This window comes from Streptomyces acidiscabies, assembly GCF_020010905.1.
GTDB lineage: Bacteria > Actinomycetota > Actinomycetes > Streptomycetales > Streptomycetaceae > Streptomyces > Streptomyces acidiscabies.
Genome location: NZ_JAGJBY010000003.1, coordinates 1 through 45,675, shown reverse-complemented (window position 1 = coordinate 45,675; position 45,675 = coordinate 1). Strand labels below are relative to the sequence as shown.

At 72.1% G+C, this 45,675-nt stretch carries 51 protein-coding genes and 1 pseudogene; 19 read left to right on the top strand and 33 right to left on the bottom strand.

Annotated elements, in window-relative coordinates; translation table 11 throughout:
• The first annotated feature begins 58 nt into the window (after positions 1 to 58).
• The 6 genes from J8M50_RS48720 (at position 59) to J8M50_RS48695 (ending at position 6,419) form a co-directional block, all read left to right on the top strand.
• Positions 59 to 817: a UTRA domain-containing protein gene (locus tag J8M50_RS48720; RefSeq protein ID WP_162138063.1), complete on the top strand. Its 759-nt coding sequence runs from the start codon at positions 59 to 61 to the stop codon at positions 815 to 817.
• The gene (locus J8M50_RS48715) at positions 814 to 1,371 is read left to right on the top strand and encodes a P-loop nucleotide/nucleoside kinase family protein (protein ID WP_040839147.1); all 558 of its coding nucleotides are present in this window, start codon (positions 814 to 816) and stop codon (positions 1,369 to 1,371) included. The genes J8M50_RS48720 and J8M50_RS48715 overlap by 4 nt, the downstream gene beginning before the upstream one ends.
• A gap of 215 nt (positions 1,372 to 1,586) precedes the next feature.
• Positions 1,587 to 1,778: a hypothetical protein gene (locus J8M50_RS48710; RefSeq protein WP_029184768.1), complete on the top strand. Its 192-nt coding sequence runs from the start codon at positions 1,587 to 1,589 to the stop codon at positions 1,776 to 1,778.
• 491 nt (positions 1,779 to 2,269) lie between these two features.
• Positions 2,270 to 3,322 (top strand): helix-turn-helix domain-containing protein, encoded by a 1,053-nt coding sequence (locus J8M50_RS48705; RefSeq protein WP_010361178.1) that lies wholly within the window; start codon positions 2,270 to 2,272, stop codon positions 3,320 to 3,322.
• An 86-nt stretch (positions 3,323 to 3,408) separates the two neighbouring features.
• Positions 3,409 to 4,791, top strand: a complete 1,383-nt coding sequence (dnaB, locus tag J8M50_RS48700; RefSeq protein WP_010361177.1) for a replicative DNA helicase — start codon at positions 3,409 to 3,411, stop codon at positions 4,789 to 4,791.
• A gap of 911 nt (positions 4,792 to 5,702) precedes the next feature.
• Positions 5,703 to 6,419: a hypothetical protein gene (locus J8M50_RS48695; protein WP_010361176.1), complete on the top strand. Its 717-nt coding sequence runs from the start codon at positions 5,703 to 5,705 to the stop codon at positions 6,417 to 6,419.
• Positions 6,420 to 6,453: 34 nt separating this feature from the next.
• Here the strand turns inward: J8M50_RS48695 and J8M50_RS48690 are convergent, their stop codons facing one another.
• Complete coding sequence (locus tag J8M50_RS48690; protein WP_141655693.1) at positions 6,454 to 6,915, bottom strand: hypothetical protein; 462 nt, start codon at positions 6,913 to 6,915, stop codon at positions 6,454 to 6,456.
• A 79-nt stretch (positions 6,916 to 6,994) separates the two neighbouring features.
• Here J8M50_RS48690 and J8M50_RS48685 point away from each other — a divergent pair, with 79 nt between their 5' ends.
• Complete coding sequence (locus J8M50_RS48685; protein WP_010361174.1) at positions 6,995 to 7,438, top strand: hypothetical protein; 444 nt, start codon at positions 6,995 to 6,997, stop codon at positions 7,436 to 7,438.
• Positions 7,439 to 7,463: 25 nt separating this feature from the next.
• Here the strand turns inward: J8M50_RS48685 and J8M50_RS48680 are convergent, their stop codons facing one another.
• From J8M50_RS48680 to J8M50_RS48660, 5 genes are all read right to left on the bottom strand, one after another.
• The gene (locus J8M50_RS48680) at positions 7,464 to 7,970 is read right to left on the bottom strand and encodes a DUF6420 family protein (RefSeq protein ID WP_010361173.1); all 507 of its coding nucleotides are present in this window, start codon (positions 7,968 to 7,970) and stop codon (positions 7,464 to 7,466) included.
• Positions 7,970 to 8,131, bottom strand: coding sequence for a hypothetical protein (locus tag J8M50_RS48675; RefSeq protein ID WP_158002858.1), 162 nt, complete (start codon positions 8,129 to 8,131; stop codon positions 7,970 to 7,972). Before J8M50_RS48675 ends, J8M50_RS48680 begins: the two co-directional genes overlap by 1 nt.
• 159 nt (positions 8,132 to 8,290) lie before the next feature.
• On the bottom strand, positions 8,291 to 9,562 hold the full coding sequence (locus tag J8M50_RS48670) for a site-specific integrase (protein WP_010361171.1): 1,272 nt from the start codon (positions 9,560 to 9,562) through the stop codon (positions 8,291 to 8,293).
• 140 nt (positions 9,563 to 9,702) lie between these two features.
• Complete coding sequence (locus J8M50_RS48665; protein ID WP_010361170.1) at positions 9,703 to 10,056, bottom strand: hypothetical protein; 354 nt, start codon at positions 10,054 to 10,056, stop codon at positions 9,703 to 9,705.
• Positions 10,053 to 11,039, bottom strand: a complete 987-nt coding sequence (locus tag J8M50_RS48660; RefSeq protein WP_223786512.1) for a ParA family protein — start codon at positions 11,037 to 11,039, stop codon at positions 10,053 to 10,055. Before J8M50_RS48660 ends, J8M50_RS48665 begins: the two co-directional genes overlap by 4 nt.
• A gap of 282 nt (positions 11,040 to 11,321) precedes the next feature.
• Here J8M50_RS48660 and J8M50_RS48655 point away from each other — a divergent pair, with 282 nt between their 5' ends.
• The 5 genes from J8M50_RS48655 (at position 11,322) to J8M50_RS48635 (ending at position 15,254) form a co-directional block, all read left to right on the top strand.
• Positions 11,322 to 11,957, top strand: a complete 636-nt coding sequence (locus J8M50_RS48655; protein WP_010361216.1) for a hypothetical protein — start codon at positions 11,322 to 11,324, stop codon at positions 11,955 to 11,957.
• 598 nt (positions 11,958 to 12,555) lie between these two features.
• Positions 12,556 to 13,605 carry a hypothetical protein gene (locus tag J8M50_RS48650; protein WP_040839178.1) on the top strand — a complete coding sequence of 350 codons (1,050 nt, stop codon included), beginning with the start codon at positions 12,556 to 12,558 and terminating at the stop codon, positions 13,603 to 13,605.
• Positions 13,605 to 13,817: a hypothetical protein gene (locus J8M50_RS48645; protein ID WP_010361213.1), complete on the top strand. Its 213-nt coding sequence runs from the start codon at positions 13,605 to 13,607 to the stop codon at positions 13,815 to 13,817. Before J8M50_RS48650 ends, J8M50_RS48645 begins: the two co-directional genes overlap by 1 nt.
• A gap of 199 nt (positions 13,818 to 14,016) precedes the next feature.
• The gene (locus J8M50_RS48640; protein ID WP_010361210.1) at positions 14,017 to 14,565 is read left to right on the top strand and encodes a hypothetical protein; all 549 of its coding nucleotides are present in this window, start codon (positions 14,017 to 14,019) and stop codon (positions 14,563 to 14,565) included.
• On the top strand, positions 14,562 to 15,254 hold the full coding sequence (locus tag J8M50_RS48635) for a zinc finger domain-containing protein (RefSeq protein ID WP_010361209.1): 693 nt from the start codon (positions 14,562 to 14,564) through the stop codon (positions 15,252 to 15,254). Before J8M50_RS48640 ends, J8M50_RS48635 begins: the two co-directional genes overlap by 4 nt.
• A 109-nt stretch (positions 15,255 to 15,363) precedes the next feature.
• Here the strand turns inward: J8M50_RS48635 and J8M50_RS48630 are convergent, their stop codons facing one another.
• On the bottom strand, positions 15,364 to 15,723 hold the full coding sequence (locus J8M50_RS48630; protein WP_010361165.1) for a hypothetical protein: 360 nt from the start codon (positions 15,721 to 15,723) through the stop codon (positions 15,364 to 15,366).
• Between the two features lie 135 nt (positions 15,724 to 15,858).
• On the opposite strand from J8M50_RS48630, the gene J8M50_RS48625 reads away from it, so the two are divergent.
• Positions 15,859 to 16,881, top strand: coding sequence for a replication-relaxation family protein (locus J8M50_RS48625; RefSeq protein ID WP_010361166.1), 1,023 nt, complete (start codon positions 15,859 to 15,861; stop codon positions 16,879 to 16,881).
• Positions 16,882 to 17,285: 404 nt separating this feature from the next.
• Here the strand turns inward: J8M50_RS48625 and J8M50_RS48620 are convergent, their stop codons facing one another.
• Genes J8M50_RS48620 through J8M50_RS48610 form a run of 3 tightly spaced genes read right to left on the bottom strand, consistent with a single transcriptional unit; the run spans position 17,286 to position 19,644 of the window.
• Positions 17,286 to 18,401 carry a site-specific integrase gene (locus J8M50_RS48620; RefSeq protein WP_223786511.1) on the bottom strand — a complete coding sequence of 372 codons (1,116 nt, stop codon included), beginning with the start codon at positions 18,399 to 18,401 and terminating at the stop codon, positions 17,286 to 17,288.
• Positions 18,398 to 18,733 (bottom strand): hypothetical protein, encoded by a 336-nt coding sequence (locus J8M50_RS48615; protein WP_010361233.1) that lies wholly within the window; start codon positions 18,731 to 18,733, stop codon positions 18,398 to 18,400. Before J8M50_RS48615 ends, J8M50_RS48620 begins: the two co-directional genes overlap by 4 nt.
• On the bottom strand, positions 18,730 to 19,644 hold the full coding sequence (locus J8M50_RS48610; RefSeq protein WP_141655695.1) for a hypothetical protein: 915 nt from the start codon (positions 19,642 to 19,644) through the stop codon (positions 18,730 to 18,732). The genes J8M50_RS48615 and J8M50_RS48610 overlap by 4 nt, the downstream gene beginning before the upstream one ends.
• 233 nt (positions 19,645 to 19,877) lie before the next feature.
• Here J8M50_RS48610 and J8M50_RS48605 point away from each other — a divergent pair, with 233 nt between their 5' ends.
• A complete protein-coding gene (locus J8M50_RS48605) occupies positions 19,878 to 21,290 on the top strand; it encodes a hypothetical protein (RefSeq protein WP_010361230.1) in 1,413 nt (470 codons plus the stop codon).
• A gap of 145 nt (positions 21,291 to 21,435) precedes the next feature.
• Entirely contained in the window at positions 21,436 to 21,744 is a 309-nt protein-coding gene (locus J8M50_RS48600; RefSeq protein WP_141655694.1) for a hypothetical protein, read from the top strand.
• An 82-nt stretch (positions 21,745 to 21,826) separates the two neighbouring features.
• Here J8M50_RS48600 and J8M50_RS48595 read toward each other — a convergent pair whose 3' ends face one another.
• Positions 21,827 to 22,369, bottom strand: coding sequence for a flavoprotein (locus J8M50_RS48595; protein WP_010361227.1), 543 nt, complete (start codon positions 22,367 to 22,369; stop codon positions 21,827 to 21,829).
• A complete protein-coding gene (locus J8M50_RS48590) occupies positions 22,366 to 23,604 on the bottom strand; it encodes a helix-turn-helix domain-containing protein (RefSeq protein ID WP_010361226.1) in 1,239 nt (412 codons plus the stop codon). The genes J8M50_RS48595 and J8M50_RS48590 overlap by 4 nt, the downstream gene beginning before the upstream one ends.
• Positions 23,605 to 23,681: 77 nt before the next feature.
• On the opposite strand from J8M50_RS48590, the gene J8M50_RS48585 reads away from it, so the two are divergent.
• Together J8M50_RS48585 and J8M50_RS48580 are read left to right on the top strand one after the other, a co-directional pair.
• Positions 23,682 to 24,149: a hypothetical protein gene (locus J8M50_RS48585; protein WP_010361225.1), complete on the top strand. Its 468-nt coding sequence runs from the start codon at positions 23,682 to 23,684 to the stop codon at positions 24,147 to 24,149.
• Positions 24,146 to 24,544: a hypothetical protein gene (locus tag J8M50_RS48580; RefSeq protein WP_010361224.1), complete on the top strand. Its 399-nt coding sequence runs from the start codon at positions 24,146 to 24,148 to the stop codon at positions 24,542 to 24,544. Before J8M50_RS48585 ends, J8M50_RS48580 begins: the two co-directional genes overlap by 4 nt.
• A gap of 182 nt (positions 24,545 to 24,726) precedes the next feature.
• On the opposite strand, the gene mobF is transcribed toward J8M50_RS48580, so the two are convergent.
• The 21 genes from mobF to J8M50_RS48470 all read right to left on the bottom strand — a co-directional run bounded on the left by mobF (position 24,727) and on the right by J8M50_RS48470 (position 43,691).
• Positions 24,727 to 28,938, bottom strand: coding sequence for a MobF family relaxase (gene mobF / locus J8M50_RS48575; protein WP_223786510.1), 4,212 nt, complete (start codon positions 28,936 to 28,938; stop codon positions 24,727 to 24,729).
• Positions 28,939 to 30,115: 1,177 nt separating this feature from the next.
• Positions 30,116 to 30,331 (bottom strand): hypothetical protein, encoded by a 216-nt coding sequence (locus tag J8M50_RS48570; RefSeq protein ID WP_010361102.1) that lies wholly within the window; start codon positions 30,329 to 30,331, stop codon positions 30,116 to 30,118.
• 59 nt (positions 30,332 to 30,390) lie between these two features.
• On the bottom strand, positions 30,391 to 30,627 hold the full coding sequence (locus tag J8M50_RS48565) for a hypothetical protein (protein WP_010361101.1): 237 nt from the start codon (positions 30,625 to 30,627) through the stop codon (positions 30,391 to 30,393).
• Positions 30,624 to 31,247, bottom strand: a complete 624-nt coding sequence (locus J8M50_RS48560; RefSeq protein WP_010361100.1) for a hypothetical protein — start codon at positions 31,245 to 31,247, stop codon at positions 30,624 to 30,626. The genes J8M50_RS48565 and J8M50_RS48560 overlap by 4 nt, the downstream gene beginning before the upstream one ends.
• 67 nt (positions 31,248 to 31,314) lie before the next feature.
• Positions 31,315 to 31,902: a hypothetical protein gene (locus tag J8M50_RS48555; protein ID WP_010361099.1), complete on the bottom strand. Its 588-nt coding sequence runs from the start codon at positions 31,900 to 31,902 to the stop codon at positions 31,315 to 31,317.
• Positions 31,903 to 32,016: 114 nt separating this feature from the next.
• The gene (locus tag J8M50_RS48550; RefSeq protein ID WP_050987442.1) at positions 32,017 to 32,670 is read right to left on the bottom strand and encodes a hypothetical protein; all 654 of its coding nucleotides are present in this window, start codon (positions 32,668 to 32,670) and stop codon (positions 32,017 to 32,019) included.
• A gap of 14 nt (positions 32,671 to 32,684) precedes the next feature.
• Positions 32,685 to 33,146 carry a Pycsar system effector family protein gene (locus J8M50_RS48545; RefSeq protein ID WP_010361184.1) on the bottom strand — a complete coding sequence of 154 codons (462 nt, stop codon included), beginning with the start codon at positions 33,144 to 33,146 and terminating at the stop codon, positions 32,685 to 32,687.
• Positions 33,143 to 33,487, bottom strand: a complete 345-nt coding sequence (locus J8M50_RS48540) for a DUF7739 domain-containing protein (RefSeq protein WP_010361185.1) — start codon at positions 33,485 to 33,487, stop codon at positions 33,143 to 33,145. Before J8M50_RS48540 ends, J8M50_RS48545 begins: the two co-directional genes overlap by 4 nt.
• A 13-nt stretch (positions 33,488 to 33,500) precedes the next feature.
• A complete protein-coding gene (locus J8M50_RS48535; RefSeq protein ID WP_010361186.1) occupies positions 33,501 to 33,695 on the bottom strand; it encodes a hypothetical protein in 195 nt (64 codons plus the stop codon).
• Positions 33,696 to 33,790: 95 nt separating this feature from the next.
• On the bottom strand, positions 33,791 to 34,309 hold the full coding sequence (locus J8M50_RS48530; protein ID WP_010361187.1) for a hypothetical protein: 519 nt from the start codon (positions 34,307 to 34,309) through the stop codon (positions 33,791 to 33,793).
• A 92-nt stretch (positions 34,310 to 34,401) separates the two neighbouring features.
• Complete coding sequence (locus tag J8M50_RS48525; protein WP_158002859.1) at positions 34,402 to 34,548, bottom strand: hypothetical protein; 147 nt, start codon at positions 34,546 to 34,548, stop codon at positions 34,402 to 34,404.
• A 46-nt stretch (positions 34,549 to 34,594) separates the two neighbouring features.
• On the bottom strand, positions 34,595 to 36,010 hold the full coding sequence (locus J8M50_RS48520) for an ATP-binding protein (RefSeq protein ID WP_040839163.1): 1,416 nt from the start codon (positions 36,008 to 36,010) through the stop codon (positions 34,595 to 34,597).
• A gap of 3 nt (positions 36,011 to 36,013) precedes the next feature.
• Positions 36,014 to 36,865, bottom strand: a complete 852-nt coding sequence (locus tag J8M50_RS48515) for a hypothetical protein (RefSeq protein WP_010361189.1) — start codon at positions 36,863 to 36,865, stop codon at positions 36,014 to 36,016.
• Between the two features lie 69 nt (positions 36,866 to 36,934).
• Complete coding sequence (locus J8M50_RS48510; protein WP_010361190.1) at positions 36,935 to 37,354, bottom strand: hypothetical protein; 420 nt, start codon at positions 37,352 to 37,354, stop codon at positions 36,935 to 36,937.
• 3 nt (positions 37,355 to 37,357) lie between these two features.
• Positions 37,358 to 39,664 (bottom strand): hypothetical protein, encoded by a 2,307-nt coding sequence (locus J8M50_RS48505; RefSeq protein WP_263304966.1) that lies wholly within the window; start codon positions 39,662 to 39,664, stop codon positions 37,358 to 37,360.
• A gap of 146 nt (positions 39,665 to 39,810) precedes the next feature.
• Positions 39,811 to 40,032, bottom strand: coding sequence for a hypothetical protein (locus J8M50_RS48495; protein ID WP_010361074.1), 222 nt, complete (start codon positions 40,030 to 40,032; stop codon positions 39,811 to 39,813).
• 3 nt (positions 40,033 to 40,035) lie between these two features.
• The gene (locus tag J8M50_RS48490) at positions 40,036 to 40,488 is read right to left on the bottom strand and encodes a hypothetical protein (protein WP_010361073.1); all 453 of its coding nucleotides are present in this window, start codon (positions 40,486 to 40,488) and stop codon (positions 40,036 to 40,038) included.
• A 64-nt stretch (positions 40,489 to 40,552) separates the two neighbouring features.
• A complete protein-coding gene (locus tag J8M50_RS48485; protein WP_223786508.1) occupies positions 40,553 to 42,358 on the bottom strand; it encodes a coiled-coil domain-containing protein in 1,806 nt (601 codons plus the stop codon).
• Positions 42,359 to 42,422: 64 nt separating this feature from the next.
• Entirely contained in the window at positions 42,423 to 42,845 is a 423-nt protein-coding gene (locus J8M50_RS48480; RefSeq protein WP_010361199.1) for a hypothetical protein, read from the bottom strand.
• Entirely contained in the window at positions 42,842 to 43,162 is a 321-nt protein-coding gene (locus J8M50_RS48475; protein WP_010361204.1) for a hypothetical protein, read from the bottom strand. Before J8M50_RS48475 ends, J8M50_RS48480 begins: the two co-directional genes overlap by 4 nt.
• Positions 43,163 to 43,271: 109 nt before the next feature.
• Entirely contained in the window at positions 43,272 to 43,691 is a 420-nt protein-coding gene (locus J8M50_RS48470; protein WP_010361205.1) for a hypothetical protein, read from the bottom strand.
• Between the two features lie 532 nt (positions 43,692 to 44,223).
• Here J8M50_RS48470 and J8M50_RS48465 point away from each other — a divergent pair.
• Positions 44,224 to 45,147: a hypothetical protein gene (locus tag J8M50_RS48465; RefSeq protein ID WP_010361206.1), complete on the top strand. Its 924-nt coding sequence runs from the start codon at positions 44,224 to 44,226 to the stop codon at positions 45,145 to 45,147.
• 13 nt (positions 45,148 to 45,160) lie between these two features.
• A pseudogene (locus tag J8M50_RS48460) lies at positions 45,161 to 45,675 on the top strand (hypothetical protein); the annotation flags it as partial.

Below are 45,675 nucleotides of genomic sequence, written 5' to 3'. Positions count from 1 at the left end.
CGGCTACTGGGTCGCGGCCACCGACCCGGCGGCCGCCGACGAAGCCATCACCGGCTCCGTGGAACTCGCGAGGGTCCAGCAGGCCGCGCTACTGACCGACGGCGCCAGCCGCCTGGTCGACTCCTTCGGAGCTCTCACCTGGCACGATCTGCTTACGCTCTTGCGCACCGAGGGTCCGGCCGCACTAATCGCCCGCACTCGTGAGGCGGAGCTCGCCGACCCGGTGGGGGAGCGGTGGCCGCGGTTCAAGCGGTCGGACGACGCCACCGCGGCGTACGTCAAGATCGGTCAGCCTGTCCCGCTCTCCTCCGCCGCGCAGCGACTGGAGCGCGGCAGGACCACCGGCTCGTCGTGGGGGGCGGGCGAGCGATCCGACGGCCATGCGGCCGGGCTGGCCGACGCGCCGCCGGAGGTTGCGGCGGCGCTGGGCATCGCGGCCGGCACCAAGGTGGTCCGCCGGACGCGTGTCTACCGCGACCGGCACGGCATCGTCGCCCACTCGACGTCCTGGATCCCTCGGGAGTTCGCGCGGGTGGCTCCAGAACTTCTACGCGGAGAACGCCTGCAGGGCGGAACGTCGCTCGACGTCATCGCCCGCGCCACTGGCCGCCAGGCCGTGGAACGCGACTGCGAGACCGCTGCTCGTGTCGCCACCCCGGAGGACGCGGAGCTCCTGGAGCTGACCGACGAGGGATCGCACGCGATCCTCGTCCTGACCGCTCTGTTCCGCGACCGCGACGGCCAGGCGCTGGAGTACGGCGTGGACCTCGGCGCACCCGGCCGGACTCGTGTCGAGACCTCGGGCGTGGGCCGGTGACTCAGCCCCGCGCACCCCGGTGCGTTCTGATGGCCGGTCTTCCTGGCTCGGGGAAGACCACGCTCGCCCGCGAGCTGGAGCGGCAAGGCTTCGCCCGCATGTGCCCTGATGAGCAGGTCTGGCGGGAGCACGGCCACTACGGACGGGACTTCCCGCGCGGGGAGTACCGGATCAGGGAGCGGCCGATCCTCGACCGAGTCGCCACCGAGCTGAGGACCGCACTGCTCGACGGTCAGGACGTGGTGGTGGATCACGGCTTCTGGACCGTCGAGGAGCGCAACCAGTGGCGGGAGCTGGGCGAACTGGCGGGTGCTGACGTCGTCCTCGTCTACCTGCCCGGCAACCACGACACCTTGTGGAAGCGGATCGACGAACGGAATCGGGCAACCTACGACGACCCGAATGCCATGTACTTCAGCGAGGACGACCTGCGACGCCACGGCAGCCGCTTCGTGGCGCCGGGGCCGGGTGAGTCGCCTCTCGTCTACGACGGCCGCCCGGCGACGGTCCTGACCGCCCTGGCCAACGGCGACACTCCGCAATCGACCCGCTAACCCACGCCGATCGGCCGGAAGGAGGCAAGATGGCCCGCGAAACGCGAACAGGCCCCCGTGGGGGCCTGCCGGTCGCGCTCGCCGGTTGTGGTGGTCGGCGACGTGACCAAGCACCTGACAAGGAGGTGCCTGCGATGCGTTGCAGGCTACGCGTACCCACTGACGGTGGGCCAGCGGGACACGGTGACACGCCGTTGGCGGTCCGTGCTTCCCGTGTGGCGGGACGCCTCCGCAAGTTCTCTCCCGGAGAACGGGATCTCGGAGTACTCGCGTCGGAAACCCGGTACAACACACGGACGTCGTCCGGCACGATCACCGGGTGCGCCGCCTTCTACCAGCTCATCGCCGGTTTCCCCAACCGGCGGAAGGACTCCACCATGTTCGTCATGACCGCTCGCGCCCCGTAACGCCGAGAGCCGCCCCTGCGCCAACAGGAGCGGCTCTCGACCTTCACAACTTGACTCAGTCCCCGGCCCTAGCAAGCCACAGCTCCTGAGTCGTACGTCGGCTGATGCCGGGCTCCCGACCCTGTCGGGCCCGGTCACCATCAGCCAGGGTAACCGCCCACACGGCCTTTATGCAGCACCGCTGATAGGCCCGTCCGGTTACCTGGTGATGATCACCGACGTGCGACTCTCTACCCCGATTGGGAGAGATCGCACCCCATGCACCACCCGCAGCACCGCCCCCTCCGGCCCGCCTCCGCAGAGCCCGCGACAGTAACCCTCGCGGCCGCGTACGAAGGCGCCGTGACTAAGACTTCTGAGCTAAATCGCGCCGTGAGCTGCGAAAACGATGGTGTCCGCTTTGGCACGTACAACGCCAGGGTGACTAGCAACCCGGCGCCCACGAGCGTCCTCCCCGCCCTGTCCGCTCCGGCCGCGCCGGCGGTGACCCGATGACCGCCAACGGCTTCATCCGCCGGGGCCCGATGGCCGCCGACGTCTTCGAGCAGCAGTTCACCCGCATCCACAACGCGGTCTTCCGCGACAGGCGCATGTCCTACAAGGCCAAGGGCATCTTCGGCCTCATCAGCACCCACCGGGACGGCTTCGGCCTGTCCATCGAGTCGCTGACGTCCTTCAGCACAGACGGCGTCAGCGCCGTGCGCACGGGCCTGAACGAGCTGGAGGAGTTCGGCTACCTCCAGCGGGACCAGCAGCGGGTGGACGGCCCGACGAAGGACAACCCGAAGGCCAAGAAGGGCTCCTTCGGCTCCGTCGAGTACTTCATCACGGACATGCCGGACGGGCTGGTCATCAGCATCCCGGCCCCGGAAGGCGGCGAAGGGGAAAAGCCCAGCTCAGACCCGTCATGCGAAAACCGCGTCACGGAGGAAAGCCCCAGCTCAGACCCGTCATGCGATTTTCCGCACGCGGATGAACCGCACGCGGAGGATCACCGACGTAAGAAGATCAATCCCCAGAAGAACATCTCTCTCCCTGGCTCACCGTCGTCACCGGAACCCCAGGAGTCGACCCCGGTCGAGACGACGACGAGAGAGACGGCTGCGCCGGAAGACGACCCTGCTCCGGCTGCCGCCGAGGTGCCCGCGCCCCGCGACGGCCAGGCCGCCGACGAGCAGCGTGCGGAGCTGCTGGAGATGCTGCTGGGCCTGCCCGGCCGGGACCGGATGAACCGCGACGAGGTGGCGGAGATGCTGCTGCCGCTCGCCGTCGATGCCGTGGTCGTGGGCTGGACGGCGCCGAAGCTGCGCAACCACCTGGCTCGCAGCTGCGACCCGGAACGCGTCTTCAACCCGACGGCGATCTACCGGATGCACCTGAAGAAGCTCCCGGCGGCCCCGGCCGGTGCGGGTGCTCACCCGGCGGCGGCCGCGCCGGAGTGCTCGAAGTGCAACGGGTCCGGCCTCGCCGAGGACCCGGAGACCTTCCTGCCGATCGGCCAGTGCGAGTGCCGCAAGGCCCCCGCACTCGCGGCCGCGTCCTGACTGCCCGACCTTCCCCGAACAACAGCAGCGGCCGGAAACCTTGCCCGGCCCGGCCGCTGCCCGAATCTCGTGAACGGAGATCCACCATGAGCGTAGCCATCCCCGCCCCCGCCGCTTCCGGCGAGGACATCGACCCGCGCGACTTCGAGCGCATCCCCCCGCAGGACCTGGACGCGGAGCAGTCCGTCCTTGGCGGGATGCTGCTGTCGAAGGACGCCATCGGCGACGTCACCGAGATCCTGCAGAGCTCGGACTTCTACCGGCCGGCGCACGCAACGGTCTACCGGGCGATCCTCGACGTCGTCGCCAAGGGCGAGCCTGCCGACCCGATCACGGTCGCGGCGCACCTGACCACGACTGGCGAGCTGACGAAGATCGGCGGTGCGACGTATCTGCACACGCTGGTCCAGCAGGTACCGACCGCCGCGAACGCCGAGTACTACGCCGAGATCGTCTACGCGGCCGCCGTCGCCCGGAACCTGGTCGAGGCGGGCACGGCCATCGCGGCGAGCGGGTACGCCCGCGACGGTGAGACCGACGAGTTGGTCGAGCGTGCGCAGGAGCGGCTGTACGGCGTGGTCCGCCACCGCGGCGACGAGTCGCTGATGGACGCCTCGGAGGGCATGGACGACACCTTCGACGACATCGAGGCGGCCGGGAAGCGCAAGAAGGGCGAGCTCACTGGCGTGCCGACCGGCTTCACCGACCTCGACAGCCTGACCCTGGGCCTGCAGTCCGGCCAGCTCATCCTGATCGCCGGGCGCCCGGCGATGGGCAAGTCCACGCTCGGCCTGGACATCGCCCGGGCCGCGAGCCTGAAGCACCAGCTCACCAGCGCGTTCTTCTCCCTGGAGATGAGCCGCAAGGAGCTCCACATGCGGCTGCTGTCCGCCGAGGGCTCCGTCGCGCTGCACCACATCCGCGCCGGCCAGCTCGACGAGGCGGCCTGGAGCCGGATGGCCAAGGCCAAGGCCCGCGTCGACGCCGGGAGCCTGCTCCTGGACGACTCCCCGGAGCTGACCGCCATGTCGATCCGCACCAAGGCCCGCCGGCTCAAGCAGCGCGGCAAGCTCGACCTGGTCGTCATCGACTACCTGCAGCTGCTCCAGTACGGCGGCGGCCGCCGCCCCGAGTCCCGCCAGCAGGAGGTCTCCGACATCTCCCGCCAGCTCAAGCTGATGGCCAAGGAGCTGGAGGTCCCGGTCATCGCGCTCTCGCAGCTCAACCGCGGGCCCGAGCAGCGCACCGACAAGAAGCCGCAGGTCTCCGACCTGCGCGAGTCCGGCTCGCTGGAGCAGGACGCCGACGTGGTGATCCTGCTGCACCGCGAGGACCAGTACGAGAAGGAGTCGCCCCGCGCGGGCGAGGCGGACCTGATCGTGGGCAAGCACCGCAACGGGCCGACCGCGATCATCACGACCGCCTTCCAGGGCCACTACAGCCGGTTCGTGGACATGGCGCAGACCTGAAAATCGGACACATGTACGAATCGGCGGGCGGCCTGCGGCTGACCGGCTGACCCCGCGACAGTGACCGGTCCGGGTGGCAGGCTGCCGCTCGTCTAGTCACACAGACCGCCCCCGGCGCACTCCCGCGCCGGGGGCGTCGTGCGTCTCCGTTCCGCCGGCGGACGTGTTCCGAGACGGAACGCGCCGCCCGTTCCGAGTCGGAACACCGGCCCCGTTCCGAGACGGAACGCTCCTGTTAACAGGCCGTTGCGCCACCTCCAGGAGGTGATGGGTGCGGCACCGGCCGCACCCATCACTCCAGCTCAGAGCACTTCTCCGCCCCATCCGAGCGCGAACGATCTTGACCCCCTCACGCTGGAAGCGGAGCAGTGACCCAAGGTCGGGACGGCGGATGGCCGGAAACAGGCAGGTCATGCGCCGGACAACACCCGCGAGTAATGAGCGCAAGGGCCTGTTAATAGCCCAGAGGGAGGGAGGCGCGGCCCGTCACCCATTCGGGTGACGGGCCGCGCCGTGGGGCTGACGCTGGGGGGAACGTGCAGGTCAGAACTAGAAAGGAGCCCTTCGGGCACGACCTTTCAAAGCCCCATCGGCTCCGCCGATGACTACAGACGCGCTTCGCGCGGCGACTTACAAGAGCGGGGCGGAGCGTCCCTGAGTGGCCCTGTGCGGCTCTCGTGGCCCGATCGGCACTCCCCGGCGATGACACGGAGATAGAGGCTCTGAACCCCCTTCACGCCTCTTCTCGGGCCTGTTCTGCATGATCCCCGAGCCGGGCGCGCCGGTATCCGGCCAGGTCGCAGCGCTGTTTGGGCTAGATCATCCGCAAATGCGATGTTCACTGAGTGAACGCTCCCGCGCTCCGGTACGCGATTCGCGGACATGGCGGCGCCGGTGGCAGGCTGCCCGCCATGGCGAAGATGGACCCGGAGGCCCGGGAGCAGCTCCTGGAGGGCGCCGAGACGCTGCTGCTGACGAAGTACAGCGGCGGTCGCGACTGGATCGAGCCGGTGCGGGTGATGCACGCCGTACGCGCGGCCGCCGACCGCTACGGCCTCGACGACGCCGAGCAGGCGGAGGTGCCGGCCGACGACGTCCTCGCCGCGCTCACCCAGCTCGACGAGGCCCGCGCCGCGCTGGACACCCTGGAGCGCGACCTCACCCGGGCCGCCCGGCGGCGCGGGGCCTCCTGGCAGCAGGTCGCCGACTCCCTCGGCCTGGCCACCCGCTCCAGCGCCGAGAGCCGGTTCGTACGGCTGGAGCGCGACGCCGCCACCTACCGCGGCGACCGCTACCCCGAGCGCCAGCGCGCCGAGCGGGCCCGCGACCGGGCCGGAGAAGCCTGGTGCCGGGCCAACGCGCCCCGGCTGCGCGCCGCCGTGTGGTCCCTGGCCTGCCTGGACGACTCCTGGCCGCAGCTCGCCCGCACCGCCCCCGCCGAGAAGCTGGACACCTGGCACCGCGAGCTCGACGGCCCCGGCCTCGCCGCCCGGCTGCGCGCGCTGCGCCTGATCCTCGACTCCTACGGCGCCGAGCTGCCCGCCGGCACCGAGGCGGCCGCCGCCCGCGACGAGGTCCTGGGGCTCCTGGAGGAACTGCACGCCGCCCGCCACGGCCTCACCGATTAGACCCATTGGGTCCAATGGGTCCGACCCAGCCTGATCAGGGATTCTCCTGGCCTTCCGGGATCTCCTCGCGGTGAGCGAGACCCCAGTGGCCCCAGCGCTTGCGGGCCGCGTCCGGCGTGATCCCGAAGGGTTCGGCGACCTGCGCCCACGTCGTGCCCGCGGCCCGGTCCTCGATGACGCACACGCGCACCAAGTCCTGCGTGCGCCGCTCCAGGACAGCGGCCGCCAGGGAGAACACGCCGGGCCACGCGTCGCCCTGCAGGACGGCCTGCAGCAGCACCTCGCGGATCGCCTGCACCTGCTCGTCGACGCGGTGGCCGGCGCGGGCCAGCGCCAGCCGCTCGGGCATCGCAGCCTTCGCCCGTCGCCGGTCGCGGTACGCCCGGTCCCGGCACAGGCGCGGCCGCGCGCAGTACCGTCGACTCGCAGGGCCCTCGCCGAGCGGCTGTCCGCACCACAGGCAGCGCGGGCCCGCCTCCGGGCCGCTGTCGTCCATAACCGGACCGTACGGCCGCCCTCGTACGACAGCCAGGCGCGCGGGCGCACTGTCCGTCTCCGTCGCTCGTTGACCGGGCATGAGCGACTTCGAACAGTGGATGAACGCCGTCGCGGCGACGCCCGGCCCCGGCGAGGACCGCCTCGACCGAATGCGCGAGGGCGAGGGGATCGACGGCCTCGACGAGAACGAACAGGCCGCGTGGCTGCTGCGCGTGATGGTCGACTACACCCGCGAGCCGCAGGGCTGGCACGCTCGCGTCCTGGTCGGACTCACCGGCCCGGAGTGCGCGGGGCCGGCCACCGGCATCGCCCGCTTCAACGACACGGTCGTCGCGGTCATGGACCAGGCGCAGGCCCTCGCCGACGCCACCCGCAGGCCGGTGAAGGTGATCCACGGCGTGGACGGCAAGCCGGACCGCTTCCTGCCCGCCCTCGCCAAGCACGCCCCCAACCTGCGCGGCGTCGACAGCCCTGTGTGGGTCGCCTACCCCAAGCCGCTCGCGGTCCCGGCGATGCCCTAGGTAAGACCCGTTGGATCCAATGGGCCTAACCGGCTTCTGCCTGGCCTTCCCTGCTCAGCCCCTCGGCCGGGCGCACGGGCCCGAACCGGGCTTCGGCCTCCTGCAGGAGCCGGTCGGCAAGGCTGGGGTCACCCAGCTCGACCGCTAGCGCAGCGCGTACGAACGCGGTGAGCGGGATGCTGCCGGTGCGCACCTCGAACGAGCGCAGCACCCCGTCGCCGAACGCGGCGTGGTGGCGGCACTTCGCCTGGACGCAGTAGCCCTCCGCGGCCAGGGCGAGCCGTCGGAACGCGGCGTTCTTCTCCTCGGTGCACTGCGCGGGGCAGCCGAGGTGATCCAGCGTGATCCGCAGGTGGGCACTCTTCTCGGCCTTCCGGATGGTCAGCCGTCCGCCGCCCGGCGTGACGTAGCGTCCGGCCTCGACCGGGGCGTACGGATGGATCAGCGGCAGCTTCACCTCCGTCGCGTGCAGGACGGGCAGCCCGTCGTACGCGGTGTACGGCCCGGCGAGGCCGCGGTGCTCGGTCGTCATCAGGTACTCGTCTCCATCGCGGGGTCGACGACGAGCTCGTGCTCCTGGTCCTCGTCGTGGTGGTCGTCGGCGGGCCAGACGCCGAACGGGCCGGGCAGGCCGGGGCCGATGGCGCCGAGCTGTACGGCGCCGCCCTTGAGCCGGTGGTGGGCACGGATCACGGACGCGGTTCTCCTGCGGTCGGCGGGTGGTACCGGCCCATGGTGGACTTCGCCACGGACAGGTGCGGCACGTTCCGGCCGCGCGGCGGCCCGGACATGCGAAGGCCCCGCTTGCCGAAGCGGAGCGGGGCCGGGTTGGACCTGTTGGACCCAACGGGTCTACAGCGGGGCGAGGCGGGCGGCACGGTCCAGGGCCCGCAGCAGTTCGGGCTCCCATCCGGCGCGCGGGGTGTCGTAGGCGAGCAGGCCGGAGTCGGCCAGGACGTCGAGCTGCACCTGGTGCTCGATGCCGAGCCGCCACGCCTCGCGCAGAACGTGCCGGGCCTCATCGCGGGCGGCGCGGCCGGTCGTCGCGGTGGCCTTGGCGTCGGGCAGGGCTGCGAGCTGGCGGCCGGCCTTCTCCAGCCGGTCCATGAGTTCGGCGGCCTTCTCGGCGTCCGGGCGGGGCGGCACGAGGTGGAGCTCGGGGGCGGCGACGCCGCGGCGCAGCTGCTCCATCCGCTCCGGGAGCGGGCTCCAGCCCTCGGTGCCGCCGAGTTCGGCGTTCACCTTGGCGACCGCCGCGGTGTAGGCGCGCTGGGCGCCGCGCGGCTGCAGGGTGGTGCCGGCGGGCCGGTGCTGCGGGCCGCTCTCCTCCTCGACCTCGCCGGAGTGGTTGCCGCGCACGGACACCCATACGGCGTCGGCGCTGCCGGTGACGTCGACCATCAGCAGGCGGCGCACGAGGAACCAGCGGATGAGGGCGGCCCGGGTCGCGCGGCGCAGCGGGTAGACCTCGACGGAGACCGGGTCGTCGGGGCGGGCGTTCTGCGGCCGGCGCACGATGCGGACCTCCTCCAGCGCGGGGGAGAGGTCCTCCAGACGAAGCGCGCACAGCTCACCGACCCGGGAGCCGGTGTCCAGGGTGACCGAGGACATCGCCAGCATCCGCACCCAGCGGGGGAACCCCCGGGTCAGCAGACCGCCCTCGGCGGTCCAGTGGGTGCGCCGCCCGATGTAGTCGGCCACGGTCTGCAGGCTGGTGCGCATCCGCTCGCGGCGGTGGACGTCGACCGGCTCCTTGCGGGGCTGCTCCTCCTGCGGGCGCAGGTGGACGACCTCCAGGCCGAGTTCGCGCTGCAGCAGCGCCATCACCCCGGAGCGGACGTTCGCCGTGGCCTCGGAGGTAGGCCGCTTGGCGCCCCGGTCGCGCAGCTCGCCGACGAGCGCGAGGCGTTCGTACGCCTTGAGCGCGTCCCGCTCGAAGACGTCCGCCAGGTCCGCGTCGACGTCGAGCGGGTGGTCGGGGTGCTTGAGGGCGCGGACCAGCTCCCGGGCGTGGGCGCGGATCTGCCGCTCGCGGGCCTCGGACGGGGCGGCCTGGCAGGCGGACTCGACCGCCTCCTGGAGCTCGGGCACTTCGTCCAGGACGTCGACGGACTTGTTCTTCACGGATCGCACGGTAGCCACGTCCGGACAGCCGCACGGACCGAACGAGGAATTAGACCCATTAGGACCAACAGACCCAACCGTCCCTGACGTGCAAAGCGAAGGGCCCCGCCGGTCGCCCGGCGAGGCCCTGGGATCGCGAGTCAGCCGACCGGCGGGCCAGTCTTGAGCTTGGCGTTCGGCCGGGACGGGAACCGGCGGCCGCCGTTGTGCTGCTCCTCCGCCTCCTCGACGGCCAGTGCGATGGCGGCCTCGACGAACGCGGACAGGGAGACCGGCGGGATCTCCACGTCCGGGTTGCGCTGCAGGGCGACGACCGTGTCGCGCAGCCGCTCCAGCAGATCGTTGGTCACGTACGCGGGCACCTTCGACTTCCCGCCGGGCACCTGCTGGCCGCCGATCAGCTTGCCGAGGATGCTGCTGCCGCCGGTCGTCCGGCCGCCGGCCCCGCCTCCGCTCGAATCGGCGTCCTTGTCACCGAAGGGCTTCGGGCTCATGCTGCTGCTCCCTTCACGGGCAGGAGGAGACGGGCGAGCTGGTCGTAGTCGCCGGTCGTCGTGGCCCGGGGGTGCAGGGCGCGCACCGGCAGACCGAAGTCGGCGGCTGCGGCGACCTGAACGTTGCGGCGGGCCGGGGCGATGATCGCCTCAGGGAAGTCGCGGCGCAGCGCGGCCCCGACGAGACCGGCGTAGTTGCTCTTGTCCCACGACGTCATCACCGCGGCCGCCACCACCAGCTCCGGGTTCTCGTCGTCCTGGACCCGGCGGATCGTCTTGTGCAGGTCCACGAGCGCCTTGCGGTCCAGCGCGCCGACCTTGAGCGGCACGATGACCTGGTCGGCGGCGATCAGGCCGTTGATCGACAGCTTCCCCAGGGCGGGCGGCGCGTCGATGATCGTGATGTCCACCGGCGCCTTGGACTTGCGGATCGCGGTGCGCAGGCTGCCGTCCCGCGCGGCCCGCGGGTCGTACTCGGCGGTGGCCAGCTCGTCACCGCTGGGAACGATGTAGAGGCCCTGGACGGACGTCTCGTACGTCGCCTCGTCCAGCGGCTGCCGGTCAAAGAGGACGTCGGTCAGGGTGTGGCGGTCCTTCGCGGCGATGCCCTCGAAGTTGGGCAGCAGCCACTCGCCGGACAGGGAGGCTTCCTGCGGGTCGGCGTCGATGACGCGGACCGTGTAGCCCATGGCCACCCACGCGGCGGCCAGCTCGACGGCGGTCGTCGTCTTGCCCGCGCCGCCCTTCTGGTTCACGCACACGTACGTGCGGTGCCCGCCGGTGAAGGTCGCGGGGACGGTCAGCTCCGGCGGCACGAACAGTTGGGCGCGCAGGTCACGGCTGTAGTCGAGCTTGGCGAGAGCGGCCTCGACGACTTCCTTCTCGCAGCCCAGCACGTCGATCAGGTCGTCGATGCGCCACTCCCTGACCACGTCCAGGCGGTCGGCACTCTCGGGCAGCGGGCCCAGGACGGTCATGGACATGTGGCGCTCCTCATCGGCCGGCTCCCGGCGCTCCCGTACGGTTCACGCCCCGACCGTATCGCCTGTGGCCGCCGCGACCGGCCCCCCGCCCCGATCGTCCTTCCAACGAGGAAACCGCAGGACAGACGACGTTCGACCCGTTGGGCCTAATGGATCTAGACCTGTTGGGGCCAACAGGTCGAACCCCCGCTGGTGAGACCACGCGCCCGCGCGCGTGGGTCTGTCGCACAACGCGCGATAAGGCCGCGACGGTAGCGGCCGGGGCCCGTACGGTCCGCCCGCATGAGAACGCACCAGCGCCGCCCGGGCCGCCCCTCCCTGCTGTCCCCGGACCGCGTCGACGCCATCGTCAAAGCCTCCGCCGTCGGGGCCGCCACCTCCCTCGCCGCCGAAGCCGCCGGGGTTTCCCGCGCCACCCTCGCCCGGTGGATCGCCCGCGGCCGCGACGCCGCCGAGGCCCACGAGGACGGGATACCCGTCGACCCGCGCGACGAGCCGTACCTGGACCTTCACCGGCGGGTGGAACGTGCCCGGGCACAGATGGCCACACAGGCGCTCGCCCGGGTCCTGCAGGCCGGTGCCGGGAGCCTGGTCCTGGAGGAACGCGTGCGCACCTACACCGACCCCGTCACCGGTCTGGACGTCGAGGAGCGCCAGGTGCGCTACCTCCGGCCCGACTGGCGGGCGTCGGCCTGGTGGCTGGCCCGGGTCTTCCCGGAGCACTACGGACCCCACGCCAAGAGCTGGGACGAACAGCTCGCCGAGTTCGACGCCGAGGAAACCCGCCGCGAACGTGACCACGCCGAGTCCGACAAACTCGCCGGCCTCTCCGAGCGCCTGCAAGCCGTCCTCGCCCAGACCGCCGCCGACAACCCGCCCGCCGAACTCCCTGCCCCCGCCCCGTACTCCTCGACCTGAAACTCCCGATCCCCCGTCACACCAGCCTCACCCGCCCCGAATCTGTCCAAATCTGTTATCTGCTGCCTTCTCCCCGTACTTTCACGCTGTCCCGCACACCCGCTCCGACCTCCTGACCAACTGAAATGTGCCCACCCACTCTCTGAGGGACGAGGGGAGTGGGTGGGCACATCTCTGGGGGGCAGGACGCGCAGGTCGGAGCGGGTGTGCGGGACAGCGCCTGTCACACCCTGGTGTACAGGTGGCTTTACACCCTGGGCGGGCGCCGGGAGTTGTCCGCCGGCGAACTCCGGGGTTTCCCGGCCGTCCTCTTTCGGGCGGATCTCGCGCGTTCCGCGCCCCGCTGTCGGTGGCGTTCGGTACCGTGCTGTGCACGGCCCTCGCACGGGCCCAAGCCAAGCCTCAGCCCATGACTGGGAGCCATCTGAGGCGGAGGTGCCAGGACCTCGAGTAATCGGGATCCCAGCGCATCAGTGCGGAGCACCAACCGAGTTCGCCTTCACGAACCACCACTTCCGTATGCCCGCAGCCGAGTCCTTCTCGGAGCGCGCATCGGGTCATGGGTAACCGCTGCACGCTCCACGAGACGGAGACCGCTGTGGTCAAGAATCACGGGAAGAAGTCGCGCGCCAAGAAGAAGGCGCAGCGCACCGGGGCCTCGCACGCATCGGCGGCCGCCGGAACTCTCCACACGCACACGCCGCTGCCGGACATGGCCGCCCTCGGGGAACTCCCGTACGCCGCCGGCCGGGAACTCGACACCGAACTCGCCGCGCGCCTGGTGGCCGCGTGCCGCACGGCCTGCAAGCCCTGCCAGAGGTCGCTGGCGGAGAAACTCCGCACCGAACACCGGCCGACGCTGGCCGCGCTCGCGGGGGCCGTCTACGGGGAGCTCGCGGGCATCGGGCCCGGCGCGTTCGCCTCGGACTCCTCCCGGTCGTGGGCGCCGCTGGCCCGGGCGGCGAACGCCGGGGACGACGGGGGCGCGGCCCTGGCCGCCGTCGAGGCGATGGACGACGCGGCCGCCTCCGACCTCCTGGAGGACGCGCTCGACCACTGGGCGATGGGCACCCCGCTGCCCGCCGACCTCGTCGACAAGCTGACGGCGGCGCCGCCGAGGCAGCGTCCGGCCGACCCGATGGACGCCTTCCGCGAGGCCGGGATCAAGGTGGTCACGCTCGACGACCTCGACCTGGGCGACGACGTCGACACCTACGCTCTCGCCCCGGCCTACGGCGTGATGCTCATGCAGACGTCCACCCCCGAAGGCCAGGCCATGCCGATGCTCCTGATGTACCCGGAGGAGGAGGCCGCCGGGATCGAGGACCTGGAGGCCCGCACCGACTGGGAGCACTGGGGGCTGCACGGGATGCCGGACATGGACCCGCGCTGGCGGGTACGCGCCCGGATCTCCGACCGCTCCCTGCAGGGCCTGGTCCACGTCGACGCGGACGGCAAGGACGACATCGAGCTGTGGCGGGCCGCCGAGTCCGTGAGCGTGCCCGCCGAATGGTGGGACCTCCTCGACCGCGTCCAGCACATGCTGGTCATCGGCCCGGTCGCCGAACCCGAGGCACCCGGGGCGATGGAGGCCGCGGGCGACGCGGGCGAGCTCCTGGCCGTCGTCGCGCGCGTGGCGTTCGTCTGATGGCCGCCCGGACACCCCGCCGTGAGCGGGCCCCGCGCACGTACCTGCCCGGGATCGCGGACGTACGGATCTGCGGCGACGAGGCGACCGTCACGGCCGTCCTCGACGTCCTGGAGCGCGAGTTCCGCACCACGACCGCCCGGGAGTACGACGGCGGCCAGCGTGCCTACCTCCAGCTCGACACCGGATGCACCGACCCCGACACGGACTGATCCCGCCTCATTTCCGGTCGGAAATTTAGAACTTGCCCAGGTCACAGGCCACGGCCCCGGTGCCGTCCGGCGCGCACGCACCCGCACCACGGGAGCGCTGTCCGCGCCGGACGGTGCCGGGGGAGCGGGGGCCTGGGGGGCGGCGAAGCCCCCCAGCGGCCACCGGCCCCGGCCCCGGGCACATCGAGGAGACCCGCACATGCACCAGAAACCCGATCCCCCCGGCTCCCCGGCCGGCCGCGCCGACGGCGTGGTCTGGCTCCGGCCCGAGTACCAGGGCCGCCAGGGTGAGTTGGTCACCCTGGCCGCCGGCGCCCGGCTCGTCGGCGTCAGCGCGGCCGCCGTCTCCAACTGGCAGAACCGGTACCCGGAGGACTTCCCGGGGCTCGCGCTGCTGACCGGCCCGCCGCACAAGCGGACCAAGTGGGCCGTCGCCGTCGAGCTGGTCGCCTTCGCCCGCGACCAGCGCACCCGGGAGCACGACCGGACCGGGCCCCGGAACCCGCAGCGCCCGGGCGCCGAGATCGCGGCGGAGCAGACGGCGCACTACGAGGAGGTGCTGCGCACGCTCACCGAGCGGGAGCAGCGCCAGAAACAGGCTCTGGCCCGCACCCGGACCGCCCGGCGCACGGCCGAAGAGAAACTCGCCCGGGCCCGTGCCCGGCTCACCGCCGAGGTCGACGCCGTCGTCCGCCTCGGCATCCCCGCAGCCCGTACGACCACCACCGAGAAGGAGATCCGACCGTGAAGAACACCCACGAGACCGCCACCGAGACGAACACCTCCGCCGTGAGGGCGGGCCGGAACATCACGCTGGACGAACTGGCCACGGAGCTGTCGGCCATCGAGCTCAGGCTCCGCCAGCTCGCCCGGGCCGCCGAGGTGCCGGCCTCCCCGGTGGAGCTCGCGGACGTCATCGACTCGCTGCGCTCCACCGCCTCGACCGTGCGGGAGACCGGTGACCGGATGGGCCTGCTGGCCCGCGTCGTCGACGGCGACGTGCCGCTGTCGACCCGGTTCCGCGACTCCGACGACCCGTGGGGTGTGGCCGCGCGCGGGACCGACCGGCCGGGGTACGGCGGTCCGGCGATCGTGCCGACCGTCTGGCAGCTGCTCAAGCTCGCGCAGGACGCCAAGCGTCCCGGCGGCGGCGAGACCACGACGTTCCCGGAGGCGATGGACGGCATCGGCATCGGCTGGGAGTCCAAGGCCGCGTCCGTCCGGCGGCGCCGGGAGCGGGACGCCGCGGTGGCCGTCGAGGTCCTGACGCTGACGTGCGAGAAGTGCGAGGCCGCCGAGGGCGAGCAGTGCAAGACGAAGACGGGCTGGGCCGCCGACAAGGCGCACGTCGGCCGTCAGCGGCAGGCCGAGGCGAACGTGGATGAGCGGCTCGGTGGGCTCGGGGACAACCCGGTCGCCGTGCCCGACGCCCGGTAGGCCCGCCGACAGACCCGCTGACAGACCCGTTCCCGAAACCGCAGACGGGCCCCTGTAAGACCTGTTAGCCCCAACAGGTCTAATAGGGGCCCGTCGTCGTGTGCGGCGCTCAGGGGGCCGTACGGATGCCCTGGAAGCCGGGGCCGAGGCCGCGCCGCCGTGGCGGTCTGCGCGCGGCGGGCATGAACGCCGCGGCGGCGGGCGGCTGCGGCTCCTGGTCCTCGACGGCGATGCCCAGAAGCCGGCGGGCGTCGTTGGTGGCGGCCGCCACCGCGGCGAGGACCTGCGTAAGCTCCGGGTCGGCGCTGCCCAGGGCCTCGGTGAGGGTGTCGATCGCGTCGAGGGCGTCCTCGGCGGCCGTCGTGCTCCAGGCGCCCGGGCCGGTGAGATCCGCGAGGTGGCAGGCGCTCTCCGCTGCTCGCTCGGCGTGCTGCTCGACCCCGGGCGCGGCCCGCTCCCACGACTCCATCGACCGTCCCGTTGATGCGCCCGTTGCAAGTTCCTCGACGGCGGGTGTCACACCGATCGACTTCCCGACACCTATAGCAGGTGTAAGGGGAACTCCGATCCGGGAGTCCCTGTGATCGCACCGAGGAGCACCGCCGTGTACGACAACACCGACGACGACCGCGAGGACACTGCACGCGAGGGGGCCTGTCAGCCGCACGCTGGCGGTGCCGCGTCCGGTGCCGGGACCGGTCCCGCGCCCGTCTCCGGCGATGCCGACGAAACCGCAGGTCAGGAGCCGGTCAAGGGGGCCGTTCCGGAGCAGGACACCTCTATCCCTGCCCTTGTGGAGACTCCTGCAGCTCCGAGGAAGCTCACTTCCACCGCCCAGACCCGGGGCCTCCTGATGCTGATGCTCTCCCGTGTCCGGATCGCCACCGCGGCGCAGCTCGCCACCGTCCTCACCCGTGAGGGAACCGGCGTCGGCTACATGCGCCGGGGCCTGCGGGACCTGCGGGCGCTGGGCTTCGTCGACTACGGGCGGCACGGCCGGGAGATGGTGTGGCACCTGACGACGCTGGGCCAGCGGGCCGTGGCCGAAGGCGGCGACGTCGTCATGCGCCCGCACGCCGCGACGGGCGAGCGGGCGATAGCCGCCGGCCTCGCCCCGCACGGCCTGGCCGTCACCGACGTCATCTCCCTGTGGGGCGGCCCGATCCTGGACTGGGAGGTCGAGGTGGACCACACGATCGACAAGGTCCGCCGGGTCGTCTCCGACGCCGTGCTGTACCGGCCCTCCCGGGGAGCGGAGGTCGAGTTCCTGGAGATGGACCGCTTCACCATGTCGATCTCCCGGCTCGCCCTGAAGCTGCGGGCGTACGAGGCGTACAGCCGGGCCACGTACTTCGAGGGCGAGCGCGGCACGATCGGCTCGACGAAGCGGCTGTGGCGCCAGCGCTACCCGGACAGCCGGGTCTTCCCCGTCGTGCGCCTGGTCCTCGCCGGCACCGAGGACGTCGAGGCGCTGGACCGGCGGGCCACGGCGCTGGAGCGGAGGATCCGTGGCATCGGGCTGCGGGTCGACGTCGCCGCGCTGCCCCGCCTGCTGCAGACGCCCTCCCCCGAGTGGACCTGGCGGCCGATCGGCCTGAGCGACGAGCAGGCACGGAACGTGGCGTGACCGGCGCGCGGCCCGGCTCGTTGAGCCCGGTGTCCACGTAGAAGTGCACACTGCGGGGCCCGGGGACTGTCATGGCGACGCCCCGGGCCCTGGTCGCGCCTCTGGTCGCGCTTCTCGTCGCACCTCTGGTCGCGCTCCTGGTCGCGGCTCTCGTCGCGCCTCTGGTCGCACCGGCCCTCTCCGCCGCGGGCCTTGGACAGCGCTGTGACCAGCATGTTCGGCGCGATTGTCTGTGGCACTGCGCGCCGACTACTTACCTGCAGCGCCCTCTGTCCGGCGGATCGGCTCTCCGGCACGACCGTTTCACCACGCATCAGCCCCGGTCGGTCCTGTTGGGACTGAGCCCCGGTCGGTCCTGTTGGGACTAACAGGTCCGACCGGGGCTGAGCCGTGCTGTCGGGTGGTCAGGTGAGGCCGGAGGAGGCGTTGTCGTCCCAGCCGTCGTCGCGCTGCATGTAGCCGAGCATCGAGCGGGAGTGGCGGGCCCAGCCGCCCTGGTCGGCGATGGCGATGCCGTCCTTGCCCTTCTTGCGCCCGACGGAGGCCAGGCCGATGCGCAGGGAGTGCCCGGTCCACGCGATCGGCACCCCGGCTCGCATCGAGATCCGCTTGATGGCGCGGGTGACGGAGTCCGGGACCATGCCGCCGGTGACGTGGCCCCACTGGTCGATGCCGACGAACGCCGGCGTCGACGGGTCGGCCCACCGCGGGCCGTGCTCGGCGACCAGGCGGGTGCGGTAGGCGGTGTACGCGCGCACCGGGCAGATCTCGATCTCGTCGGAGTACGGGATCTTGGCGTTGCGCACCGAGTGCTTGGTCTTGCCGGTGAGCACGGCGACGACCAGGCCGCGCGGGTGCAGGGTGACGTCGCCGCTCAGCAGCCCGGCCGGGTCCTGGGAGCGGGAGGCGTAGTGGAAGCCGGTCAGGGTCAGCGCCTTGTCGCGGGCGCCGGCCAGGGTGTCGGGGCAGGCGCGGGCGATGGCCCGCAGCCCGTCGACGTCGCCGCCGACCGCCTGCCCGCGGCCGCGCCGTTCCCCGGCCTGCAGCAGCTTGACCGCCAGGCCCTCCAGGGCGGTACGGGCCTCGGACTGGTCGTCGCCGGAGACCGTCACGCCGCGCTCGCGCAGCCCGACCACGGCGGCCGCCAAGTGCGTGGAGGCCGAACTGGGGGCGTAGCCCTTGCCGTTCTGCTGGCCCTCGCGCAGCATCCACGTCACGAACGCCACCAGGGCGCCCCGGGAGCCCTCCAGCTCCGGCAGCCGGGCGAAGGCGACGAAGCGCTGCCACACCCGCCACGACTTGTCGTAGGTGTCGGTGGTGTTCTCCGGGGTGATCTCCTTCGCCACCGCGTCGGCCAGGTCCTCCGCCTCGGCCAGGCGGCGGGCGGCGTCGATGCCGTGGCGCTCGGCCCACCGCTCGATGAGCGCCTGGCGCTCGGCGGCCGCCGGATCCAGCAACGCCGGGGCGCCCGCCGGTTCGGCGACGTCGCCGGCGGCCGCCGTCTCGACCGTGACGGTCACTTCGCCACTCCCTCCGTCTGGTAGCCGTGGGCAGTCAGCCACCGGCCGACCACCTCCATCTGCTGCTTGGCCTGCTCCCACGCCTCCCGGGGGCCGCGCCCGAACATCACGTCCTGCCCGGCCTTGATGGCGTTCTGCTGGGCCCAGCCGTAGACGAACTGCGGGGTGTTGCCCTCCAGCCGTCCGTGCTCCTCCCACGCGGTGCGCTCGGCGGCCGCCGCCTCGATCAGGGCGGGGTGCCCGTCCTCGGCGGCGTTCGCGGCGACGTCGTGCAGGTAGTAGGCGATGAACGCCCGGGCGGTCGCGTCGTCGTCCTCGCTCACCACCGTCACCGGCCCTCCTCCACCGGGGCGGGCACGGTCTCGTCGTCGCCCAGGTCGAGGAGCGCGGAGACCGGCACCCGCCGGTCGGCCCGGTAGTACAGGTCGGGGTTCTCGTCGGCCCAGTAGCGCAGTTCGGCCCGCACCTGGTCCGTGGTGCGGCCCTGGGCCTCGGCGATCTCCGACCAGGTGGTGCCGAGCATGAGCCCCTGGTGGATGTGCTGGGCCCGGCCCGCCAGGATCGTGCGGCGGATCGACTCGCCCGCCGCGAGCACGGAGAGCGCGTCGGCGGCGGTGCCGCGCCAGAGGTTCTCGTTCTCGGGAGTGCGCGGCACCCCGCTGTGGGCGAGCACGCTGCCGTACACGACGACCTTGTCGGCCCGCCAGGACAGCGGGGCCTCGTCGGCCTCCTCGGGGCGGCGGATCGCCCGGCTGAGGAACTCCTCACGCAGCGCGTCGCCTTCCCGCCCGGCGCGCTCCTTCCACTCGGCGTAGCCCTCGGAGCCCCGCACGTACGCCCCCGGGTCGAACGAGGCATCGGCCCCGGTCTTCTCCTTCTGCGCGGCGGGGGAGCTGACGAGCCGCCAGCGGTCGTGGTCGTACCCGTCGGCGTCGTGCCAGCCCGCCCACAGCAGGATGACGAGCTGGTTCCAGGCGCTCAGCCGCTCGGTCAGCCAGTTGTCGGGCACCGGCTCGTGGGGGTAGTCGGTCTCCCACTGGAAGTTCGGCCCGAGGGTGTCCGTGCGCAGGGCTGCCGCCTCGTCGATCGCCCGCGCGGCGGCCTCCTGTCCGCCGGCCACCAGCTCGCGCAGCCGGTCGTGCAGGAACGCGCAGGCGGCGGCGTAGTCCTGCGGGGTGAGCTGGTCGACGGTGAACGCCCGGTCCTCGGGGATGGGCGGGACGGTGGAGCGGTCGAGCATCACGGTGGTTTCCCCTCCTGTCGGACGCGCTGCCGGACGGGGTGTCATGTCCCGTTCTGTCGCGTCGGATAAGGGGAGGTTATCCGACGCGATCACCCCTGTCCGCGAATCACGGACGCCTCTCGGGCAGGTTGGCCGGAATTCGCTGCACAAACCAGGTTGGCAGTCGTGTAGAAGTGGGGATGTAGAGCGTTGCATGACGTGTGCAACGCTTCGACCGGAAAGAGGAATCCACTTTGAGCACCCCCCGACCGCTCGCCAACGGGCTTCACACCGACCACCCGGTGCCGGGCCTCCCGTTCGTCGACGACTCCCACATCCCGCTCGACGAGGGGCCGGAGGCCATCGAGGCCGTCGGCCGCCACGAGGGCGGCGGCATGTGGGGCCGCTTCGACCCCAACGACCGAGGCGGCGACGACGACTGGCACGCCTTCACCACCGACCCCATCAATCACGGGCTGGGCTGGTCGGTGCGTTCCCACCCCGTCCACGGCCGCACCGTGCTGCTGATGAGCGACGGCGACACCGCCCTGCAGCACAGCATGTGGTCCGGCGACCAGCTGCTGTTCCGCGCGGGCGGCTACTGGTTCGACGGCACCACCTGGTACCGGCCCGGCCAGGTCTGGGACCCGATCGAACAGGACCACGAGCGCCGCAAGGCCCGCGCCGCCGTCACCGTGAGCGCCGCCGACATGCTCGACGGCCGCGCCGACCCCGCCAAGGCGTACGTCGGCAAGGTCACCACCTTCGACACCGAGGCACCGGCCCCGGACAACTGGCTCGACCACCTTGCGCTGTGGGCCACACGCCACCAGGAGCGCGACGGCGCCCGGCCGCTGGAGCAGTGCGTCGTCGACGTCTCCAGCCCCGAGCTGAGCGGCGCGCAGCTGCTCGGCGTGCCGGAGATGGCGGAGCTCGGCGGCATCACCGCCTCCACGCTGCGCTCCTACATCTCGCGCGGCAACAGCGAGGTCCCCCAGCCGCAGGCCAGCGTGAACGGCCGCGACCAGTGGGCCCGCGCGGTGGCCGACGACTGGGTGGAGGCCCGCCAGCGCTCCTACGAGGGCGTCAAGGCGACGATGTCCGCCGGCGACCCCGACAACCTCTCGCCCGGCGCGGCCTCCGTGCGCGACCGGTTCGCCGCCAACTTCCACAGCACCCTGTGGGGACGGCCGGACGTGCGCAAGCGGTGGATTCTGCGCCAGCGCAACGAGAAGTCCGTGCGGGAGGTGTCCGACGCGCTCGCCTGGGACGTCGCGGTCAGCATGGACCGGATCCTGCCCACCGACATCCTGGGCCCGACCGTCAGGAAGGCGATCCTCAACGACTTCGCCGAGTCGGTCGACCTGAACGAGCGCGGCGCGAAGCGCCGGAAGGAGCCGCTGCAGGAGGCCAGGGAGAAGAAGTGGTGGCACCTCAACCTCACGGTGCCGGTGGCGAAGATGCTCGACTGGTACATCCGCCATCACCCCGAGTCGGCCCACTGGCAGATCGGCGAGATCATGCGCGATGCCCGCAACCGGTGGGACGTGCCGCCGCAGGCCACGCTCCGGGCACTGAGGCAGGCCCTCGCCCTCGACGGTGAGCTGACCGAGCAGCAGCGCGACATCTACTTCGCGCTCCTGTCCCCGCGCGAGGACATCGACTGACCGATCCCACTGCACAGCAGGGGCCGGAGCCAATGGCAGTGGCTCCGGCCCCTGCGCGCGACTGTAGCCGCAGCAACAGCCCAGGCTCGCCCTCGTCCGGGCGACGTTCCGCAGAGGCCGCCCGGTGCAGCCCTACCGTCACCCCATGCCTTCCCCCACGGCCGTAGCCGCTCTCCCGCCCATCCGAATGACGCAGGTCGCCGCCACCGAGGCGGTCCGCGCGGGCGTCGCCGACGGCACCTCTGTACGGCGCTTGGCCCAGATCACGGGCTGGTCGGTCGGCTGGGTCTCCGAGCTCGCCAAGGAGTTCCGCGACAAGGCCAACCTGCCTGCACAGCCGTCCCGCGATGAGCTCGACGCTCTGCAGGAATGCATCGACGCGTTGGACAGCCTGGAGGACACGACCCGTCAGCGGGTCCTCGTGTATCTCAGCGACCGCTTCGGCATCCACTGAGACCTGGCCTAAGCGCCCGGACCACTGTCGGTCCCGCCGATGGGTTGGCCCCGTTGGGTCTAACGGGGCCAACCGGGTCTGGTCAGGCCGGGAGGGCGTCCAGGGCGGCCTGCCACGGGTAGGCGTCGAGGTTGCCCTGCTTGGGCTTGTGCGGGGTGAAGCCGCCTTCGCCGAGCAGCACGGTGACACCGGCCTCGCGCAGGAAGTCGACGTGGTTGCGGACTGCGGGGTGGGCGGCCTGGGCGTCGTTGAAGTGGGGCAGCGCGACGATCGGCACGAGCGCGATGCCCTCGGTGATCAGACCGAGCGCGAGGGTGTCGGAGACGGCGGTCGCCCACTTCGCGAGGGTGTTGTTGGTGAGCGGTGCGACGAGGATCGCGTCCGGCGCGGGCAGCACATCGGGCTGCGAGGGGAGCTTGTACTGCCAGCGGACGGGGTGCCCGGTCAGCTCCTCCAGGGCCTCGATCTCGCCCTCGGCGTCCTCGGTGAGCCACCGGTGGGCGGCGGGCGTGAGAATCAGGCAGACGTCCCAACCGGCCTGCTGGGCAGCACGGATCGGGACATCGAGGCGACGGGCCGGAGGGGCCGCGCAGGCGATCAGGTACAGGGTGCGGGTCTGGGTCACCCGGGCAGTCCACAGCGATCAGCAAGACCGCGCAAGCGCCCCTCGGCACTGCCGACCCCGAGGAGGCGCAGGTCCTCGACGAGGCGCTTCGTGCGCGGCCGGCACACCACTTCCTCGGGGGCGAGTTCCTCCGCCTCCAGGAGCGTGTCGACCGCGTCCTCGCGCATCCCGGCCTGCTTCTCGCCGATGGCGCGGTCGGTGAGCAGATGGGCGCGGCGCTCGCGCGGCAGACCGGCGAGGGAGACGGCGGGGATGTCCGCCGCGACCGCCACGGCGTCGGCGCCCTCGCTCAACTGGACGTGGGCGGCGACGCGGTAGAGCGCGCAGTTCGTCGGGCCGAAGCTGGTCCACAGCTCGTTCGCGTCGCCGCCGAGGCGGGCGGCGTGCTCGTCGGCCTGGTCGAGGAAGACGGGCACCGCGCGGGCGAGCGCGTCCGGGCTCCGGTCGTCCGCCTCGGCGGCCGCGGCCTGTGCCATCGCCGCCTTGAGGAACAACATCCCGAGCACGGAGAGCCCTTCGGGCCCGCGCTGCACCAGGTCGCCCTGGAGCCGGTTGGCCGCCGCGGTGACGAACGCGACGGCGGCCGCCGCCTGGCCATGGGCGGTCATCGCGTCCGCCAGGTGCCGGGCCGCGCTCGCCATGATGACGGGGTCCTCGGAGCGTTCGGCGGCCGCGACCGCACGCTGGCCGGCGGTGACGGCGAGTTCGCTGGAGCCCCACTTGATGGCGGCGGCCTCGGTCAGCTCCAGCGCCAGGGAGAGCTGCCGGTACGCCTCCAGCCGGTCGTCGCCCTCGTGCCGGGCGGCGGCCCGGGTGGCGTCGACGAGCAACTGGGGGATCAGCGTGCCGAGCTTGGCGAAGTGGCCGCTCTGGAAGCCGGTGCGGGCGTACCAGAGGCTTCGCTGCAGGGCGGTGACGGACACCGGCTCGACGGAGGAGTCGTCGCACCGGCCGGTGAGGACGTCGTGGCGCTGCAGGGCCGCGCGTACCGCGTCGATCTCCGATTCGGCGGGGCACAGCACCACCGGGTCGTACAGCAGCCGGTCCAAAGTGATGCCCAGGCGCAGCGCGATCTCGGTGGCCACCGAGAGGTTCGGGTCGGCCTGGCGGCGGCCGCCCTCCAGTTCCTCAACCCACCGCCGGGAGCGGCGCATCAGCGCGGCGAACTCGGGCTGGGACAGGCGGCGGCGTCCTCGCCAGTGGGCGACGCGGCGGCCGAACTGGATGCGGTCCATGGGTACTCCGCAACGGAGTTGAGAACCCACACACATCGTGTGGGCTACCTCGTGTATACCGCCCGTACGGTCCGGATATGGCCCAGTCCGCCAAGACCTCCACCCCAACGTGGCACCGGCTCGCACAGCCCTCCGACCGGCTCCGTGCGCAGTGGGTGCGCGGCGACGACCGCACCCACTGGGTGGCGTGCGGCCGGACCTGGGACGCGGTGGCCATCTCCCCGATACCGCTCGGCCTGGACGCGCTGGTCGCGATGCGGGTGGGCCCGCGCCGCGGCTACCCCGTGCTCGCCGACCACCTGCGCGACCAGCTGTACGTCCTGGTGCCGCCGGGCACGGGACACACGGCGGCCGCCGGCCTTCCCGGCGTACGCGCCCTCGGCGACGGCTTCCAGCTCCTGATGCCCACCGGCCAGCACGGCAGCCCGGCAGCGCACTGGGTCAGCCCGCCGCGCGCGGTCCCGCCGCCGCTGATCCGCCCCGACCGGCTCACCCACCATCTGCGAGCCCTGGCCCGCGACCCCCAGAAGGCGGCCACCTCATGACGCATGACGTTCTGTACGACCCGGAGGGCCGCCTGGCGGCGGAGCTCCCGCCGGACCGCGAGACGCACGAGCAGGTGGTGCGCACGGCGCTGGCGTGGTCCTCGCCGCTGGACGTACCGGCCGCCGACGTCGTACAGGTCGGCCACCTGCTCGCCGGGGCGGCACGGGTGGTCGCCGATTCCGTGCGCGTCCACGCGGACCGGCTCCCCGAGGACGACGGGCGGCGGCTGTTCGCCGAGCTGATCCTGCAGGAGGCCGACGGGCGTCTGTCGCAGCCGTGCACGAGCCTGCACCGGGTGCAGAACCGGGCCCGGCTGATCCGCGCGCTGTACGAGCGCCTCGACCGCCTGCAGGCCGCTGTGCCCGTCGACGAGGCGGCGGCCGCGTCCCCCTGAGCCGTCTCCCGGCGCCTTCCCCCGTGGGCCCGGGCGACGAATGAGGCCTCCGGCGGCTGCTCCTGCACCGAGCGCCGCCGGGGGCTTCTCCATCCCTGCTCACAAGCCGTTGGCCCTGTTAGGTCCAACAGGTCTATGGGGGTCGGTGTATCGGCGCGGAGTGACGATACCTTGGTCCCCCTTCAGGCTTTTCGACCTCGGCTCTGCTGCTGATCCTGCTGCAGGGCGGGGGCGGGGGCCTGGTGCTGGACGGACTGCTGGCGGTTCTGCTCGGCGGCCTGTCCGGCGCGGTAGGCGACCTCCTGCTTGTGCCGCTCGGGGGTGACGTCCCGGATCATCCTCCGGTCGGCCTGCTCCTTGCGGACGTCGTCGACGTAGCCGCGGAACGCGGCGGCCTCCTCGGTCTTGGAGCCGATCCGGCCGTGCGCGTCATTGCGCAGGCGCAGGTCAGCCTTGTCGATCGCCTGGGCCCGCTCCGGCAGCGCGGTGCGCAGCTCGGTGAGCTTGGCGGCGAGGTCCTCGACTGTGGCCGGCCGGTAGCCGGTGGCGCCGAGGCTCCGTACGTCGCTGCTCTCGGTGAGGGTGTCCCAGGCGTCGGTGCGGGCGTCCGCCGCGGCCCGCTTGGCGCGCATCTCCTCGGTCTCCGCCTCCACGCGCTGCTCGACGAGGTGACCGGTCGCCTTCGCCACGGCCTTCTTGGTAGTGAAGGCCAGCGCGAGCGTGACGTGCCCGGCCTTGCGGGAGGACTCGGTCCGGTCGTACTGGCTGCGCATCTCCTGCGCCTTCTTCTCGGCCGCGCTCGCGGCGGCCTCCTCCGCACGGGCGCGGTCGAGGAGGGCCTCGGCGGCGGTGAGGACGGCGTCGGCCCGGGCGGTGAACTCACCGCCGCGGCTGGTGCCGGCGGCCTCGTAGCGCGCCAGTTCCTCGGAGCGCTGGCGGTACTCCTCGCGGGCCTGGGCGGCCAGGCCCTCGGCTGCTTCGGCCGACTCGATGTACCAGCCCATCCTGGAGCGCAGCTCCGACTCGGTCATGTCGCCGTACGCCCGCTTCTCGGCGGACGGGATGGCGCGCACCTCCCGCTCGCGCGTGACGGCGTCGAGGCGGGCCTTGTGCTCCTCGGACATCTGCAGGTCGTCCGCGCCGCTCTCGCCCGTGTCGTACGCGGGCGTCTGCGTGTCGTCGTCCTGGCGGCGGTCCTGCTCGGCGCGCTCGCGTTCGGCTCGGCGGGCGGCGTCCTCCCACCTCTGGCGCTTGACGAAGGTGGACTTCGAGCGGGCCGCGCGTACGGAGCGCTCCCGGGCGGCGCTGGCGTTGCGCAGGGCGGCCTCGTGCTCCTGGCGGGCGGTGAGGGGTTCGGTCTGCCTGGGCAGGGCGACGGGTTCGGGTGCGGCGCGCAGTTCGTCGGAGATCATGCCGTCCGGCTTCGACTGCCCGAGGTAGTCGGCGAACGCGTAGATGCTGCGCTGCAGGAGCTCCGTCTCGCTGCGGGCGGCTCCGAGTTCGCGCTGGGTGCGTTCGTCCTCGACGACGTCCAGGGGGAGCCAGAGGTGGTTGGCCTCCTTGCCCCGGGTGATGCCCGGGTAGGTGGCGAAGGCGTTGCAGCCGTGGCCGTAGAGCAGCGAGGTGTGGCAGGTCATGCCCTGGGAGGCGGCGACGGTCATGGCGTAGCCGAGGGAGAGGGCACCGCCGGCGATGTCGTCGGGGGCCATCCACGCGGACACCTCTGTGGTGCCGCTGGGGGCGGCCGGGTCCTTGGCCCGCCAGGTGATCTGGACCCTGTGGTCGTCGGCGATGGCGGTGACCTTGGCGCGGTAGCCGTTGAGGACGTCGGGCTGGCCCGGGTCGCGGCGGGAACGGTAGTCGTTGATCCGGACGCGGACGACGTCGTTCTCGGCGAGGACCAGTTCGCGGCCGCCGGGCAGGGCGAAGGTGTGCATCGTGTCGCCGAGCTCGCCGTTCTGGCGGCGCATCTCCTGCGCGCCGGCGTTGAGGAGGTCGACGTCATCGTTGCGGGCGGCCAGGACGGCGAGGTTGTCCAGCAGGTCGAGTTCGTCGGGCCAGTCCGCGCGCATGGCGTCCCAGGCCATCAACATCTGGGAGCGCGCCTCGTCGGCGGTGGCCGCCGGGTGGACGCGGTCGGCGGCCGCGAGCATCTCCAGGGCCTTGCGGTGGTCGCCGGTGCGCCAGATGTCGAGCGCAGCCCGCTCGGATTCGTCACGCTGGCGGCGGTTCTCGTCCAGGGTGAGGCCGCCGACGATGCGGTGGACTTCCTCGAACCAGCCGCCGATGCCGACGGCCTGCAGCTGCTTGGGGTCGCCGATCGCGAGGACCTGCGTGCCGGTGCGGGCCGCCTCGGTGAGCAGCTTCGCCGCCGAACGGTCGTCGGTCATCACCGCCTCGTCGACCACCAGGACGTCGATCCCGGTCAGCCCCTCGCCGGACTCGATCCGCTTCAGCCAGGACGCCACGGTGCGCGAGGGGATGGCGGAGGCGTCGGTCAGACCCTGCGCGCCGACCGCCGACAGGCACGCGCCCGCGTACGTGGTGCCGGTGGCATCCCACGCGATGCGGCACGCGTCCATGAGCGTGGACTTGCCCGCGCCGGCCACACCGATGACGGCGTCGACGCCGTTCCCGGCGGTGAGGAACCGGGTGACGACCTCCTGCTGCTGCTCCGATAGCTCGAACCCGGCCGCCTTGGCGAACACGCTCATGGCGAGGTCGGCCTGCTCGGTGGTCAGCCGGACGGTGTTGTCGGCGGACCGCTCGCGGGCCTGGGTGACGGCGACGTCCTCGGCCTCCAGGACGTCGCGGGTGGTGTACCGGTCGGTGCTCGACATCACCGTCGACCCGACATGCGGCAGCGCCACGGCGTAGCCCTCGACGCGCAGGACGTCGTCGACCAGGTGCTGGAGGTCGGTCAGGTCGGCGCTGCCGAACCCGTACGGCAGGGCGTTGACGACGGCCGCCATCAACGCGGCCCGGGTGAAGTCCTTGCGCGTCGCGGTGACGCCGGTCTCGGGGTCGAACACGATGCGCGCGATGTCGCTGGGCGGCGGGATGCGCGGCCCGCCGGAGCCGTCGACGGCCGCACCACCGTCACCGGGCGGACCGGGCGCGGCCTCGGCGACCATCGCGTCGACGTCGATACCCAGGGCCTCGGCGCGCTCCCGCCAGCTCGCGCGCATCCCGTTCGCATCCGCCTCGTGCTTGGCCCGCCGCGTCGTCGCGGAGACGCGCATCTTGTCCTCGCGGGAGGCGTCCTCACCGGCGAGCTCGTTCACCCGGGCCGCGCGCCGGCTGAACGCGTCACGCAGCTGCTCGGGGATGCCCTCGATCTCCCACGCCCGCGTCGTCTCCGACTGCACGCGCCGTACGCCGAACCGTTCGTGGGTGAGCTGACGGACGCGGGCCTTGAAGGTGGCGTCGAGGACGGCGGCGTGCCGGTAGAGGTCGGTGCCGGAGTTGGCGATCGACCTCCACTTCCCGTCCTCGCACAACGCCATGTTGGCGATGACGACGTGCAGGTGCAGGTGCGGGTCGCCGGGCTGTCCGTCGCCCATCGGACGGGAGGCGCGGTGCTCGACGGACCACCCGAGCAGACCGCCGGTCGCGATCCGTACCGGTTCGCCGTCCTCGCTGCCGACCGCGTAGCCGACCAGCTGCTCCGCCATGCGCAGCGTCTCGTCCTTCGCCTGGTGGACGATCTCGCGGTACGTCTTCTCGCCGAGGTCGGGCAGCAGGCCGTCCAGGGTGCTGTCGGACTTGCTCAGGTCGAGTACGAGGTCCCATCCGCGCACCCGGGTGTCGATGCGCAGGTCCTTGTTCGCCCACGCGTCCTCGACCGTCTTCTTGCCGTAGACCGCATCGAGGTCGATGCCGGTGGCGCGGGCGAGTTTGTGCACGGTCTCCACGTGCAGGCGCTGCCCCTCGCCCCGCCGGTTCACCATGCGCTGCTGCTGCGCAAGGACCCGCTGCTGCTTCGGCTTGCCGTCCAGCAGCGCGGACGCCTCGACGCCTTCCTCGGCGGCCTTCGCCTCGATGGCGCGCAGCAGCGGCGCGACGGTGAGCGTGGCCTTCTCGTCCGCGGTGACGGAGGTCTTGGTGGTGATGAGCCGGGCGCCGGTTTCGGGGTGGCATCCCTTCATCAGGCGGCGGGCCGCAGCCTCGCCCTCCGGGGTCATCACGGTGCCGGCCGTGAGGCCGACGGCGTCCAGGCCGGAGCCGATCCAGACCAGGACGCCGTCCGCGTCCGACTCCAGACGGTAAGTGACCGGGCGGTCCTCGGTGCCCTCGATCTCGCGGCCGGTGCTGTCGACGACACCACACCCGGCCTGACGGCTGAGCCGGTAGTCGACCTGTTCGTCGGCCCGAATCTCCATCACCCACGCCATCCGGCGCCCCTCCCCGTTCCCGCAGCTTGTGCGGTTGTGCAGTCGTTCGTCTTTCCCGGCAGCGCCGGGGTTCCCCGACAGGGGAACCCCCTTTGTCCATCCCATGCTTTTGATCTTGCTCTGTTCGAACAGACGTTCTACATAGTCAAGAGCACCGGAGGGAGCGTTGACCGTAACTCCGGATCACCGGTTGACCAAGAAACTGTCCGTCAGACGTTCTGGTTGATGGCGGTATGGCCGTTACTTCCATCGGATCGCGATCCACCCGCGACGCGGCTGGCGAGCCCTGCCGCCGGGCCTGCCAGCGGGCCTGACAGGGGTGTCCACAAGCCGGAGGCCGTCCGCGATTCGCGGACAGTTACGGCGGGCCTGGTTGCGGAGGGTGGTCACCGGGCGGGCGGTGCGGCGAAGGCGGCCGGGGGTCGAGCTGGACCGCGCCGGGCGCCGGTGCGGGAGCGCTGCGCCCGGCCGGTACGCGGGCGTCGGTGCGGGAGCGCGGCGCCCTCCCAGGCGACGCGGCAGGGGGGACGGCGGCCGCGTCGGCGTGCGGCGCGGACGCGCGATCCGGTCGGTCAGCGCGGTGTCCACGGTGGTGGTCCCGGCGGCCGCGGGGACGGCGCCGGCGTCGCCGTGGGGACGGTCCCCGGTGAAGGTGCGAGGCGTCCCCGCCGAGCGCCAGGACGTCGCCGACGGTCCCCGTCCCCCGCACGGGGCCCGTCGGCGACGGCGCGTCTTCCCGGTCCCCGGGGACCGGTCCCCGCGCGGCTAACGTCACCCGCGCTTTGCTCGCTCTTGGTGTTCTTCGGGGACCGAGATCCGCACGCACTTTGCATTCCCATTACCCGCTGGTCAGCGCGGTTTCGTGCGCGGACGGTCCCCGGCAATGCGGTCCCCGGTGCACGGGGACCGGTCCCCGATGCCCCGGTGCGGACGGTCCCCGATGCCCCGGTGCGGACGGTCCCCGGGACCGTCCCCGAATGACCGTTCCGGGGACGGTCCCCGCGCCATCTCGTCGGCGGGACGGTCCCCGAACACGACGGTCCCCAGACGGTTGGGGACGGTCCCCAAGAGCACAGTCCCCGTCGCTTGGGGACCGTCGCCCCCGTCCCCGGACATGACGAAGCCCCCGTCCGCTGAGGTTCGCGGACGGGGGCTTCGGGGAGGTGTGCGGGTCGAGTCAGCTGTCGCTCGTGTCGCGGCTGAGGAGCTGGCGGAGCATGTTCTTCATCTCGCCCAGGTCCTCCTTCAGCTGCTCCTGGCCCTTCTCCAGCCGGTCGAGGGACGCGGTGTGGTTGGCCAGGGCGATGGTGTGCTCCGTCTGCTTGTCGATCACCCGCTGAAGCTTCTCGTTCAGGATGCGGGCCATCTCCTGGCTGATCGGGTCCTCTGGCATGGCACCTCTCGTTTCGCTTGTCGGTCCAGTGTGCCGCGTTGCCGGGTGCGGCGGGTCAATCAGAGGTCGCGGACTTCGATCCCGGCGTCGTCGCCGGACGGGCGGGCGACGACGGACAGGCGCACGCTGCCGTCGTCAAGCGGGGCGAGCTGTACGGCGTGGTGGGCGCCGTGGCCGTCGCCCAGAGCGTCGGTCTCGAACGCGGTGGCGGGCAGGTCCAGGCTCCCGCCGTTGTGCATCAGGACGGCGATCAGCATGGCGTGGGACATGTCGGCCGGGGTGGGCAGGGCGCTCACCAGCGGCCGCCCTCGGAGCCGATGAGCTTGGCGACTCGATGCCCGGCGATGTCGTTGATGCCCGCCACGGCGACGGCGACGGCGTTCTTCGCGTCGTCGATCAGCAACTCCTCGACGGGCCACTTCCCGGCGGGCTGGTGCAGAGTCCAGTCGTCGGCCGGCAGGCGCAGGGTGGCGGCCAGCAGCAGCGCGGGCTTGGACTCGTCGTGGGGGGCTTGCAGGGGCAGGTGGCTTCCGTCCGAGGAGTACGCGTACCGGTCGGTCTCCCAGTCGCGCATGGCGGAGTACGGCGGGCGCACGCTCTGGGCGAGCTGGCCGTGCTGGACGGGGGTCTCGATCTCGACGAGGAGGCGGCCGTCCTCCTGCGACTGGGTGAGGCGGACGGCGCCGAGGTCGGGGCGGATGCGGACGTAGCCGGGGGACATGATCGGCGGGGTGGCGACGTGCCAGGCCCACACCAGGAAGGCGGCCGGGTCGGTGCGGTCCTCGTCCCACAGGTCAGTAAGGCGCTGGGCGAGGTAGCGGCCGAAGCGGGAGTCGAGCGGGGCGTTGCTGTCGCCCATCTCGCGGTCGTAGTCGTCGGCGACGGCGACGAGGGTGGTGCTGGACCAGGAGGTCACAGGGAGGCTCCTCGGGTGAGGGGCGGGGGCGGTTTCGGCGGCCCCGCCGGGTGTCGGGTGGTGTGGGTCAGCGGCGGAACGGGTTGCCGATCTCGCCGTGCACGAGGGCCCGAACGATCTCGGCGACCTGGGAGGCCCCGGCCTGCGAGGCGGGGGCGACGATCGACAGGACGGACGCGCCGTTCTGGTTGAAGGCCAGGTCCCATCCGCCGTTGGAGTAGATGCCGACGATCAGGTTGGCGTCACCGTGGAAGCCGCCGCGCGGGGTGGCGGAGCTGCGCTCGACGACGACGCTGGCGCGGGGCCCGAGCTTGGCGCTCAGGCCGATCTCGTCGGAGGTCAGAGCCTCCAGCAGGTGCCGGGCCAGGGCCATGGTCTCCTGGCCGGTGCGCTCCGTCTCCGGGCGCTCGTAGCGACGGGCGACGACGCTGAGCGCGCCGCCGGGCAGGTCGGCCGCCCATCCCCAGTCGGAGGTGGTGACGCCGTGGCGCTCGCCGGCGGCCCACAGGTCTGTGAGGAGTTCGGCGGCGTGCTCCAGGACGCTCGGGGCGTACAGGCAGCGGAGGGAGGCGGCGGCCTTCTCGACGGCGGCGTACGCCTCGGCGGAGAAGACGGGGCCGTCGGGGACGGCGCTGTCGATGGTGGTGTCGGTCATGGTTTCCTCTCAATGAGCCCGGGGCCGGTTTCGGCGGCCCCGGGCTTCATGCTGTCGTGCCGGGGTGACAGTGCAGGCTGATCCGCCCGAACCTCACCGTTGGGGGTGTTGGGTCTAACAGGTCTGTTCGGTGCGGACGCGGTCGCGGCGGGGGTCCCAGCCGGAGCAGTGGGTGCGCTCCTGGCCGTCGGTGCCGCGCACGGTGATCTGCCAGACCGGCCAGGTGCCCAGAGGGCGCGGACCGGGCTCGATGCCGAGGACCTCGTACGAGCTGGCGTCGTCGCCGTGGTCGTAGCGGCCGCCGACGACACGGGGGCCGATCTGGGTGGTGATCCACTCCTCGTACGTCATCTCGAAGCCCTCCTCGCGGTCGCCCAGGAGCTCGGCGGGCATCGTGTTGCCGCACTCGTCGCAGTCGCTGCGGCCGCAGGTGTTCACCGTGCCGCAGGCCGCGCAACTCCAGGACGGGCGCTGGCACTCGTGGCAGGCGTCGTACGACGCCGGGTTGTCGGCGCCGCACGTGCATCCCCACACCCGGCGGGCACGCTTGGCGGCCGCGAGGTCGCGTTCGTAGGTCGAGGCCGGGTCCGCGCCGTGGAGGACGGTCACCTCGTCGTGGCGGGGGAACTGGGGGCGGCCGTCGTCCATGCGGACGGTGAGGTGGCCGCCGGTGTGCATCTCCTGGATGACGCCCTGGTCGCCGATCTCGGCGACGCGGTCGAACGCCTCGATCCGGGCGGTCAGCTCGATGCGGTTTCCGACGTGCATGGTGTTCTCCTCGGTCAGATCAGGGAGGTGAGCAGGGCGGCGGCGAGGGTGACGAGCGAGGCGCCGGTGATGTCCCCGGCCGCCCGCAGGCCCCGGTACTTGCGGCGGGCGATCTGCGAGAGCTGGATGACGTGGGCGGCGCGGTCGCCGGGGTTCTTCAGGTCCTCCACCAGGTCCTCGGGCGTGCACAGCGACCAGTAGAGGAAGGAGCCGCGGGAGGCGCCGGTCAGCCGGGGGCGGACGACCAGGAGGACGACGAGCATCGCGGCGACCAGGCCGACGGTGCCGGCCCCGACGAGGACGGCGGCCATGGGCGGTAAGGCGTGCCCGGGCACCGCGGCGACGAGCGCGGCCAGCGGCAGGCTGAACGAGGTGAGCAGCACGCCGGACTTCGCGTCGGTCCTGCTGATCTCGGCGAGGACGGTGGTGTTGGCGGCGTCCAGGCGGGCGTCGATGGGGTCGTGTGCGGTGGTCATCGGCTGCTTCCTTCGGTGGTCGGGGTCCAGGTCCAGGGGGCGGGGTCGGCGGCGGCGTTGGCGGCCGCGATGCCCAGGCGGGTGGCGATCTCGGGGAACGGCTTCTTCAGCCGTCGGTGGGCGGCCGCGCGGCGCAGCAGGATGGCGAGCAGCGCGGCCTGGTCGCTGTCGATGGCGTGCTCGCCCTGGCCCGCCGCGTCCAGGAGCGTGGTGAGCGGCGGGTAGTCGGCGGCCGGGAGGACACCGCGGACGTGCTTGCCGAATTCGCGCAGCTGGTGGACGGGGAGGATGTCGACTCCGAGGAAGTCGCTGCCGTGGCTGACGGTGACGTGCGTGCTCAAGGCGTATCTCCTGTCAGAAGTTGATCCGGGCGAGCAGGTCGGCGAGGCCGCCGGCGGCGGAGTTGATGGGCCCGGCCACGCCGGTGGAGGCGAGGAAGAAGCCGAACCCGATCGCGGCGAGGGCGGGCAGGACGCGCAGGGCGCCGTTGCGCAGCAGGACGAAGACGACGATCGCCAGCAGGACGACGGCGCTCAGGGACACGGCCACGGGGCTCTCCTTGTCGAACGTAAGCCCTGTTAGACCTGTTGGGCCTAACAGGGCTTACGGGTGTTGGTCTGCGGTTTCGCTGGGGTGGGGGAGGGTCAGCGGCGGATCTCGTTGCGGGTGCGGGCGATCAGGCCGCGGGTCTCGGTGCTGTAGCTGCTGTGGTCCTGGTGGACGGTGCCCTCGTAGTGCTGGTGGATCACGGGCGGCGCGGCGGCGACGGCTTCCTTGGCCCGGCGCACCAGGCGGCACAGGGCGAGGACGACGACCGTGGGAGCGCCAAGGACGATGCCGCAGACGACCGGGTCGGCGTACTGGGAGAGGTACATCAGGATTCCGGCGGACACGCTGACCATGGACACCGACCCGGCTCCGGCGAGCATGAGGACGCTGGCGTCGGTGGCGCCCTGACTCATGGGCGCTCGGCCGGGCTGCCTCTCGGGCGGGGCGGTGCCGATGGCGGGGACCGGGGTGGGGTCGCGGAACGACGTCGCCGTCGGCGTCTGCACCGGGGCCGGCGGGGCGGGGCGGTAGGCGTCCGTGATGAGGCGGAGTGCCTCGACCTCCGCCTCGGCGTCGGTCAGGGGCGTCTTGCGGGGGTCGGGCACGGGCACCATGGACGGTGCCTCCTTCCGTGACGGGTCGGGGGACGCCGAGGGCCCCGGAGAGTTTCGGTCTCCGGGGCCCTCGCGCGCTGTGTGGTTGTGGATCAGTCGTCCGGGGTGATGTTCGTGGCGTCGCAGTTCCAGCAGTCCCACTCCGCCGGTAATCGGTAGCGCTCGGTCCAGAAGCCGACCGGGCGGCCCCAGACGGCGTTGGTGATGCCGCAGCACCAGCAGTCGAACTCGAAGTCCATGCCGTTCTCCCTCCGGGGACAGCATGGGATCACGGTCCGACAGCGGCTAGGACGGGTTCGGGCGGATCAGGTTCGTTCCGTCCGGGCGGGCGAGCTTCCCGTCCTTGCGCATCGCGCTGATCGTGGTGCCCAGCGTGCCGCGCCGGACCGGCCTGTTGCTGAGGCCGTCGGCGTCGAGCGCGGCCGCGAGATCCGGCGCCGACATGCCCTCGGGCGGGAGAATCGCCATGATCCGGTCGGCGATCGATTGCGGCGCGGCGGGCTCCTCGGCGGCGGCTGCCGCCGCGGCGGCAGCCGGTTCGGACGGGGCCGTTCCTGCCGGGCCGTCGTCGCTGTCGCCGAGGAGCTTGAGCTCCTTGGCCGTCACGAACGCCATCAGGTTGATCCCCTCACCCGGCGGGGCCTCGGGCCCGTACAGGTCGAGGATCAGCGGGTCGAAGCCCGCGGTGGGGGCGACGGAGCCGACGACGAAGGTGCGGGCCATGCTCATCGGGCGGGGCCCGGTGAGGTGGTAGAGCATCCCCTGGCTGTTGGCGTCCTCGTCGTCGTCGGTGGCGACCTCGTTGTACCGGCGGATGCGCTGGACACGGCCGACGACCTTCGGGATGGGCTGGAGGGCCTCGCCGCGCGGGACCAGGCCGTCGCCGACGAGCTGCTGCATCATGCCACTGCTCCAGCGGAGCAGGATGACCTCGCCCTCCTTGAGCATGGCGCGCAGCGTGTCGCTGCCGCCGAGCTCGGCGAGGTGGCCGGCCTGCGCGGCGATGATGATGCCGACGCCCACCGACCGGCCGGTGCGGCCCAATTCCTTGATGAGCTTGGCGCCCTCGTCGCGGAACGGGGCGCCTTCCTCGAGGAGGCGGTTGGCCTCGTCGACGATCCCGTACATCAGCGGGTCGGGATCGTCCTTGATGAAGCCGGAGCGCCCCAGCTCGGCGTAGGCGTCCATCCGGCGTTCGGCCTCGGCGACCAGGCCGCGCAGCATGAGGATGGTCTCGTACTGCGTTGTGACCCGGGTGGCGACCTGTCCGGCGGCCTCGGGAACCGACTGCCCCTTCTTGAGGTCGGCGAGGTGGACGACGATGCCCGACCGTTTGCAGGCGACCAGGATCGCCTGCACCAGGCGGGACTTTCCGGCGCCGGTGGTACCGAATACCGCGCCTCGCTGTGCGTTTCCGGTCTTCGGGTCGAAAAGCCGGAACATGAGCGGCGATCCGTCGTAATAGGTGCCGATACGGATTCGGCCCCGGGCGTCCATCACCAGGTCATCGAGGCGGACCTCGCGCATGTTCATCAGCGGGTTCGACGGGTAGACCCGCACGATCGCCTCACGGCCGACGCCCTGCTCGAAGATGACCCGCGAGCGGTCGGGGACTTCGAGCAGATCACACAGGGCGTCGTGGTCGTATCTCTTCACTCCGCCCGGCGGGGTTTTCAGTACGTATTCCCTTACGTCCACCACGGGTCAGGTCAGCTCCTTTCGGATTTCGTAGGTGTTCGCCTCGATCAATTCGACGCCCGGCATTGCGGTCGCCGCGATTTCCTTCCAGACCTCCTCGTCGCCTCCGGCGGTCTTCTCGGATTCGGCGGGCTCGGGCCGCGGACCGAGCACCAGGAGCCGGACGCCGGCGCCCCGGCCGGGTACGGGCCCGATCTCGATCTGTTCCTCGGGCACGTCCAAGTGGGCCGACAGGCGCGACTTGGAGATGTCGGGGACCGGGGTGCCGCGCTGGGCGGAGCCGAGGACGACGGCCACGCACTCCTTGCTGATCCGGTCGTAGTCCAGGAGCACGGTGTTGGGGGCGATGCCGTCCTCGCCCGCGAACTCCTGGCGCCACCAGCGCGCCGCGTCGCTCTCGTTCGGATCCACCGGGCGGACGACGACTTCGGCGGCCTTCTGCTCGGCCTCCTTGGTCGCCTCAGCGATCTCCTGCAGCACGGCCTCGTCGACGAGCTCGCGGGCAAGGCGGCCGGGGCGGATGTACCAGGTGGCTCCGGTCCACACGGCGATGACGGTGGCCTGCGCGAGGAGCCAGCCGCTGCTGCCGCTGGGCACCAGGCGCTCGCCGACCAGCAGCAGGGCGTTGCCCGCGTGGGGGGAGGCGTAGACGCAGAAGGCGGTGGCCTTCGCCGAGCTGGGGGCCTTCCACAGCTTGATGTTGGTCGCCAGTCCGATACCGGCGGTGGCAGCGGCGGCGGCGATGCCGGGGCCGGTGAGGAAGTCGGTGAACAGCCCTCCGGTCAGTACCGCGGCCCCGGCGGCGGTGGCGACGCGGCCGGCCTTCGCGCGGGCCCGGGCGTGCACGCGGTCGAACATGGGGGTCTACCTCCGTGTCTCGGACGGGCGGGGCGGCCGGGCCGTTGGGCTCCGGCCGCCCCGGTGGGACTAGCGGTTGCTGTAGTACGTCCGGTCGGCGATCTGACCGGGCTTGTTCGTCATCGCCTCGTGCACGGGGCCGTAGTCGCCTTCGTGCTCGTCCTTGGCGGTCTGAAAGTCGGAGGCCATCTCGGCGGCCTCGGTGGACAGGGCTTCGGCGTCGGCCAGGACGCCGCGCATGACGGTCGCCGCGTCCTGGTGGGCGCTGACGACGGCCGGGTCGACGCCCAGGCCGGAGGCGGTGTCGGCGAGGTTCTCGACCGACTTCGCGCAGCCCTTGACGTAGTTGAAGGCGCCGCGCACGGCCTCGCTGAGCGAGAGCATCGCCATCGACGCGGCCGCCAGGCGCGCCACGATGATGGTGTAGGTGACGGCGTCCATGAGGGTGTCGGCGATCTTCCCGCCGATGCGTGCCAGGTCCGAACTCATCGGCTACTCCTTGTGGTACGAGGCGTCGGCGGGGGCGGTGTGGCCCATGTCGCGGGTCACGTCGGCCGGGTGCTTGTCGTACTCGGCCGCGACTTGACCGGCGTGGGCGATGGCCTCGGAGGCGCCGGGCAGACCGTCGGCGAGCTTGTTCGCCTTGGACTCCACGACCCCGGCCTTCTCGATCAGGCGGGCGCACCAGCCGATAAGGCGGCCGGGCACCGACTTGTTGGTCAGCTCGGCGTGCAGCGATTCCAGCGAGGTCACCAGGTTCTGGCACTTGTTGGCGACCATCCGGGCGTGCTCGGCTCCAGCCAGGATCTCCTCGGCCATGTCCGCGTCGGACTCGATGACGTCGTAGACCGTCAGCTCGGCGTCTGCGAACTGGACGTTCTCGACCTTGGCGGGCGCTCCGCCCATGGGCCGCGCCTCCTTCCTCGGTGCGGGGACCGTGGCGGTCCCGGTGTCGGTGGTGCCGGTCTCGGCGGGCTGGGTGGTCGGCTCCGCCGCCGGAGTCGGCGACGGGGTCTCAGTGGCCGTCCCGGCCGGGCTGCCCGCGGTGAGGGCGGCCGGGGCCTTGGGCTCCGGCGGCTTCGCCTCGGGCTCGATCCGTTCGAGGGTGACGGTGTACTCCGCGCTCATCCCGGGCGGCGGCCGCAGCCACTCCCCGCTCTCGTGCGGCGTGCTCCTCGGCGGCGGCGTGTGCCCCCGCGTACGGCGCGAGCGTGAGCCGGGCCGCGAACTGGTCGGGCCGCCGGTGCCCTTCGGCCCGCCGGCCCCGGTGCCCGCGCCGGTCGGCGCGGTCGTGGGAGCGGCCTTGGGCTTCTTCCGCCCGGGCCGCGGCTTCTTCTTCAGGTTGACCTTCGGCGACGTCGCCTTCGGCGGGGTCGTCGAGGATCCCTTCGGAGCCTTGGGCTTCTTGGTGAGGTCCACCGGCTTCGGCGGGGTGGCCGTGCCGCCCGTGGACGCCGGGGTCTTCTTCTTGGAGCCGGGCGTCTTCTTCGCCGTTCCGCCCTTCCCACCAGGGCCTTTGCCTTTGCCCTTGGTCTTCGTGGACGTGGGCTTGGGCTTGGGGGAGGTGGCCTTCGGCGGGGTCGTGGAGGACCCCTTCGGGGCCTTGGGGGTCTTGCCGCCCTTGGCCGTGCCCGTGCCGGTGGGCTTCTTCTTCGTGCTGCCCTTGCCGCCCGGGCCCTTCGTCGGGCCGGTCTTCCCGGTGGTCGGCTTCGTGGCCGGGCCCTTGCCGGTGGTGCCGCTGGCCCCGCCCGGCTTGGTCGCGCCGCCCTTGTTCGGCGTCACCTTGCCCTTGCCGGTGTCCGGCTTGGCCTTGGGCTTCGTCTCCGGCCTGGCCTTGTCGGTCCGGCCGCGCGCGGGGCTGTTCTTCTTGGTGTCGCCGCCCCCGGAGGACGTCTTCCTGCCCTTGCCGGACGCGCCGTCCTTGCCGCTGGCCCCGTCGCTCTTGCGGCGCATCCGCTCCAGCGGCCCCTGCTTCTTGGCCTCCGGGCGGGCCCGGTCCTTCTTCGCGTCCCGGCGCGCGGCCGCCGCCTTCTGCGCGTCCGTGCTCTTGCCGGACGACTTCGTGGCGGCGAGGTCCTTGGAGCCGGTCGGCTTGCCCTTGGTCTTGGTGTCGGCGCCCTTGCCGAAGGTGCCGCTGCCCTTCCCGCCGGTACCGGAGCGGCCAGCGCCTCCGGAGCCGGACTTCCCGCCGCCGCCCTTGCCACCGCCCCGGCCTGAGTCGGCCGACGACGACTTGACGCGACCCTTGGCCCGCGCCTGCGACGCGTCGTCGCTGATCTTCGCCAGCGCGGCCGAGTGCTCGGCGCGGGCCTTGATCTGTTCCGCCTTCGCCTTCGCGGCGGCCTCCCGGACGGGGGCCTGGTCCTCGAAGCGCTGGCGACGGTCGCCCAACCACTGGGTCATGCCGCGCAGGGCGGCGACTGCGATGCCGATGGCGACCACCATCGCGCTACCAGCGCCTTCGCGGCCGCCGCCACCGTCGCCCTCGCTGACGCCCTCCGACCGCAACGCGGCGGGGATCGACGAGGTGCGGGTGGCGGGCAGGCCGGGAACCGGCGGCGGCGGGACGGCCGCGTCGGGCACGGCCAGTTCCGGGCGGACCGGCTCCTCGTCGGGATCGGCTGCCGCCGGTCCGGGGTCGCTCGCTGCCGGGGCCGGCGGAGCCGGGGGAGCCGGAGGGGCGGGCGGTGCCGGGCGCGGGGGCGGCCCGGGCGGGGGCGGCGGAGGCGGAGGCGGGGCACCCCCGCCGGTCGGCCGGAACGGGATCACCTGTCCCCCCGGGCCTTCTTCGTCGCTCATGGAACCCTCCAAGCGGGTTGACAGACGGTGACCACCTCGCGTACGCGCGCGCGTGTCCGCGCGCCCGTGTGCCCGCGCGTCCGTGTTGGGGGTGCGGGAGAGGCGGTCACCGTCGGATTTGATCGGTGGATTGATTGACCGGGCGGTCACGCTTCGTAGCGGGAGACCCAGGTGGCGACGGTGCGGGAGAGGTCGTTCCACGCCTCCGGATCGCCGTCCTTCTCGCGCTGCGCGGCGACCGCGCGGGCTCGCTCCAGCCACGACTCCGCCAGACCGCGCGGGCCGCGCTGGGCCCGCTCGGTCTGGCGCTTCTCGAAGTGGTCGAGCTGGTTGGCCGCGCGCCGCTCGGCCTTGTTCTGGGCGGGCACCGGTCAGGCTCCTCGTCGCAGGCCGTCGAAAACATCCCCGAACTGGGCCTTCTCGGGCGGGCCGGGGGCCGCGCCGGCCGACGGGGACTCGATCGCCTGCTGCCCCTGGCCCTTGGCGACTGCCTTGCGCTGGCGCTTCTCCTCGCGCTTGACCGGCAGGTCCTCGTAGGACTTCTGGAAGCGGCCGTTGAAGCTGATCAGGTCGCTGATCGCCTTCTCGACGTCGTCGGCGGCGCTGAACAGCGGCTTCACGGAGTGCCAGGCCCTGATCCGGGCCTGGCCGGGCAGGTCGCCCTCGATGGCGCCGATCTCCTTGACCTCGGCCTCCATCTCGCGGGCCAGGCGGCGCAGGTCGTCGACGATCGGCAGGAGCTGCGCCCGGCGCTGCTCCAGGTGGATGGCCCGGTCCGCGGGGGACCGGAGGTGTTCGGGGGTCCACTTCTCGGCGGCGCTCATGAGCGTCCTTTCTGGTGTGCGTGGGGAGTGAGCGGGTCCGGCCCGCGGCGTCCGCCGTGCCGCATCAGCGGACGGCGCGGATCTGGTTGCGGACCCACTCGGGGTCCAGGCCGCCGAACTCGGCGGCGAGGGTGGTGGGCGACGGGGTCTCGCCTACCGCGAGGATCTCGGCGGCGCGGGCCCGTACGGCGGCCCGCTGCTCGGCGCTCGGGCTGCCGGGCTTGCCGCCCTTACCGGTGCGCTTACCGCCTCCGGTACCGCCACCGGTAGAACGCGGTTTACCGCTACCGGTAGAACCGCCGTTACCGCTCCGGCTACCGCTACCGGTACCGCCGGGATTACCGCCCGGGTTACCGCTACCGGTAGGAGCCGGGTTACCGGTGCCGTCACCGCTGGCGGTGTCGGCCTCCGGCTCGTCCTCGGCCTCCTCCTCGTCGTCGTCGGCGTGGTCGTCCATGAGCTTGTGGACGCGCCAGACGACCGCGACGAACATCGTCACGACCGCGATGATGAGGAAGGTCTGCCCGTCGGCCTCCGGCACGGCGAGGTGGTACGTGATGTTCGCGCCGAGCATCAGCAGCAGCGCCGGGTACACGTCCTTCTCGCGCTTGAAGGCGACGACGCAGTAGATGTCGATGCACACCGGCAGCAGCGGGGAGAACGGACCGAAGCCCACCATCTTCGCCAGGTGATACTCGCCGGTGGCCGCCAGTCCGATCGCGGCGAACAGGGCCAGCCAGACCATCAGGTCCCAGAACTTCCGGGACCAGGACCGCTTGCGCTTGGCCCACGACTTCTTCTTGGCCGCCGCCTTACGGGCGTTGGCCAGGGCGGTCTCGGCGCTGCGCCGGAGCTTCTCGGCGCGGGCAGTGGCCTCGACCGCCTCCTTCATCACCTCGACCTTGTCCCGCTCGGCGCCGGCCACGATGTCGCGCGCCGCCCTGCGGGCCTCGGTCTCGGCGTTGCGCCTCAGCTCCGCCAGTTCGACGGTCAGCGCCTCGCGCTGCTCCTGGCGGCGCCGTTCGTGCTCCTCGCCGAGCCGACGAAATTCCGCCTCCGTATCGGCGCGGACCGCCTCGACCTCCTTTCGGTGGTCGTCCAGCTCGGCCCGGATGGCCTCGCGCCGCTCGGCGAGCTCCTCGTTCAGCTCCAGGAGCGCGGTGCGACGGGCGAGGTCGGTCTCGGCGGCGACCGCCGCGTGCGCGGCCGCCGTCTCGTTCGCCTGCTCCTGCGCCTCACCGAGGATGCGCGCCGCGTCCGCCAGGGCGGTGCGGTACGCGGCCTCGGCGGAGGCCCGGCGGAGCGCCGCGAGCTCGACCGCCTGCTGCTCTGCCTCGGCGAGCAGCAGGCGGGCCGACTCTTCGGCGGCCGCCGTGATCTCCTTGGCCGCCCGTTCCGCGGCCGCCGTGGTCTCGGCGGCCGCGTGCTCGGCTTCGGTCCGGGCGGAGGTGAGGAGGTCGGCGGCGTCCTGGTCGGCCTCGGCGCGGACGGTGTCCGCTCCGGACCTGGCCCGGCGCAGCCGCTCTCCGGCCTCCTCGGCGGCCTCGACCAGGACCTGCCTGGCGTCGTTGGCCGCCGACCGGCGGATGGTGCGGGCGCTCTCCTCGGCCGCGGCGACCAGCCGGGCCGATTCGTCGGCGGCCTGCTGGCGGGCGAGGTCGAGGGTGTCGGCCGCCCGGTCCATCAGGTCGGCCGCCCGGTCCCGCATGTCCGCGAGCCGGGTCTCCGCCTCCTCCCGCACCTCCGGGCTCGGCGGCACGGGTGCCGGCGCGGACGGTCGGCGCTGCGGCGGGGGTGTCGTCGTCTTCGGCGGCGGCTTCGCGGCCGCCGTCTTCTTCCGGGTGCTGCGGGTGCCGGTACGGGCCGCCACGCCAGCTCTCCTTTCGTACGGGGTGGCCGCCTCCCGGCGGCCACCTTGGTGTGCGGTCCGTTGATCAGCCCCGGTTGAGGCGGGCGGACATGCGGTCGACGGCTCCGGTGCCACGGACTGCGAGCCGGATGATCTGCTGGCGGAACCGCAGGTCGCCGCTGTAGCGAAGGCGGTCGTCCGCCCGGCACCCGGGCCCCCTGCCCACGCGAGCCAGGTGGAAGACGAGCCTCGTCGGCTGGGGTCCGCGGATCGCGGACGTCAGCTCGGTGACCGCGTACAGGACGAAGGCGTAGCCGAAGACGACCACCGCCACCGCCCGGCGACCGGCCGTCGCCCGGAGACCGCCGATCGGCCCGTGGGCCACCGCGATCTCCATGAGGTTCTGGTGGACCTCCCAGTCCACCGACGACCAGGAGTCGACGTCGCCGTGCTCCTGGCGGAACTGCTCGACGGCCATCACGGGCCTGCTGACCAGCTCGGTGCTCATGCGGTGACCTCTTCTCCGCCCCGGATCAGGGCCTCGCGTGCGGTGAGGATCTGGGCGGCCGCCGCCTCCGGCAGGCCGGTCGGGTCGATCTCCTGCAGGAGTTGCGCGGCGCGGGCGCGGCGCAGGATGTGGACCTGGAGGTCGTCGACGACCAGGTCGAGGTGGCGGAGCGTCTGGGCGCGGTCGCCGTGGACGGTCTGGAGGGCGAACAACGCGGCCGCGCAGTGCACGGTCGCGGCGAGGGTGCGGTCGGCCTGCTCGCGCAGCTCGTCGAGCTCGCGGGTACGGACGACGCGGACCGGGAAGCGCAGCTTCATCAGCGGCCCCCGTTCGCGTTCTGCCCGCAGCGGCAGGTCCACCAGCCGCACAGGACGCACGCGTCGTCGGCGGCCGGGGTGGCTTCCTTCTTGGCCTTGTCCTGCGGGCTCATGCGACCCGCTCCGTGTACTCGTCGCCCGTGCCGAGCTCGTCGAGGTCGACGTCGACGGCGGCGATCAGCGCCTCGACCTCGGCCACGGTGATGGAGGCCCAGTCGACCGTGATCTGCAGGCTGACGTTGCCCTGGCAGATCGTCCCGGCGACCGCGAACCCGCCCGGCGTCCGGGTGAGCGCGCTGTTCTCCAGCTCCTTGACCAGGACGGGCAGAAGGCCGGCGGACTCCTTGGCGACGGTGAGGTCGACGGTGATGCGCCCCTGCCGGGACACGGTCACGGCCACCTCGACGCCGATGCGGGCCAGGCTCTGGACCTCGCTGTAGACATGCCACGCTTCCGCGACCACGTCCTCCACGCCATCGGACACGGCCTTGGTGCGCAGGGGGGCGGCGGTGGTTGCGATGATGGTCATGCGGATCAGCTCCCTGTGAGATCGGGTTTGGTCCGTGCAGACCCCCGGCACACATGGCGCTCCAACGCCGTGCCGGGGGTCGCGCCGTCTGTGCGGCGCGGCGAGCGGATGGGGAGTTGCACACGCTGGCTCGACGCCAGCCCCGACCCCACCCCTGGGGTCCTGCTCAGATCCGCTCTCGGGCTGCCGTGCGGCCAGCCCCCCGCTCAAGACCTCGCCAACCCGAAAAGCGCTGGTGAGAGGGTCGTCTCGTCGTAATGACGGCAGGGGCGCCGCGGCCCGAAATTCAGTCCACTGTTGAGTTCTCAAACAACGACCGGCCACCCATCACCCCGCCGCGAGTACGACGAGTTCACCGGGGCCGACATCTGGATCTGGCGCTTGAAGTGCATGTATAGCCAACGCGACCGACCGATTTAGCGCCCTAAACCGACCGTGCATCGAAACCATAGGACGCGACTACGCTGCGAGTCAACCACCTTGAACAGTTGCGGTTTAGTGGGGTAAACATGAGGCACGAAGGGAGGCACGGATGGAAAAGGAACGGCCCGACGCTGCTCCGCTGACCGAGCTACAGGAACAGCTCCACTCAGCGTTCGACGTCGCATTGGCCCAGCTCAAGGAGTTGGGCGACCCTCTACAGCGGGCCAAAGCCGCTCACGGGCTCGTCGCCCGCGTGCAGGACTACGGCAATGAGATCCAGGCAGTGCGCAACGAGGCGATGAACGAGACCCTGCGGGTCGGGGAGCTGAACAGCACCCAGTTGGCCGCAGAACTCGGCATCAGCAAGGGACGGGTGAGCCAGCTCGCCAAGGGAGCTCCGCCGGAGCGCCTGTTCCTCGGCTCGGGCAAGGTCATCGTGGCGCTCGCCGAGAAGCTGGAGCACGGCAAGCTGCACGACGGCCGCGACAAGCGGGTCCAGGGCCCGGTGATCGCCACGGAGGACTTCCAGACCTACGAGCATCTGCGGGAGCTGGCCGAGGACGTCGGCCTGGAGATCACGTTCGAGCGCATCCCGCTCGGGGGCAATGTGCGGCTCAACCGCAACAACCTGGTGGTGATCTGCGGCCCCAGGCTGTCGCCTCTGATCGAGCAGATCCTCGAAAGTGACCCTCACCTGCGGTTCGACAAGGACGACGACGGCTGGTTCCTGACCGACCGGAAGACCGGTGAGGTCTATCGCTCGCCGATGGACCATGGCGGCAACAGCGACGTCGCGTACTTCGGCCGGCTCCCGCGCCCCGATGGTCAAGGCACGTTCCTCTACATCGCTGGCATCCACGCCCGCGGCTCGGGTGGCGTCGTGCACTGGCTCAACAACGAGCTGGCGACCGTGCACCGAGAGCTGAAGGCGAAGCGCTTCTCGACCCTGATCTCCAGCACGTTCGACCCCGACACGCTGGAGATCACCTCCAGCAAGCGCATCACGCCGTTCTACCGCCCGGAAGGGGCCTGACGTGCAGGTATCCATGGCATCGACCCAGGGTGTGGGCGCCGCGAACGAGGACACGGTCCACGTGAGCCCCACCGGAGTGGTCGTGCTGGACGGCCTGTCCGCCCCGAAGGACCTGCCCATGGGGTGCGTACACGGCACCCCATGGTTCGTACGACAACTCGGCACCACCTTGATCAATCTGATCGGCGACGACGAAGTGTCCCTCCAGGAAGCCCTTCGTACGGCAATCGCCGAGGTCAATGACCTGCACCGCGACTCCTGCGACCTGGACCAGGAAGCGGTACCCGCCTCGACCGTGGTGATGATCCGCGAACGCGGCGACGTACTCGACTACCTGGTGCTCTCCGACAACGTCCTGGTCCTCGACCTCGGAGACGACGGCATCCAGACCGTCGTCGACAAGCGGGTCGAGGAAGTTGCGGCCGACGAGATGCAGGCGGCTCTGCAAGGGCCGACGGGAACACCCGAGCACGCCGCCCGCGTGTCCCGGCTCGTCACCGTCCAACGACGCCTTCGGAACAAGCCCGG

What these genes read in the sequence shown, in the direction of transcription:
- J8M50_RS48480 (WP_010361199.1), bottom strand. Translation starts at nt 42,845, where the DNA reads ATGAGCACCGAGCTGGTCAGCAGGCCCGTGATGGCCGTCGAGCAGTTC.
- J8M50_RS48665 (WP_010361170.1), bottom strand. Translation starts at nt 10,056, where the DNA reads ATGAGCCCGAAGCCCTTCGGTGACAAGGACGCCGATTCGAGCGGAGGC.
- J8M50_RS48510 (WP_010361190.1), bottom strand. Translation starts at nt 37,354, where the DNA reads ATGAGTTCGGACCTGGCACGCATCGGCGGGAAGATCGCCGACACCCTC.
- J8M50_RS48600 (WP_141655694.1), top strand. Translation starts at nt 21,436, where the DNA reads ATGCCTTCCCCCACGGCCGTAGCCGCTCTCCCGCCCATCCGAATGACG.
- J8M50_RS48470 (WP_010361205.1), bottom strand. Translation starts at nt 43,691, where the DNA reads ATGACCATCATCGCAACCACCGCCGCCCCCCTGCGCACCAAGGCCGTG.
- J8M50_RS48695 (WP_010361176.1), top strand. Translation starts at nt 5,703, where the DNA reads ATGGCGAAGATGGACCCGGAGGCCCGGGAGCAGCTCCTGGAGGGCGCC.
- J8M50_RS48530 (WP_010361187.1), bottom strand. Translation starts at nt 34,309, where the DNA reads ATGGTGCCCGTGCCCGACCCCCGCAAGACGCCCCTGACCGACGCCGAG.
- J8M50_RS48570 (WP_010361102.1), bottom strand. Translation starts at nt 30,331, where the DNA reads ATGCCAGAGGACCCGATCAGCCAGGAGATGGCCCGCATCCTGAACGAG.
- J8M50_RS48685 (WP_010361174.1), top strand. Translation starts at nt 6,995, where the DNA reads ATGAGCGACTTCGAACAGTGGATGAACGCCGTCGCGGCGACGCCCGGC.
- dnaB (WP_010361177.1), top strand. Translation starts at nt 3,409, where the DNA reads ATGAGCGTAGCCATCCCCGCCCCCGCCGCTTCCGGCGAGGACATCGAC.
- J8M50_RS48630 (WP_010361165.1), bottom strand. Translation starts at nt 15,723, where the DNA reads ATGGAGTCGTGGGAGCGGGCCGCGCCCGGGGTCGAGCAGCACGCCGAG.
- J8M50_RS48475 (WP_010361204.1), bottom strand. Translation starts at nt 43,162, where the DNA reads ATGAAGCTGCGCTTCCCGGTCCGCGTCGTCCGTACCCGCGAGCTCGAC.
- mobF (WP_223786510.1), bottom strand. Translation starts at nt 28,938, where the DNA reads ATGGCGTGGGTGATGGAGATTCGGGCCGACGAACAGGTCGACTACCGG.
- J8M50_RS48505 (WP_263304966.1), bottom strand. Translation starts at nt 39,664, where the DNA reads ATGAGCGACGAAGAAGGCCCGGGGGGACAGGTGATCCCGTTCCGGCCG.
- J8M50_RS48655 (WP_010361216.1), top strand. Translation starts at nt 11,322, where the DNA reads ATGAGAACGCACCAGCGCCGCCCGGGCCGCCCCTCCCTGCTGTCCCCG.
- J8M50_RS48645 (WP_010361213.1), top strand. Translation starts at nt 13,605, where the DNA reads ATGGCCGCCCGGACACCCCGCCGTGAGCGGGCCCCGCGCACGTACCTG.
- J8M50_RS48690 (WP_141655693.1), bottom strand. Translation starts at nt 6,915, where the DNA reads ATGGACGACAGCGGCCCGGAGGCGGGCCCGCGCTGCCTGTGGTGCGGA.
- J8M50_RS48465 (WP_010361206.1), top strand. Translation starts at nt 44,224, where the DNA reads ATGGAAAAGGAACGGCCCGACGCTGCTCCGCTGACCGAGCTACAGGAA.
- J8M50_RS48680 (WP_010361173.1), bottom strand. Translation starts at nt 7,970, where the DNA reads ATGACGACCGAGCACCGCGGCCTCGCCGGGCCGTACACCGCGTACGAC.
- J8M50_RS48555 (WP_010361099.1), bottom strand. Translation starts at nt 31,902, where the DNA reads ATGACCGACACCACCATCGACAGCGCCGTCCCCGACGGCCCCGTCTTC.
- J8M50_RS48580 (WP_010361224.1), top strand. Translation starts at nt 24,146, where the DNA reads ATGACGCATGACGTTCTGTACGACCCGGAGGGCCGCCTGGCGGCGGAG.
- J8M50_RS48585 (WP_010361225.1), top strand. Translation starts at nt 23,682, where the DNA reads ATGGCCCAGTCCGCCAAGACCTCCACCCCAACGTGGCACCGGCTCGCA.
- J8M50_RS48705 (WP_010361178.1), top strand. Translation starts at nt 2,270, where the DNA reads ATGACCGCCAACGGCTTCATCCGCCGGGGCCCGATGGCCGCCGACGTC.
- J8M50_RS48550 (WP_050987442.1), bottom strand. Translation starts at nt 32,670, where the DNA reads ATGCACGTCGGAAACCGCATCGAGCTGACCGCCCGGATCGAGGCGTTC.
- J8M50_RS48545 (WP_010361184.1), bottom strand. Translation starts at nt 33,146, where the DNA reads ATGACCACCGCACACGACCCCATCGACGCCCGCCTGGACGCCGCCAAC.
- J8M50_RS48640 (WP_010361210.1), top strand. Translation starts at nt 14,017, where the DNA reads ATGCACCAGAAACCCGATCCCCCCGGCTCCCCGGCCGGCCGCGCCGAC.
- J8M50_RS48525 (WP_158002859.1), bottom strand. Translation starts at nt 34,548, where the DNA reads ATGGACTTCGAGTTCGACTGCTGGTGCTGCGGCATCACCAACGCCGTC.
- J8M50_RS48660 (WP_223786512.1), bottom strand. Translation starts at nt 11,039, where the DNA reads ATGTCCATGACCGTCCTGGGCCCGCTGCCCGAGAGTGCCGACCGCCTG.
- J8M50_RS48515 (WP_010361189.1), bottom strand. Translation starts at nt 36,865, where the DNA reads ATGTTCGACCGCGTGCACGCCCGGGCCCGCGCGAAGGCCGGCCGCGTC.
- J8M50_RS48590 (WP_010361226.1), bottom strand. Translation starts at nt 23,604, where the DNA reads ATGGACCGCATCCAGTTCGGCCGCCGCGTCGCCCACTGGCGAGGACGC.
- J8M50_RS48490 (WP_010361073.1), bottom strand. Translation starts at nt 40,488, where the DNA reads ATGAGCGCCGCCGAGAAGTGGACCCCCGAACACCTCCGGTCCCCCGCG.